The 48,895-nt window shown below is 67.9% G+C and carries 46 protein-coding genes and 1 pseudogene; 23 read left to right on the top strand and 24 right to left on the bottom strand.

All coding sequences use genetic code 11. The annotated features are described in order from the left end of the window. From ON22_RS31430 to ON22_RS31405, 6 genes are all read left to right on the top strand, one after another. The coding region (locus ON22_RS31430; protein WP_043740938.1) for a cytochrome P450 at positions 1-867 on the top strand (867 nt) is incomplete at its 5' end. Positions 868-980: 113 nt separating this feature from the next. Further along, positions 981-2,666 carry a thiolase C-terminal domain-containing protein gene (locus ON22_RS31425; protein WP_051158336.1) on the top strand — a complete coding sequence of 562 codons (1,686 nt, stop codon included), beginning with the start codon at positions 981-983 and terminating at the stop codon, positions 2,664-2,666. Between the two features lie 271 nt (positions 2,667-2,937). Next, a complete protein-coding gene (locus ON22_RS31420; protein ID WP_033245678.1) occupies positions 2,938-3,906 on the top strand; it encodes an alpha/beta hydrolase in 969 nt (322 codons plus the stop codon). Positions 3,907-3,909: 3 nt separating this feature from the next. After that, positions 3,910-4,431, top strand: a complete 522-nt coding sequence (locus ON22_RS31415; protein ID WP_033245679.1) for a DoxX family protein — start codon at positions 3,910-3,912, stop codon at positions 4,429-4,431. A 19-nt stretch (positions 4,432-4,450) separates the two neighbouring features. Next, positions 4,451-5,290, top strand: coding sequence for an NAD(P)-dependent oxidoreductase (locus tag ON22_RS31410; RefSeq protein WP_033245680.1), 840 nt, complete (start codon positions 4,451-4,453; stop codon positions 5,288-5,290). Positions 5,291-5,388: 98 nt separating this feature from the next. After that, complete coding sequence (locus tag ON22_RS31405; RefSeq protein WP_081595970.1) at positions 5,389-6,183, top strand: NAD(P)-dependent oxidoreductase; 795 nt, start codon at positions 5,389-5,391, stop codon at positions 6,181-6,183. A gap of 51 nt (positions 6,184-6,234) precedes the next feature. Here ON22_RS31405 and ON22_RS31400 read toward each other — a convergent pair whose 3' ends face one another. Next, positions 6,235-7,014: an NAD(P)H-dependent oxidoreductase gene (locus ON22_RS31400; RefSeq protein WP_033245681.1), complete on the bottom strand. Its 780-nt coding sequence runs from the start codon at positions 7,012-7,014 to the stop codon at positions 6,235-6,237. Positions 7,015-7,152: 138 nt separating this feature from the next. Here ON22_RS31400 and ON22_RS31395 point away from each other — a divergent pair, with 138 nt between their 5' ends. Beyond that, entirely contained in the window at positions 7,153-8,001 is an 849-nt protein-coding gene (locus ON22_RS31395; RefSeq protein WP_033245682.1) for a helix-turn-helix transcriptional regulator, read from the top strand. A 23-nt stretch (positions 8,002-8,024) separates the two neighbouring features. Here the strand turns inward: ON22_RS31395 and ON22_RS31390 are convergent, their stop codons facing one another. Then, entirely contained in the window at positions 8,025-9,194 is a 1,170-nt protein-coding gene (locus ON22_RS31390) for an MFS transporter (RefSeq protein WP_033245849.1), read from the bottom strand. Positions 9,195-9,248: 54 nt separating this feature from the next. Here ON22_RS31390 and ON22_RS31385 point away from each other — a divergent pair, with 54 nt between their 5' ends. Beyond that, positions 9,249-10,007: an AraC family transcriptional regulator gene (locus ON22_RS31385; protein WP_033245683.1), complete on the top strand. Its 759-nt coding sequence runs from the start codon at positions 9,249-9,251 to the stop codon at positions 10,005-10,007. A gap of 99 nt (positions 10,008-10,106) precedes the next feature. Here the strand turns inward: ON22_RS31385 and ON22_RS31380 are convergent, their stop codons facing one another. After that, on the bottom strand, positions 10,107-10,712 hold the full coding sequence (locus tag ON22_RS31380; RefSeq protein WP_033245684.1) for a TIGR03086 family metal-binding protein: 606 nt from the start codon (positions 10,710-10,712) through the stop codon (positions 10,107-10,109). Positions 10,713-10,843: 131 nt separating this feature from the next. Between ON22_RS31380 and ON22_RS31375 the strand changes: the two genes are divergently transcribed. Further along, complete coding sequence (locus tag ON22_RS31375; protein ID WP_033245685.1) at positions 10,844-11,302, top strand: MarR family winged helix-turn-helix transcriptional regulator; 459 nt, start codon at positions 10,844-10,846, stop codon at positions 11,300-11,302. A 169-nt stretch (positions 11,303-11,471) separates the two neighbouring features. Here ON22_RS31375 and ON22_RS31370 read toward each other — a convergent pair whose 3' ends face one another. From ON22_RS31370 to ON22_RS31355, 4 genes are read right to left on the bottom strand one after another with little or no spacing between them, the layout of a single operon-like run. Beyond that, positions 11,472-12,377: an SDR family NAD(P)-dependent oxidoreductase gene (locus ON22_RS31370; RefSeq protein WP_033245686.1), complete on the bottom strand. Its 906-nt coding sequence runs from the start codon at positions 12,375-12,377 to the stop codon at positions 11,472-11,474. A 9-nt stretch (positions 12,378-12,386) separates the two neighbouring features. Next, positions 12,387-13,307, bottom strand: a complete 921-nt coding sequence (locus ON22_RS31365) for an LLM class F420-dependent oxidoreductase (protein ID WP_033245687.1) — start codon at positions 13,305-13,307, stop codon at positions 12,387-12,389. A 28-nt stretch (positions 13,308-13,335) separates the two neighbouring features. Then, positions 13,336-14,565, bottom strand: a complete 1,230-nt coding sequence (locus tag ON22_RS31360) for an acyl-CoA dehydrogenase family protein (RefSeq protein ID WP_033245688.1) — start codon at positions 14,563-14,565, stop codon at positions 13,336-13,338. 30 nt (positions 14,566-14,595) lie between these two features. After that, positions 14,596-15,741 (bottom strand): acyl-CoA dehydrogenase family protein, encoded by a 1,146-nt coding sequence (locus tag ON22_RS31355; RefSeq protein ID WP_033245689.1) that lies wholly within the window; start codon positions 15,739-15,741, stop codon positions 14,596-14,598. Positions 15,742-15,883: 142 nt separating this feature from the next. Between ON22_RS31355 and ON22_RS31350 the strand changes: the two genes are divergently transcribed. Both ON22_RS31350 and ON22_RS31345 read left to right on the top strand, forming a co-directional pair. Continuing rightward, the gene (locus ON22_RS31350) at positions 15,884-17,173 is read left to right on the top strand and encodes a cytochrome P450 (RefSeq protein WP_033245690.1); all 1,290 of its coding nucleotides are present in this window, start codon (positions 15,884-15,886) and stop codon (positions 17,171-17,173) included. A gap of 4 nt (positions 17,174-17,177) precedes the next feature. After that, the gene (locus tag ON22_RS31345; RefSeq protein ID WP_033245691.1) at positions 17,178-17,375 is read left to right on the top strand and encodes a ferredoxin; all 198 of its coding nucleotides are present in this window, start codon (positions 17,178-17,180) and stop codon (positions 17,373-17,375) included. A 153-nt stretch (positions 17,376-17,528) separates the two neighbouring features. Here the strand turns inward: ON22_RS31345 and ON22_RS31340 are convergent, their stop codons facing one another. The 6 genes from ON22_RS31340 to ON22_RS31315 all read right to left on the bottom strand — a co-directional run bounded on the left by ON22_RS31340 (position 17,529) and on the right by ON22_RS31315 (position 22,892). Further along, positions 17,529-18,524: a pirin family protein gene (locus ON22_RS31340; RefSeq protein ID WP_033245692.1), complete on the bottom strand. Its 996-nt coding sequence runs from the start codon at positions 18,522-18,524 to the stop codon at positions 17,529-17,531. Continuing rightward, positions 18,521-18,994, bottom strand: coding sequence for a carboxymuconolactone decarboxylase family protein (locus ON22_RS31335; protein WP_033245693.1), 474 nt, complete (start codon positions 18,992-18,994; stop codon positions 18,521-18,523). Before ON22_RS31335 ends, ON22_RS31340 begins: the two co-directional genes overlap by 4 nt. Positions 18,995-19,048: 54 nt before the next feature. Then, positions 19,049-19,891, bottom strand: coding sequence for an alpha/beta fold hydrolase (locus tag ON22_RS31330; RefSeq protein ID WP_033245694.1), 843 nt, complete (start codon positions 19,889-19,891; stop codon positions 19,049-19,051). A gap of 132 nt (positions 19,892-20,023) precedes the next feature. Further along, on the bottom strand, positions 20,024-21,307 hold the full coding sequence (locus ON22_RS31325) for a glutaminase (protein ID WP_033245695.1): 1,284 nt from the start codon (positions 21,305-21,307) through the stop codon (positions 20,024-20,026). A 36-nt stretch (positions 21,308-21,343) separates the two neighbouring features. Beyond that, positions 21,344-21,736, bottom strand: a complete 393-nt coding sequence (locus tag ON22_RS31320; protein WP_033245696.1) for a GNAT family N-acetyltransferase — start codon at positions 21,734-21,736, stop codon at positions 21,344-21,346. Between the two features lie 85 nt (positions 21,737-21,821). Beyond that, positions 21,822-22,892 (bottom strand): LLM class flavin-dependent oxidoreductase, encoded by a 1,071-nt coding sequence (locus ON22_RS31315; protein ID WP_033245697.1) that lies wholly within the window; start codon positions 22,890-22,892, stop codon positions 21,822-21,824. A gap of 176 nt (positions 22,893-23,068) precedes the next feature. Between ON22_RS31315 and ON22_RS31310 the strand changes: the two genes are divergently transcribed. Beyond that, positions 23,069-24,001, top strand: a complete 933-nt coding sequence (locus ON22_RS31310; RefSeq protein ID WP_306306628.1) for a LysR substrate-binding domain-containing protein — start codon at positions 23,069-23,071, stop codon at positions 23,999-24,001. Between the two features lie 43 nt (positions 24,002-24,044). Then, on the top strand, positions 24,045-24,452 hold the full coding sequence (locus tag ON22_RS31305) for a hypothetical protein (RefSeq protein WP_033245699.1): 408 nt from the start codon (positions 24,045-24,047) through the stop codon (positions 24,450-24,452). Positions 24,453-24,455: 3 nt separating this feature from the next. Here the strand turns inward: ON22_RS31305 and ON22_RS31300 are convergent, their stop codons facing one another. The 4 genes and pseudogenes from ON22_RS31300 to ON22_RS31285 form a co-directional block, all read right to left on the bottom strand. Next, a complete protein-coding gene (locus tag ON22_RS31300) occupies positions 24,456-24,890 on the bottom strand; it encodes a VOC family protein (protein ID WP_033245700.1) in 435 nt (144 codons plus the stop codon). Between the two features lie 159 nt (positions 24,891-25,049). Then, positions 25,050-25,817, bottom strand: a complete 768-nt coding sequence (locus tag ON22_RS31295) for an enoyl-CoA hydratase/isomerase family protein (protein ID WP_033245701.1) — start codon at positions 25,815-25,817, stop codon at positions 25,050-25,052. Beyond that, positions 25,817-27,085 (bottom strand): acetyl-CoA hydrolase/transferase family protein, encoded by a 1,269-nt coding sequence (locus ON22_RS31290; RefSeq protein ID WP_174375647.1) that lies wholly within the window; start codon positions 27,083-27,085, stop codon positions 25,817-25,819. Before ON22_RS31290 ends, ON22_RS31295 begins: the two co-directional genes overlap by 1 nt. Before the next feature lie 218 nt (positions 27,086-27,303). Continuing rightward, positions 27,304-28,446 (bottom strand): annotated as a pseudogene (locus ON22_RS31285) (CaiB/BaiF CoA transferase family protein); the annotation flags it as partial. Between the two features lie 81 nt (positions 28,447-28,527). On the opposite strand from ON22_RS31285, the gene ON22_RS38710 reads away from it, so the two are divergent. From ON22_RS38710 to ON22_RS31255, 5 genes are all read left to right on the top strand, one after another. Continuing rightward, entirely contained in the window at positions 28,528-31,155 is a 2,628-nt protein-coding gene (locus ON22_RS38710; RefSeq protein WP_444543643.1) for an SDR family oxidoreductase, read from the top strand. Between the two features lie 171 nt (positions 31,156-31,326). Continuing rightward, positions 31,327-32,310, top strand: coding sequence for an acrylyl-CoA reductase (NADPH) (gene acuI, locus ON22_RS31270; protein ID WP_033245702.1), 984 nt, complete (start codon positions 31,327-31,329; stop codon positions 32,308-32,310). 13 nt (positions 32,311-32,323) lie between these two features. Beyond that, positions 32,324-33,517, top strand: coding sequence for a MaoC family dehydratase (locus tag ON22_RS31265; protein WP_033245703.1), 1,194 nt, complete (start codon positions 32,324-32,326; stop codon positions 33,515-33,517). 139 nt (positions 33,518-33,656) lie between these two features. Further along, positions 33,657-35,351, top strand: a complete 1,695-nt coding sequence (locus tag ON22_RS31260) for a class I adenylate-forming enzyme family protein (protein ID WP_033245704.1) — start codon at positions 33,657-33,659, stop codon at positions 35,349-35,351. Positions 35,352-35,550: 199 nt separating this feature from the next. After that, positions 35,551-36,267 (top strand): histidine phosphatase family protein, encoded by a 717-nt coding sequence (locus ON22_RS31255; protein WP_081595965.1) that lies wholly within the window; start codon positions 35,551-35,553, stop codon positions 36,265-36,267. 128 nt (positions 36,268-36,395) lie between these two features. Here the strand turns inward: ON22_RS31255 and ON22_RS31250 are convergent, their stop codons facing one another. The 6 genes from ON22_RS31250 to ON22_RS31225 form a co-directional block, all read right to left on the bottom strand. Further along, positions 36,396-37,505 (bottom strand): acyl-CoA dehydrogenase family protein, encoded by a 1,110-nt coding sequence (locus tag ON22_RS31250; RefSeq protein ID WP_033245705.1) that lies wholly within the window; start codon positions 37,503-37,505, stop codon positions 36,396-36,398. Next, positions 37,505-38,710, bottom strand: coding sequence for an acyl-CoA dehydrogenase family protein (locus tag ON22_RS31245; protein ID WP_033245706.1), 1,206 nt, complete (start codon positions 38,708-38,710; stop codon positions 37,505-37,507). Before ON22_RS31245 ends, ON22_RS31250 begins: the two co-directional genes overlap by 1 nt. Before the next feature lies 1 nt (position 38,711). Beyond that, positions 38,712-39,491: an enoyl-CoA hydratase/isomerase family protein gene (locus tag ON22_RS31240; RefSeq protein ID WP_033245707.1), complete on the bottom strand. Its 780-nt coding sequence runs from the start codon at positions 39,489-39,491 to the stop codon at positions 38,712-38,714. 5 nt (positions 39,492-39,496) lie between these two features. Then, the gene (locus ON22_RS31235; RefSeq protein WP_033245855.1) at positions 39,497-40,441 is read right to left on the bottom strand and encodes an acyl-CoA dehydrogenase family protein; all 945 of its coding nucleotides are present in this window, start codon (positions 40,439-40,441) and stop codon (positions 39,497-39,499) included. 478 nt (positions 40,442-40,919) lie between these two features. After that, the gene (locus ON22_RS31230; protein ID WP_051158330.1) at positions 40,920-42,140 is read right to left on the bottom strand and encodes an acyl-CoA dehydrogenase family protein; all 1,221 of its coding nucleotides are present in this window, start codon (positions 42,138-42,140) and stop codon (positions 40,920-40,922) included. Between the two features lie 71 nt (positions 42,141-42,211). Next, entirely contained in the window at positions 42,212-42,859 is a 648-nt protein-coding gene (locus ON22_RS31225; RefSeq protein WP_033245857.1) for a TetR/AcrR family transcriptional regulator, read from the bottom strand. 36 nt (positions 42,860-42,895) lie between these two features. Here ON22_RS31225 and ON22_RS31220 point away from each other — a divergent pair, with 36 nt between their 5' ends. The 5 genes from ON22_RS31220 (at position 42,896) to ON22_RS31200 (ending at position 47,800) form a co-directional block, all read left to right on the top strand. Then, positions 42,896-44,197, top strand: a complete 1,302-nt coding sequence (locus tag ON22_RS31220) for an acyl-CoA dehydrogenase family protein (protein ID WP_033245708.1) — start codon at positions 42,896-42,898, stop codon at positions 44,195-44,197. Then, on the top strand, positions 44,194-45,210 hold the full coding sequence (locus tag ON22_RS31215) for a phosphotransferase family protein (RefSeq protein ID WP_033245709.1): 1,017 nt from the start codon (positions 44,194-44,196) through the stop codon (positions 45,208-45,210). The genes ON22_RS31220 and ON22_RS31215 overlap by 4 nt, the downstream gene beginning before the upstream one ends. After that, positions 45,207-45,983, top strand: a complete 777-nt coding sequence (locus ON22_RS31210) for an enoyl-CoA hydratase-related protein (RefSeq protein WP_033245710.1) — start codon at positions 45,207-45,209, stop codon at positions 45,981-45,983. The genes ON22_RS31215 and ON22_RS31210 overlap by 4 nt, the downstream gene beginning before the upstream one ends. After that, positions 45,968-46,954 carry an NADPH:quinone oxidoreductase family protein gene (locus ON22_RS31205; protein ID WP_231508680.1) on the top strand — a complete coding sequence of 329 codons (987 nt, stop codon included), beginning with the start codon at positions 45,968-45,970 and terminating at the stop codon, positions 46,952-46,954. Before ON22_RS31210 ends, ON22_RS31205 begins: the two co-directional genes overlap by 16 nt. Positions 46,955-47,233: 279 nt before the next feature. Beyond that, complete coding sequence (locus tag ON22_RS31200; protein WP_033245712.1) at positions 47,234-47,800, top strand: dihydrofolate reductase family protein; 567 nt, start codon at positions 47,234-47,236, stop codon at positions 47,798-47,800. A gap of 187 nt (positions 47,801-47,987) precedes the next feature. Here the strand turns inward: ON22_RS31200 and ON22_RS31195 are convergent, their stop codons facing one another. Continuing rightward, positions 47,988-48,806 (bottom strand): LLM class F420-dependent oxidoreductase, encoded by an 819-nt coding sequence (locus tag ON22_RS31195; protein WP_033245858.1) that lies wholly within the window; start codon positions 48,804-48,806, stop codon positions 47,988-47,990. Between the last annotated feature and the right edge of the window lie 89 nt (positions 48,807-48,895).

Here is a 48,895-nt window from a genome sequence, read left to right as displayed (position 1 = left end):
ATGCTGGGCATCCCGTTGCGCAACTGGGCGGTCTACAGCGAGCCCGCACACGCCACGGTCTACACCCCGCCGGACTCCCCGGAATACGAGCGAGTGCACCGGTTACACCAGGAAATGGGCCTGGATATGTACACCAACCTGGTCGAGATCCGGGAGCATCCGCGGCCCGGTCTCGTCCACGCACTGGCCACGGAGGCGACGCTCGGCGGTGAACCCCTCCCCGATATCGAGATCCTGGGCATGCTCGGGCTCCTGATCGGCGGCGGTTTCGACACCACCACCGCGCTCACCGCGCATTCGCTGGAATGGTTGTCCGAACATCCCGCCGAACGCGAAACCCTCAGCCGTGAACGGGACGAACTACTCGATTCGGCGACCGAGGAGTTCCTGCGCTACTTCACCCCCGCGCCGGGAGACGGCCGGACCCTCAACACCGATATCGAACTGGCCGGTGCCCGGTTCGCCGAAGGGGAACGGCTGTGGCTGTCCTGGGCGATGGCCAACCGTGACCCGGCGGTATTCGAACAACCCGATACCGTCGTCCTGGACCGGAAAGGTAATCGCCACTTCAGTTTCGGGCTCGGTATCCACCGGTGTATCGGGTCCAATGTGGCCCGCGCGGTGTACAAGCGGATGCTGCTGGCGGTGCTGGACCGGATACCGGATTTCCGCTGTATCCCGGAGGAAACCGTGCACTACGAGACGATCGCGGTCATCCAGGGCATGCGTCATCTTCCGGCCACGTTCACCCCCGGTGAACCGCTCGGTCCGGGGCTGGCGGAAACGCTGGAGAAGTTGCAGACGGTCTGCGATGAACAACGACTCGCCGAACCCGTCACCGTCCGGAAGGACGCCGCGCAGATCTAGGGCACCGTAGGCACCACCACGGACTCTCCGTGACCGCGGCGCGTGGCACGGTCACGGAGAACGAGGAGATCACCGGCCGGAAGCGCCGCGCACCGGTGACACGAGGAGGCGATATGGCATCGACGAACGGTGACGATCCGGCACCCCGTTCGGGGCGGCCGCTCCCGCTGCTGTCCCTGGACACCGAGTTCTTCTGGACCTCCGGCGCCGACGGGCGGCTGCGGATCCAGGAGTGCCGGGCATGTTCGGCGCTGATCCACCCGCCGCAGCCGATCTGCCGGTACTGCCGGGGTCGCGAACTCGCCCCGCGCGTGGTTTCGGGCACGGCGACACTTGCTTCCTTCACGGTCAACCAGCGGTTCGCGCTGCCGGGCCTGCCGCCGCCGTATGTGGTGGCGACCGTGGCACTCACCGACGACCCCCGGGTCCGGCTCACCACCAATATCGTCGAAGCCGATCCCGGCGAACTCCACCTCGGTATGCGGCTCGAGGTGGTATTCCAGCAGGACGACGATGTCTGGCTGCCGCTGTTCCGTCCCACCGCGCAGCAGCCGGAACCGGCGCCGCTGCCGGTCGACGAGATCGCACCGGCCGAATTCGGTAAGCGGGTGACGCCGATGCTGCGCCGCGACAAGTTCGAGGACAGTGTCGTTCTCACCGGAATCGGGATGTCGGATATCGGGCGCCGGCTGATGCGGCCGCCCCTCGAGCTCACCGTCGACGCCTGCGAACGGGCGGTGGCCGATGCCGGACTGACGCTCGACGATATCGACGGGCTGTCCTCGTATCCGGGCGGCGGCAACCTGGGCGGTTTCGGCGAGGGCGGGGTCACCGCACTGGAATCGGCGCTGGGGATCCGGCCCACCTGGCACAACGGCGGAATCGAGACCTTCGGGCCCGGCGGCTCGGTGATCGCGGCCATGCTCGCCGTGCACGCCGGGCTGGCCACCCACGTGCTGTGTTACCGCACGGTATGGGAGGCCACCTTCAACGAGCTGATGAAACGCGGCACGATCCCCGTATCCGGCGGCGGCCGCACCTCCAGTTGGATGCATCCGTTCGGCTCCACCTCCGCCGCGCATACGCTGGCGCAGAAGGCACAGCGGCATTTCCACGAGTACGGCACCACCCGCGAAACCTTGGGCTGGGTCGCGTTGAATCAGCGGGCCAACGCCGCACTGAATCCGAGCGCGGTCTACCGCGATCCGATGACCATGGACGACTATCTCAACGCCCGGCCGATCACGACGCCGTTCGGTCTCTACGACTGTGATGTGCCGTGTGACGGTGCGGTCGCGGTGATCGTCTCGGCCCGCGACGCCGCCGCGGACCTGCCGGTGCCCGGGATCGAGGTGGCGGCCGTGGGCACCCAGATCATCGAGCGGATCGAATGGGATCAGAGCACCCTCACCCATGAACCCCAGGTACTCGGCCCGGCCGCGCACCTGTGGACCCGCACCGATCTGCGACCCGACGATGTCGATGTGGCCGAACTGTACGACGGGTTCACCATCAACTGCGTGTCCTGGATCGAGGCACTGGGTTTCTGCAAAATCGGCGAGGCCAAGGATTTCCTGGACGGCGGGAAGAATATCGCCCGCGACGGGATCCTGCCGCTGAACACCCACGGCGGGCAGCTGTCACACGGCCGCACCCACGGGATGGGGCTGCTGCACGAGGCGATCGTGCAGTTGCGCGGCACCGCCGGGGAGCGCCAGGTCCGGGATGCGCGGGTCGCGGTGGTTTCCAGCGGCGGGCTGACGCCGGGCGGGGCCATGTTGTTGCGGAGCGCATCCTGATGAGCGCACCGGCACGGCCTGCCACCGGGGCGCCGGAACGGACCGCCGTTGCGCCCCGACCGGCAGCGGTTGGACCTCGAGCCCTGCGAATCCGCCGACCACCACGACGTTTCCGGGCAGGAGCACCGGCATCGAGCGCGGTAGGCCCGGGCGCGGCGATGCGTGCCCCCCGGAGGAACCCGCCGCCTGCGGGCGGGCGGGGTTCGGTGCCGAACATCCGACCGTCAGTGCCCGAACCACTTGCTCGAGATATCCCAGTGGCAGGCAACAGATGACCCTCACCGATTCGGATCTTGTCGCGACCGATTCCACGGGACCGCTGCCGGTTGTCGCGGAAGTACGGGAAGTCCACGGAATTCCGGTGTCCGGACTGCTGGCCGAAGCGCCCACGCCGCGCGCGGTGGTCGTTGCCGTGCACGGGGGTGCGGTCGACTCCCGGTATTTCGACTGCCCGGGACATCCGGAGTTCTCGCTGCTGCGCACCGGGCAGCGACTCGGGTACACCATGCTCGCGCTGGACCGGCCCGGTTTCCGGAGCTCCGGGCCCTATGCCGACCGGTTGGCGGATCCGCGCCGGCGGGTGGATCTGATGTATGGGGCGATCGACACGCTGCTCGACGGGTTACCGCGTGGTGCGGGGGTTTTCCTGCTGGCGCATTCGGCGGGTTGTGAACTGGCCGTCCGGATGGCGGCGGCCGACCGCGGGGCGGATCTACTGGGTCTCGAACTGGCCGGGACCGGGCGGCAACACCAGCCCGTGGCGCATGAACTGCTCTGGGGTGCGCGGCGGGAGCCCGGTAAGCGACCGCCGGGAGTGGGGAAACTGATCTGGAGTCCGTCGCGGCTCTACGCCCCGGATGTTCTCGGCGGGGGTAGCGTCTCCGCACGTGGATCGGCTCTCGAAGTGAAGGCCCTCAACGAGTGGGCCGCCCGGGAATTCCTCGGGCTCGCACCGGATATCCGTATCCCGGTGCGCTACACCCTCGGCGAGCACGAACGCGTATGGCGTAATGATCCGGAGGAAATGACCGCGGTGGGGTCCCTGTTCACCGCCGCCGGCCGGGTGGTGGTGAACAGGCAGCCGAATACCGGGCACAACATCAGCCTCGGCCATACGGCACCGGCCTACCATCTGTCCGTGCTGGCTTTCGCCGAGGAATGTCTCCTCGCCCGGCAGGCCGGCGAATTCTCCGGGCCCACCCTGCAATTCGACGGCGGCGCCGCGGCGCCGGAAAGGTAACCCATGGATGTCACCGATATCGCATTGTTGCTGCTGCGGCTGGTCGTGGGGGCGACCATGATCGCGCACGGGGTCAACCACTGGATCGGGGGCGGCAAGATCGCCGGCACCGCCGGCTGGTTCAGCAGTCTCGGGCTGCGCAACGGTGTACTGCAGGCGTGGCTGAGCGTGATCACCGAGATCGGGGCCGGTGTGCTGCTGATCCTCGGATTGCTCACCCCGCTGGCCGCCGCGGCGGTGATCTCGGTGATGTTGGTGGCCGCCCTGCTGGCGCACCGGAAGAACGGATTCTTCGTGATGCGCGACGGCTACGAGTACGTGCTGGTGCTCGGCGTGGTCTGCGTGGTCATGGGCATTCTCGGCCCGGGATGGCTGTCGGTGGATCATGCCGCCGGTATCGAGATCACCGGCTGGGCCGGTGGACTGATCGCGCTCCTCGTCGGCGTGCTCGGGACCGCCGTACTGCTGGCCGTGTTCTGGCGGCCGAACGCCGGACAACCGGATTCGGCGAGCGCCGATTCCTAGCGCGCGAAGGGAGAATCATATGCGCGTCGGATTCATCGGATTGGGGAGCCAGGGTGGGCCGATGGCCCGCCGGATCGTCGAAGGCGGCTACCCGACCACACTGTGGGCGCGCCGCGCGGTATCGGTCGAACCGTATGCCGAAACCGCGGCGAAGATCGCCGAAAGCCCGGCCGCCCTGGCCGCCGACAGCGATCTGGTGTGCCTGTGCGTCGTCGGCGACGCGGATGTGCGGGAAGTGCTGGAACGCGAGGACGGTATCTTCGCCGGATTCGCCGCCTCGGCGGCCGGACGCACCGAGCGGCCCGTGATCGCCATCCACAGCACCGTCCACCCCGACACCTGCCGCGACCTCGCCGAAAAGGCTGCCGAACAAGGTATTTCCTTGATCGACGCGCCGGTGAGTGGCGGCGCACCGGCAGTCGAGGCGGGTCGGTTGCTGGTGATGGCCGGTGGGGACACCGAAACCCTGCAACGCTGTCTGCCGGTATTCGGCACCTACGCGAATCCGGTGGTGCACCTCGGTGATGTCGGTGCCGGCCAGACCACCAAACTGCTGAACAACCTGCTCTTCACCGCGCATATGGCCACCGCCGTGAGCACCCTGGAACTCGGCGAACAGCTCGGGGTGAGCCCGCAGCGGCTCGGCGAGGTGATCGGCAACGGCAGCGGGAACAGTTTCGCGCTGGGCCGGATCCTGGCCGGCGGTGGATCGCTGGATCAGATCGCGACCCATGCCGGGGACCTGCTGCGCAAGGATGTCCGGTTGATCAGCGAACTCGCCGAGGCCGCCGATATCACGCCCGGTGCGGTACTCGATACCGCCGACGCGACCCTGGGGCTCATGGGGAAACCGCGCTGAACCAGCGTTTCCCGTGGCCACGATTGCCTGCGCGGCGGGGTGGCCCGAAGCTGCTCGGACGCCGGGAGTTCCGGCGCCCACGATCGAAGGAGAACCGAGTGCGTATCGGATTCATCGGCGCCGGCCGGATGGGCGTCCCCATGATCCGGCGCCTCGTGGCCGCCGGGCACAGTGTGCGCGCCGTCGGCCGCAACCCCGCCGCCCGCGAGGCCATCAGCGCCGCCGGCGCCACCACCGTCGGCTCGGCGGCCGAAGCGGGTGAGAACGCGGAGGCGGTGGTGATCTGTGTGTTCACCGACGACCAGGTGCGCGAGGTCTGCCTCGGCAGCGGCCTGCTCGACACCATGCCGCACGGTTCGGTATTGATCCTGCACACCACCGGCAGCCCCGATACCGCGACCGCGATCGCCGCGGGCGCCACCGGCCGGTATGTGGTCGATGCCCCGGTCAGCGGCGGCCCGCACAATATCGCCGACGGTGCGATCACCGTCTTCCTCGGTGGCGAGACGGAAGCGGTCGAACGCGCCCGCCCCGTGCTGTCGGCCTACGCCGATCCGGTGCTGGCCGTCGGTGCACTGGGCAACGGCCAGCGGGTCAAGCTGGTGAACAACGCCCTGTTCGCCGCCCAGATCGGCTTGGTCACCGAAGCCGTCCGGCTCGCCGGGGAATTGGGTCTCGCCGAATCGGAAGTGCTTGCGGCGCTGCCCCACGCGAGTAGTTCCAGCCGCGCGGTCCTCAGTGTCGCGGCCAAAGGATCGGTCGCGGCCTTCTCGGAATCGGTCGGCGACTTCCTCCGCAAAGATATCGCGGTCGCCCGCGACCTCGCCGACCGTCTCGGCAGCGACCTCGGCCTGCTCGACCCCGCGATCCGCGCCGCCGTCGGGCCGGGCTGACCCGGCGGGCTTTCCGGCCAGGATCCTGCGCGGTCGTCGCATCGACATCGGTCAGCCGCGTACATGCAGACCAAAACCGGTGCGGCCCGCGGGTTCGAGTCCCTCTTTGAGCTGCAGCGAGGGGATTTCGTAATCACCGGAGTTCTGCGGCCGGAAGGCGATCGGCTCGGTCGAGTCCAGGGTGAGCAGGCGCCGCTCCCATGCCTTGGCGATATCCGGATAGGCTGCCGCGGTCAGCCGGTCGGCGCCGTAGGAGATGAACGGCGGCAGCACCTCGATACCCGGGTAGTAGAGGATGCCGTGGTGGATCGGGAACAGCAGATCCTCGACCGGGCCGTTGACCCCGCGGGCGGAGTAGTGCGATTCCTGGCCGCCGATGGTCACCGACAGCAGTGCCTTGCGGCCCGCGAGGGTGCCTTCGCCGTAGCGCTCGCCGTACTTGATGTCGCTGTGCTCGCCGACGCCGTACGCGAAGTGCTGGGTGAATACGCGGTCCACCCAGCCTTTGAGGATGGCGGGCATCGAGTACCACCACAGCGGGAACTGGAAGATGATCGTCTCGGCCCACAGCAGTTTCTCCTGTTCGGCGCGGACATCGGGGGTGAGGTCCCCAGTATCGAAGGCCCGTCCCGAATCGCGGACGACCCGTAGCGGGGTCGAGGCGGCGGGGCCGTAGTCCGCCGCATCCACCACCGCCTTCCAGTCCATCGCGTACAGATCGCTGACCTGTACCTCGTGCCCCGCTTTTTCCAGCGTCGACACCGCGAGGTCTTTCAGTGCGCCGTTGAGCGATGTCGGTTCGGGGTGGGCGTAGACGATCAGTGTCTTCATCGGAACTCCTTCGGATCGGATGTTGTCGATCCTGGGCGTCGCGGCGCCCGGCGTTCAGGGGCGTTTCTTCCATCGGACCGGGCTTCCTGGTATCGGCAGGGCCACCTTCGCCGGCGTCGGCGCGGCCATACTGGGGGCATGGACGATCTCGCGGGCTTCCTGCGGACCCGGCGCTCCCGGGTCGACCCCGCCGCCGTCGGCATCCCCACCGACAGGCCTCGCCGGGTCGACGGGCTGCGCCGCGAAGAAGTGGCGCATCTGTCCGGCGTGAGCGTCGACTATTACGTGCGCCTGGAACAGGGGCGCGCCACCCAGCCTTCCGAGCAGGTCCTCGATGCGCTCGCCCGCGTGCTCGGTCTCGACGAGACCGAACGCGGTCACCTCTACCGGCTCGCCCAGCAGCGGCGGCGCCGCGCGAAGACACCGGGCGGTCAGGTCCGGCCCGAGTTGCTGCGGGTGCTGGATCTGGTCGCCGGCGCACCCGCGCTGATCATGAACCACCGCCTGGATGTGCTCGCCGGCAATCGCCTGGCCGGGCTGCTCTACGGCCGGCCGATCCCCGGACTCAACACCGCCCGGCACATCTTCCTGGAGGAGGCCGATCGCGGCCTGTACGCGGACTGGGAGACCTGCACCCTGGACGCGGTCGGGCATCTGCGCCTGGCCGCGGGTAAATACCCCGACGACCCGGGTCTGGTCTCGCTCATCGGCGAACTGGCGATGGGCAGTGAACGTTTCCGCCGTCTCTGGGCCCGGGCCGATGTACGCGCCCGCACCCACGGGCGCAAGGCCTACCGGCACCCGCTGGTCGGACTCCTGGAACTGCACCAGGAGAACTTCGCCCTACCGGACGAATCAGGTCTGGAGATGCTGGTCCTGTCCGCTGTCCCGGGCAGCCCCGCCGAGGACGGGCTGCGCCTGCTCGCCGGCCTGGATGCGGACAGCAGTGCCGCGCGTTCCACCGCGACCGCTCCGGTGCGCGAGTAGCTCCACGGTCGCCGAGCACGGCCTCAGACCTTCGCGGCGGACGGTACGTCTCGGCGTGGCATCGCCGGATCGCGCAGACTGCAGAACAACAACCCGCTGAGCATCGGCATCACGATCAGCGGTAACAACGCGACCTGCAAGGATGTGGTGTCGGCGAGGTGGCCGAGGGCGGGGCTCACCAGACCCCCGACGCTGACGGAGAGCCCGAGCGTCACTCCGGCGGCGGTGCCGGCCCGCGAGGGCAGATAGTCCTGACCGAGGGTCACCTGCAGTGAGAACGGTACATAGAGCGCGATCGAGGTCGCCGCCACGAACAGGTACACACCTGGGCCCGGTGTCCACACCACCCCGGCGATCGCTCCGGCGGCGAACAGGTACGACCACCGCGCGACGGTCACCCGGCCCCAGCGTGCGGCCAGGGCGCCGCCCAGCGCTGATCCGATCACACCGCCGAGGTACAGCATGAACAGCGCCACTGTGCCCGCGGCCGGATTCCCGTTCATCCGTTGCTGGACGTAGAGGGCCACGAAGGTGCTCAACCCGACGAAGGCGATCGAACGGAACACCACGGCCAGCGATATCCGCAGGAACGATGTCATATCGTCGCGCCCGGCCGGTGCGTACTCTGCGATCCCCGCGGCCCGGGTCTGTTGCCGCGCCCGCAGTACCGGCAGATTCGCCGCTGCCCCGGCGAGCGCCGGTAGGACCAGCAGCGGTGTCCAGCTCGTTCCCCCGGCCGCGACCGTGACCGCGACCAGTACCGGCGCCAGCGCGAACCCGATATTGCCGCCCGTGACGAAGTACGCCATCCGAGTGTGGCTGCCTCGGCTCGCGGCCCGCGCGATCCGCGCGGATTCGGGATGGTAGGCCGCTACCCCGATTCCGGATATCGCCACGCACACCAGCGTGACCGTGTACGACCCGGACAGCCCACTGGCCGCGACTCCCGCACCGGCGACCAGTGTGCTCACCGGTAGCAGCCACGCCATCGGCCACCGGTCGGTCAACGCCCCGAACACCGGTTGCACCACCGAGGACAGCAGCGATGCCGCCAGCACGATCCCCGACGCCGCGGCGTAGGTGTAGCCACGCTCGGCGACGAAGAACGGGACGAGCGCCGCGACGGCGCCCTGGTAGACATCGACGCAGGCATGACCCGTGGAAAGCAGCAGAATGGCGGTGTTTCGGCGCACAGACACCATGCTCACAACCCGGTCGCTGGCGCGCTTCCGATAAACTGCCATCCTGTGTCGGAAATCCGCCATCAGCCGGTCGCACCGACCCGCGCCCAGCTCCTCGCCTCCGGCGCGCGGATCGACGCCCACCGCCACGACGACCACCAGATCATCTACGCAGGTCGTGGCGTTCTTTCGATCACGACCGATGCCGGAACCTGGGTCGCCCCGGGCACGCACGCCATCTGGGTGCCGGCCGGCACCGTTCATGCCCATCGCGCCTACGGCGACCTGGAGTTGCACTTGCTGGGCCTACCGGCCGGCGACAACCCCCTCGGGCTGGCCGCCCCGACCGTGCTGCGGGTCGGTCCGCTGCTGCGGGAGCTGATCATCGCCTACACCCGCGACGACCGCGAATGCCCCGAACGCACTCGCCTGCGCGCGGTTCTGCTCGACCAGCTCCGCGCCTCACCCCAGCAGCCCCTGCACCTGCCCAGCCCCACCGCGCCTCTGCTGCGCGCGGTGTGCACCATCCTCATCGACGACCCCGGCGACACCCGTACTCTCGCTGAGCTCGGTCGCGAGGCCGGGGCCAGTGACCGAACCCTGTCGCGACTGTTCCGCAGCGACCTCGGCATGACGTTTCCGCAATGGCGAACCCAGCTACGCCTGCACCACGCCCTGATCCTCCTGGCGGAAAGGACGCCCGTCACTGCCGTAGCGCACCGCTGCGGCTGGGCTTCGGCCAGCGCGTTCATCGATATCTTCCGCAAGACGTTCGGCCATACGCCGGGCGCCCACCTTCCCGGCCTGCCGCCGGGTAGCGCCTGAGCTACCACCGCGGTCGCGCGCGAAGGAGGTTTCGCAACAGCCCTCTCCGCACGACGAGCGAGGTCGTTGTCGCCGCCGGGCGCCCGGCGAACTTTCAGCTCAGTGCTGTTCGGGCCAGTTCGGGGAGCGGCCGAGCATACGCAGGATCCGGTCGAGTGCGGAGCCGGTGCCCGAATCCGGGAGTGCGTGCGCGAACGGCGATTCCGGGCTGTCGCGCTCCGGTCCGTCGGGAATCCGCCCGACGATCCGCAGTACCGGCTCGGCGCACGCCGGATCCAGTTCGTAGTCCTGCCCGACGGCCCGCGCGAGATCCCAGCCGTGGACCACATAGTCGACCAGATGGAATCCGATGGCCTGGTGCCCGGGCACAGTGACACCGGCACCGAATTCCGGCATGGCGAACAGCCGCTGCGGCACATCGTCCGGTGCGAAGGCCGCCAGCACGGCATCGGCGGATTCGGCGTACTCCTCGCTGGTATGCGGCCCGGGCGGCCGCGGATGCCAGAGGGCGAGGTCGGCTCCGTCGCCACGTGCCGCGGCGGCGAAGCCGCGATGCTGGGCGGCCATATGGGCCAGCAGCTCGCCGGCGGTCCAGGCGGTGCAGGGGGTCGGGCGGTCGAGCAGGTCCGGGGTCACGAGTTCGGCGGTTTTCACGGTGGCGAGCACCGCGGCGCGGTCCAGCTCGCGAAGGTCTTCGATAGCCATATCCAAATAGTAAGCTTACGCGTATCATATGTCCATGCTTATTATTTTCAGAGACGAACCGCCCATCCGGTCCCACGCGGGCCCGGATGCCGATATGCGGTGACGGGTCGCGGCCCCGGTAAATTCGACCCATGGGATCAACGGACCGTCCGGACCTGGCGGCAATGCTCGCACCGCTGACCCGCACGCTGATCGCCATGGAACGCCCGGTCCTCGACTCGTACGGCCTGACCATGTGGGCCTACAGTGTGCTGGTCGCGCTCAGCCGCGGACCGGCCCGCGGCCAGGGTGTACTCGCCCAGGAAATCGGTGCCGACAAAACCCGCATCATCGCGGTCCTCGACGACCTCCAGGAGCGCGGACTCCTGCACCGATATCCCGACCCGGCCGACCGACGGGCCCGCCTACTGGAACTCACCGCCGAGGGGCACCGGATCGTCGCGCGGGCTCGAACCGAGATCCAGTCCCGCGAGGAACAGTTGGTGCTGCAACACCTCTCGCCCGCTGACCGCCAGGTATTCCTGAGTGCCCTGCACACCCTGGCGAACCTGCCCCGAAGCATCGACGAGGAAGACTCGGCAGCGAACTGACCGCGCACGATCGAGCGGGCGTCCCCGCCGATCAGCCGGGCGAGCCGTCGCCGGGCACGCAAACGCACAGCCCGGATTCCCTGTTCGAGGTGCCGGATGTCGGCTGTGGCCGCCAGATATCCGATGCCGAACGTCGTGGCCGCGATCCGAAGAACTGCGCGGAACTCGGCTACCCGCTTCCGTGGGCCTCCAAGGGGGGCCGAGCCCCGTCGGCGCCGAGGTCCCCGCTTTCCCGAAGCACCCGCAGCGGAGCATGGTTGGCCCAGCCCTCGCCCGGCCAGTTGAACCACCCGCCGGAGGCCGAGGTGCCACCGTCCGGGTGCAGGGTGGTGCCGGTGAGGTAAGCCGAGAGCTGGGAGGCCAGGAAGACCGCGCAGTGGGAGATATCGGTGAGGCGGCCGGCCCGGCCCATGGGGATGGCGACCTTCACCCCCTCCGGGTCCATCATGGCGTTGTCACCGGTGCCGATACGTTCCAGGTTCGGTGTGGGGACGAAATCCGGGGCGATATTGTTGACCCGGATCCCGTCCGGTGCCACCTCGATCGCGAGAGTGCGCGCGAACTGTTCCACCGCAGCCTTGGCCGCCGCATACACTGCGAAACCCGGTGCGGCGCGGTGTGCTTCGATGGTGGTGATATTGATGATGCTGCCGCCGCGGCCACCCGCCCGCATCAGCGGGACCGCCTGATGGCAGGCGTGCAGCACATGGGTCAGGTTGGTGCGCAGCAGCGCGTCCCAGCCTTTGGGGCGGGTTTCGGTGAACGGGGCGCGGAAGGTACCGCCCACCACATTCACCAAGGTATCGAGCCTGCCCCACCGAGACCGAGCGGCCTCGATCAGGGCGGTGAGTTCGTCGGGATCGCGTGCGTCGCCGTGTTCTACGAATGCCTCGTGGCCGCGGTCGGCGAGGGTGTCCCGTAGTTCGCTTGCGGCCGCGGCATCGATATCGAGGACGGCGACGCGCACGCTGTTGGCCGCCAGGTCCGAGACGATCGCACCGCCCAATCCGCCCGCACCACCGGTCACCACGGCCACTGTGCCGGCGAGACCGGCGCGTTCCTCGAACCAGCCCATGTGATCGTCCTATCCGTCGATGTAGGTCGCGCCGAACTCGGCCAGGAAATCGAAGGTGACTCCCGGGTCGAGGGTTTCGTGCACACCGGCCCGGGTGGAGACCACGATCCAGTCGACTCCGGCGCGGGACAGTTCGCTCAACGCTTCCCGATGCAGGCCCGGGTCGGCACCGGGTCCGGTGAGGCCGGGGTGACTGTAGGAGTACACGAGGTCGATATGCTCGGTCCGTCCCGAACTCGCGGCGGATTCGCGTATTCCGGCGATCTTGCGGGACAGCTCCTCGATCCCGCCGAGTTCGGGGGTCCGGGCGGTACTGCTGAGTTCGGCACCGCCGGACATCGGAATCCACCCGTGCGCGGCCCGCGCCACGCGCCGCCGGCTCAACGCCGAATTACCGCCGATCCAGATCGGGATCGGCTGCTGCACCGGGGTCGGCCGGGCCTGCACATCGCGGGCGCTGAAATGTTTGCCCGTGTAACTGAACGGCTCCCCCTTCCAATGCAGCGGTAGAACATCGAGCGCTTCGTCGAACAGGGTGTTGCGTTCGTCGAAATCGACCCCGACGGCATGGAATTCCCCCTTCAGATAACCGCTGCCGATTCCCAGGATCGCCCGGCCACCGGAGAGTTTGTCCAGGGTCGCGGCGGCTTTCGCGAGCAACATGGGATTGCGGTAGGGCGCCACGGACAGGTAGGTGATCAACCTGATCCGCTCGGTCAGCGCGGCCGCGTAGCCCAGGGATACGAACGGGTCCAGCGTCTGGTGCCCGCCTGCACCCAGCCAGCGCGCGCCGGGCGCGGGATGCTCGCTCAACGAGAACCCGCCGAAACCCGCCTGTTCGGCCGCCACCGCGACCTCGCCCAGCGGCCCGGCGTCGAGGACATCGCCGTCCGCACCGCCGGTTTCCGGGTAATGGAAGATGAACCGCATCACTGCCTCCGAATCTGCCGGGTCCGCCCTAGCGGCCCCGTTTCACCTCGTTGAACGGCACGTCGCGGTCGGCGGCGTACTCGCGGGGCATACCGAGGACACGTTCGCCGATCACATTGCGCGCCATCTCGGTACTCCCACCGGCCAAACTCCAGGCGGCACGGAACAGGTAGTCGGTGCCGATCTTGGCTGTATCGAGTGGGTCGCCGGGCGCGTGGGTCGCGGCATCCGCGCCCGCGACCTTCACCGCCATATCGGTTTGCAACCAGGAATTCTCGGCACTGAACAACCGGGTGATCGAACCGGCCGCCGGTGGTAGTTCACCGGCCACGATACTGCGGGTGATGTGGTCGATCAGCTGGTCGCGCACCACCATCATCGCACGGGCTTCACCGATATCCTCGCGGACCCGGGCGTCGTCGAGCCGGCCGAGCCGCCGGGCTATCTCGAGGATCGGGGAGTTCTCGCCACCGAGATGAGGGCGGGCGCCACTCATATACGGCGAGGTCCCGCCGATCGCGGCCCGCTCGTGATGCAGCAGCCGCGAGGCCGCCTCCCAGCCGTTGTCGACCTGACCGATCACCGTGTCGTCGCCGAGCGTCACATCGTCGAAGAATTCCTGGCAGAACTCGGTGGACCCGGTGACCTGTTTGATCCGCTGGACGGTGACCCCGGGCGCCCCGATCGGGAGCAGGAACATGGTGAGTCCGCGGTGTTTGGGCACATCCCAGTTGGTGCGGGCCAGGCACAGGCCGTAGTCGGCGGCGTAGGCACCGGAACTCCAGATCTTGGACCCGTTGAGGATCCACCGGTCGCCGTCCCGGTCGGCGCGGGTGGTGAGCCCCGCCAGATCGGAGCCGCCGCGAGGTTCGGACAGCAGTTGCACCAGCAGTTCGTCGCCGCGTAGTACCGCGGGCAGATGCTCGCGTTTCTGTTCCTCGGTGCCCAGGTCGAGCAGGGTCGCCGCGCAGATGGACAGCGTGGGGACGTTCAGGATGACCGGCATCTCGTAGGGATAGGACTCGGTGGTGAACGCCGCCTGATGCGCCGGGGTGAGACCGAGGCCGCCGTATTCCTTCGGGAAACAGATGCCGGCGAATCCGGCGTCGTACAGTGTGCGCTGTAGTTCCCGGGCCCGATCCCATTCCTCTTTACTGTCCGGGGGCGCCTGTTCCGGAAGAGCCGGCGGAAGGTTGTCGCGCAACCAGTTCCGGGCGCGCTCACGGAACTCGGCGACAGGTTCCACATCGTTGGTCATGGCGGTTTGCCTTCCAGGAGGTACGGCGCGCTAGGCGGCGACGAGAAGATCGGTGATCCGGCGGCGGTGTTCTTCGGGCGTGCCGTACAGCGCCCGGCCCAACCCGATCCGCCGCAGGTACAGATGCAGATCGTGCTCCCAGGTGACCCCGATACCGCCGTGCAGCTGTACGCAGTCCTGCCCGATCACCGGCGCCTTCGCACCCACATACGATTTCGCGACACTCACCGCTTCGTCCGCGGTGTCCGGATCGTCGTCGCAGGCCGCGGCCGCGGCGGTCGCGGTGGCCCGGCAGGCCTCCAGCCAGGTCTTGTTATCGGCCATGCGATGTTTGAGCGCCTGGTACGAGGCGAGCGGCCGGCCGAAGGTGAAGCGGTCGTTCAGCCATCCGAGGGTGGACTCGAGGGCTACCTCGGTGGCGCCTACGGCTTCGGCCGCAGTGAGCACAGCGGCAGTGTGCAATTGGGCGCGTACCGCGGCGGTGGCGGCCGGTCCGGTATGCGTTACCGCGGTGGCGGGCACCACGACCCCGTCGAAGTCGATACGGGCGGTGCGCCGGACCAGGTCCAGGGTCCAGGTGGGGGTTACGGTCACCCCGGGGGTATCGGCCGGGACCAGCAACTGCACCGGCCCGTCGGGACCCTGCGCGGTCACCAGGAAGAGATCGGCCTGATCACCGGATTCGACCCGGTCCTTGATCCCGTCGAGGCGGTACCCGTCGCCTTCGGGCGTCGCGCTCACCCGCGCACCCCCGTCGGTGCCCGGGGCGTACATCACCTCCATACCGCGGCCCGGTTCGTAGACCGCCCACGCGATGACCTGCTCCCCTGCCGCTACCCCGGCGATCGTGTCACCGAATCCGGGCCCGGCACCAGCCAGCCCGGCCAGCACCGCATTGGTGGTGACGAACGGTCCCGGTGCGCAGGCACGTCCCAGTTCACCGGCGACCAACGTCAATTCGGTGAGCGGACGACCCGAGATGGAACCGCCGCCGTATTCCTCGGCGACCAGCATGGCGGTCCAGCCGAGTTCGGTGGCCGAGCGCCACCAGTCGCGGTCGAATCCGGTTTCGGCCTCGCCCAGAGCGCGTACTGTCGCCACCGGAACGGTCTCCGCCAGGAATTCCCGGGCAGTCTGCTGGAAGAGCCGCTGGTCAGCGGTGAGATCGAGGGTCATGTTCTCCGGTCCTCCGGTTGACGCACGGCACGCCGTGTGGAAATCTCATACTCACAGATGAGAGTTATATTCTCAAATGCGGAAGTCAACCGGCGGAGCTGCTCGTGGCGGTGGGAGCCGGCGGAGCGAAGGGAACCGTCACGTGAAAAACTTCCAGGATCTGGACTTCTTCCTCGGTGAGGAGCTGATCGCCGATCCGTACCCGTATTTCGACGCACTCCGGGAACAGTGCCCGGTCACCCGGGAGAAGCACCACAACGTCATGATGGTGACGGGCTACGACGAGGCCCTGGAAGTCCTCAACGATGCCGAACAGTATTCCTCCTGCATATCGGTCACCGGCCCGTTTCCCGGCTTCCCGGCCCCCATCGACGAGAACTCCGATGTCGATGCGCTGATCGCCGAACACCGGGATTCGCTGCCACTCAGCGACCAGCTGCCCACCATGGATCCGCCCACCCACACCGCGCACCGCGGCCTGCTCATGCGCCTGATCACCCCGAAACGCCTCAAGGAGAACGAGGAGGCGATGTGGGATATGGCCGATAAGGTACTCGACGAGTACCTGGCCGCCGGGAAGGGCGATATGATCCGCGATTTCGCGGGACCTTTCACCCTCTACATCATCGCCGACCTGCTCGGTGTGCCCCAGGACGATCAGGAAGAGTTCCTCAACGCCCTGCAGCGCGATCCGCACCGTAAACAAACGGTCGGCAGCACCGAGGGCGAAGGCGGAATGTCGCACAACCCGATCGAATTCCTGTACGGGAAGTTCTCGGCCTATATCGAGGACCGCCGCGCCGACCCGCGCAACGATGTCCTCACCAGCCTCGCCGAGGCCACGTTCCCCGACGGTAGCCAACCCGAGGTGCTGGACGTGGTACGCGTTGCCGCCAACGTGTTCTCGGCCGGCCAGGAAACCACCGTCCGGCTGCTGTCCTCATCGCTGAGGATGATCGCCGAGGATCCGGAACTGCAGCGCTGGCTGCGCGAAGACCATGAGCGGATCGGTAACTTCATCGAGGAAATGCTGCGGATGGAAAGCCCGGTGAAGGGCGATTTCCGGATGGCGAAGAAGAACACCACTGTGGGCGGCGTGGATATTCCGGCCGGAACGGTGCTGATGCTGGCCAACGGCGGCGCCAACCGCGACCCCCGCCGGTTCGAGAACCCGAGCACCTTCGACCCGCAGCGGTCCAACGCCCGCTCCCATATCGCGTTCGGCCGCGGTATCCACACCTGCCCCGGCAGCCCGCTGGCCCGGGCCGAGGCGAAGGTCGCGATCAAACGCCTGCTGGAACGCACCACCGATATCCGGATCGACGAAAGCGTGCACGGCCCGGCAGACGCCCGCGAATACACCTACCTGCCGACCTTCATCCTGCGCGGAATCACCAGCCTGCACCTCGAATTCGACCGTACGGAAGGTTAGTTCCATGAAGGTCATCGTCGACGCCGACTCCTGCAAGGGCCACGGGATCTGCACCACCCTGTGCGCGGAAGTCTTCACACTCAACGATTACGGTTACGCCGAAGCTGTCGATACCGAGATCCCCGAGGATCTCACCGAAGCGGTGCAGACCGCCAAGGACGCCTGCCCGGAGTGGGCGATCAGAATCGTCGACGAGGCCTAGCCGCGCGGCCACGCCGACCCCGGCACTCGACGTCACGATTGCCGGCAAGGCCGGCCTCCGGCGCCATCCATGACCGCGACACAGTTGGCGCCCTGGCGCGATTCCCGCAGGCCGGTCACTGCCGGGCCGGACGGAAGGGGCTGCTTCCGCGCCCTACTCGCGCGGGAGCAGCCGGGAATTCGGCAGCGGTGGCGCGGGCAGTGGCGGCGGCTGGTCGGTCGGGAACTCGCCGAACAGGGCAGATTTGCCGGCATCCCGCGGATCGGCCGGTTCGAAGCCGAGTTCGGCCTGGTAACGGCGCCGGTACTCGGCGATCTCGTCGTGATCGCGTCCGACGAAGTTCCACCACATGACGATCTGCTCCCGCAGCGGGACGCCGCCGAGCAGGATGACGCGGGCTCCGGTATCGCCCGCGGTGATGACCACGGTCTCGGATCCGGGAGGTACGTAGGCGAGCGAGCGGTGATCGACAGTGGCCGAATTCACCGTGACCGCGGCGCTTTCGGCGAGGACCGCGTGCTCGAAGTCGTCCCGCACGGTGAGCCGTGCCGTGGCGCCGGGCTCGAGGACGAGTTCGGCACCGAGCAGGTCGGGCGTCCGGGTGCTCACCGGGGAGACCGATCCGAGTAGCGCTCCGATGAACACACGCGCCGTGACACCGGGGAGGGTCACCGGCTCGGGAACGTAGTGGGCGAACGCGTTCTCACTGAAACGCGTCTCGTCCGGCAGCGCGTACCAGAGCTGCACGCCGTGCAGGATATTCGTCCCGGGGTCGCTGATCTCCTGATGGGTGATGCCGCGGCCCGCGATCATCAGGTTGAGCTCGCCCGGCACGACGGAGGCCGCGTTACCGCCGGAGTCGAGATGCCCGACGCGTCCGGTGAACAACCAGGACACCGTTGCGAGCCCGGTGTGCGGGTGCCGCGGCATCTGCATTCCACCGGTCAGCGAGATATCGTCGGGACCGTAGTGGTCCAGAAAACACCACGCGCCCACCAGCGATCGCTGCCGCTGTGGGAGCGTCCGGTACACGGTCATCTCCCGCACGCCGCCGAGGGGCACCGCGCGCGGCTCGAGGATCTCCGTCGCCGTGCACGGCTGCCCGGGTTCCAGGACTTCCAGATCGGGCCGTGAGTCGAGGTTGGTCATCGAATGATCTTCCCTTCGGTATCGCGGGGACGCACCGTATGCCGGCTGAGGATCGAGATCCGGTTGAACGCATTGATCGTGACCGCCACCCATTCGGCGGCAACGAATGCTTCCTCGCCGAGAACCCGGCGGGCACCGACGAGATCGGCCTCCGACTCATCCGTGGTGGGGAGCACGGTGGCGGCCTCGGCCACCGCGAGCACTGCCCGCTGCCGCTCACCGAACAATCCGGTCTCCCGCCACGCCGGCAGCACGTCGAGCTGCTGCTGCGTGATCCCGGCTCGTCTCGCCTCGCGCGAATGCAGCTCCAAGCAGTAGGCGCACTGGTTGAGCTGCGAGGCGCGCAGCTTGATGAATTCGGTCTCCTGGACCGAGAGGCCACGCTGCAGCACCGCCGACCGAATCGCCGACGAGAACGCTTCCGCGGCCTTCCATGCTTCGGGCATGACCTTGTCCAAGGATGGACGCATGGTGCCTTGTCTCCATTTCCGCGCTCACCCGGGCGACCGCTCTTCGTTCGGGTCCTACTTGTCGAGGAAGGTTTTCAGTGCGGCGTTCACCTCGTCGGCATGAGTCCAGAGCAGACCGTGAGGGGCGCCTTCTATCTCGACGTAGTCGGCCTCGGGGAATACCGCGTGGAAGCGGCGCCCGGTGGCGTCGATGGGCAGGATGTTGTCCTCGGTGCCGTGCAGGATCAGCGCCGGTTTGCCACTGGCCCGCACCGCCTCGACATCACTGCGGAAGTCCTCGATCCACGAGGCGACGACCGCGTACGCGGCGACCGGGGCGCTGCCGATCGCGACGTTCCAGCTGCCGGTGACGGCTTCCTGGCTGATCCGGGAACCGAGGTTCTCGTCCAGGTTGTAGAAGTCCGAGTAGAACTGGGTGAACCAGGCGTACCGGTCGTCCTTCGCTGCCGCGGAGATACCGTCGAACACTTCCTGCGGCACGCCCTCGGGGTTGTCGTCGCGGGCCACCAGGAACGGTTCGAGGGAGGCGAGGAACGCGAGCTTCGCCACTCGCTCGTGCCCGTAGCGGGCCACATACCGGGCCAGTTCCCCCGTGCCCATCGAGAAGCCGACCAGCACCACATCGCGGATGTCCAGCGTCTCCAGAACCGTGTTCAAGTCCGCGGCGAAAGTATCGTAGTCGTACCCGGAGCCGACCTTGGACGACTGCCCGAATCCGCGACGGTCGTAGGTGATGACCCGGTAGCCGGAGGCGAGGAGCTCGCGCGTCTGGCGTTCCCAGCTGTGCCCGTTCAGCGGGTAGCCGTGGATGAGGACGACCGGCCGGCCCGAACCCTGGTCCTCGTAGTAGAGCTCGATCGGCGTGCTGTTCTCGTGTCCGACGGTGATGTATCCCATGGTCTCCCTTTCGATGCCGATCGGCCCGGCGCGGGCCGCGTGCTGTAAGTGGACACGGTGTGCCGCCTTTCCTTGCGCAGCCCTGAGCTCCGGCGTGGCGAATCCCAGGTGACGCCGGGGCTGCTGCCTGGGTTATGTGCGCGAATGCACGGCTTGTTCAACGTGTCCTACGACCGTGACCCGGCCACCGTCGCCTGGATCGGGGTCGGGGATGATCGCTTCCGGGTCGACCAGGTAGACCTCGTGTCCATCCAGCGTGAGCCGGCGCACGATCTCCAGCAGCATGCGCCGGCCCACGTCGTCGATCGAATAGACCCTCGTGAGGTCCACAGCCACCGTGACTTCTGCGGGTGCCGTGTCCACGACCTCTCGCACCACTCTCTCGGCTGCGGCAAAACGGATTCCGCCTTGTAATCGGAAGACCCGGAGCGCGTCCGGCCCGCGGCCGATGACGTGGTTGGATCGCACCACCGCGCGCGCAGCGGCCGGAACCTCCATCACATGCAAACCCATATCGGCGGAGAACCGCTCGAACAGCGACACCCCGCGCACGCTGTTCCCGTGACGGTCGAGTCGTGGTGAGAACGTGGCGATGCCGATCTGACCGGGAAGCGCACCGATCAGGCCCCCGGCCACCCCGCTCTTCGCCGGAATGCCGACCTGCGTCGCCCAGTCACCGGCCGCGTCGTACATCCCGCAGGTGGACATGACGCTCAGCACCTGACGCACCACCGGTTCGGGGATCACTCGTTCCCCCGAGAGCGGATTGACCCCGCGGTTGGCCAGCGTCGCGGCCATCACGGCGAGGTCTCGCGTGGTGACGAGCACCGAGCACTGACGGACGTAGCCGTCGACGACGGCCTGCGGGTCTTCGGTGAGGATGTCGTGGCTGCGGAGCATATGCGCGATGGCGAGGTTGCGGTGCGCGTGCTCCATCTCCGACGCACACACCGTTTCGTCCATCGTCAGCGGGCGGCCGGCGAACGCCGAAAGACCATCGACGACCCGTTGCACGCGCTCTGCCGGAGTCAGTTCGGGCGAGCCGGCCAGCGAATGCGCGGTGATCGCACCGGCGTTGATCATCGGATTGTAGGGGCGGCCGGTATCGCTTTCGAGGGAGATCTGGTTGAACGCCTCGCCCGATGGCTCGACACCGACTTTGGCGAGCACCGGGCCGAAACCGCGATCGGCCAGTGCCAGCGCGTAGGTGAACGGTTTGGAAATCGATTGGATCGTGAACTCGGTATCGATATCGCCGGCGCCGTACACCATGCCGTCGACGGTGGCGAACACCGCGCCGAGGCGGTCGGGGTCCGCCGCCGCGAGCTCGGGGATATAGCCCGCCGGCGCTCCGGAGATGTCCGGCTCGACATCTCCGAGTGCCTCGGTCAGGTAGTCGGGAACGACCGATCGCATTCGTGCTCCTCCTGCAGACGTGTCACCGAGCAGATTTCATGCTCCGCTCCGGGTAGCGCGCGTGACCAGGTCGATATCGGTGGGCGTCGGCCGGCGGAAAACACCGCCGCTGGCGACGAATGCATCGCCGTGCGTCCGCAGATGGCGAGCGAACAACGGGCACACCGGAACGACGGTGATGCCGTTCTCGATGCAGTCTGCCAGCGCCGCCCGCACCAGTATCCCGGCCAGACCTCGTCCGCCGAACTCCTGGTCCACTTCGGTATGGAAAAAGATCCGCTCGGCGTCTGCTCCGGGCGAGTCGACGAAATCGGCCCGGCCGGCGGATGAGCCGTCGGCGAGATTCAGGACGTAGGAGCTGATCGGATCGGCGGTAACGAGCTCGACCGTCACGGACGCACCGGTGTTGTCGATCAATGCCTCGGCCATCTGGATGTCCTTTCGTGAGAGGGCGTCGCAGTTCGGGCGACGAGGTGCACTGTTGCCGAGCCGTCGGGCGGCAAGCCGGAGTCGGTCATCGGGGCGTCCCCACCGTGACGGTGGGTTGTCCGGCCAGAATCTCGCGGACCCGGGGGATGACCGCGGTGCCGTACAGCTCGACCGAACGTAGCCGGGCGGTGGCGGAAACGGTGCCGGCGGCGGAGTAGATCATGTCGAACCGGCCCACATCCAGCGCGCGGATCGCCCGGGCGATCTTGGCCGCCACCGTCTCCACCGAACCGACATACAGCGACCCGCTCGCCACCTCGGCGTCGAACTGTTCCCGGCGCAGCGGTGGCCAGCCGCGCAACGCGCCGATGCGGTCGTGGATTTCCCGGTACCCCGGGTAGAACAGCTCTTTGGCCTCGTCGTCGGTCGCGGCGACGAAACCCGGCGAATGCATCCCGACCGGCTGCGCGGTCGTACCGAACTCCGCACTCGCCCGCCGGTACAACTCCACATAGGGAGCGAAACGAGCCGGGTCGCCGCCGATCACGGCGAGCATGAGCCCGAACCCGTAGCGAGCGGTACGGAGCACCGACTCGGGTGTGCCGCCGACCCCCACCCAGGTCGCGAGACGCCCCGATTCGGTCTTCGGGTACACCTCCGCATCATGCAGGGCGGCACGAGTGGTGCCCTCCCATGTCACCGGTGTCTCGTCCAGGAGCCGGTGGAACAGGTCGATCTTCTCCTCGAACAGCACCTCGTAGTCCTCGAGGTCGTACCCGAACAGCGGGAAGGACTCGGTGAACGAACCCCGGCCGAGGATCACCTCGGCGCGGCCGCCGGAGAGCGCGTCCACGGTGGCGAAACGCTGGAACACCCGCACCGGGTCGTCGGAGGACAGCACCGTGACGCCCGAGGCGAGCCGGATCCGTTTCGTGGCGGTCGCGATACCGGCCAGCACCGTCTCCGGGCTGGAGATCGCGTACTCCGGCCGATGGTGCTCACCCAGCGCGATCACATCTATGCCGGCCTGATCGGCCAGGACCGCCTCGGTCACCGCGGCGCGGATCGCCTGCGCATACGAGACGATCTCGCCCCGATCGTTGCGGGGCCGGTCGCCGAAACTGTCGATACCGAACTCGAGCTGCGAAACATCCATCCTGTGTGATTCCTTCGAGGTCTGCGTTGTGTCGATAGGTGACCCGTGCGTGGCCATGTTTCGCATGCGTTCGGCCAGGCCGGCCGGAATGTCTCCCGGGGCCCGAGAACGACCGTACGTCGGTCGCCGGGCAGGCGTCCAAGACTTGTTCGTCCACGAAACGATAGGATTCGTCTATCGATATCAACCCCCGCCTGCTCCGCTACTTCCTGGCCGTGGCCGAGGAACTCCACTTCGGCCGCGCGGCCATCCGTCTCTACATCGCCCAGCCGTCCCTGAGCCATCAGATCCGCAAACTCGAGGAGATCCTCGGAACTTCGCTGTTCGTGCGTTCGAACCGCCGGGTGCAGCTCACCGCCGCGGGCCGCACGCTGGTTCGCGAGGCACCGATTGCGCTGGCCGCGCTGGAGAACGCCGTACAGCTCACCCGGCTGGCCGGATCGGGGATCACGACGACGATCCGGCTCGGCTATACCCCGGTAACGGGCTTCGATACGCTCACGACATTGCTGGATGCTCTCCATGAGGACCATCCCGGCCTCACGGTCGACGCCCGGGAGGTCTTCAGCGCCGAGATCCCCGAACGTCTGTGTGCCGGCGAGCTGGATATCGGTCTCGCTCTTTCACCGCAGCCCGTCGACGGGGTAGGCGCCGAACTCCTCCGCAAAGAGCCCGTGGCCGCGCTCCTCAGCACCCGCCACCGCCTCGCGGCCAGATCGCCGATCCCGGTGGCGGACCTCCGCGACGAGACGCTGCTGTTGTTCCCGCGCCGCCTCGCCCCGGTGTACTACGACGGTATCGTCGCCGCCTGCCGGGAAGCGGGCTTCACACCCGAGATCTGCGCGTTCGACGAACCGCCGGTGCACGCCATGCTCGCCCGGCTCGCCGGCGGACGCGAAGTCGGTTTGGCCCCGGCGTCGTTCGCCGAGCACGCCGCGAATGCCAGGGCCGGTATCGTCCAACGTGGCGTCGTCCGGCCGCCGATCCTGGCAGCACTGTCGGTCCTGTGGCCCGCGAACGATCCCTCCCCCGCCATTGCCGGTGTCCTTGCCACCGCTCGCCGATGCGCTGAACGCAACGAATGGTTACACAACCCCGGGCTCGAGTAGTTTTCCCGATTCGCGTTTCGTCGCGGCCATCCATACTCGGGCCATGTATTCCTTACGCTCGTCGATCCGGGACCTGGTGGATCGTTCGATCGAGATCGGTGGCAGCTCCGGGCACGGCACGGTGGTGATCAGCGCCGGTCCCGGTACCGTCCAATGGCTCGCCGAGTCCCGCGGCATCTTCGAAATCGAAGTCATCGATCCGGCGGGGCCGCTGCGCCGAACGCTGTACCAGCGGTTGCGCCGTCGTAAACCCGCCGGGCCCACCGGTTTCACCGAGCGGGAACTTGCCCTGCTGGCCGAACTGGGATTCGTCGCGGGCGAGGTGGCCTATGAATTGCGCCCGGACGAGGCCGGACTCGATCACGAGCGGATCCTGTACGTCCTCACCACGGTGCTGCACGATATTTTCCGGGTCCGCGACGCCGACGGCTTCACGGCCGAGGTTTTCTGATCCTCAGCCGCTGAAACCGGTCAGCGCCCCGCACTTGTCGAAGCGTGCGCCCGGCGCCCAAGCGATCTCCCACCGGTTCCCTTCCGGGTCCGCGATATAGCCGGAACGCCCGCCCCATGCGCGGTCCACCGGTTCGGCGACAACCGCGGCACCGGCCCGCACCGCGGCGGCGAATGCCCGGTCCACCTGCTCGGGGCCGTCCACATTGCAGGCGAGAGTTATCCCCGACCAGCCGGCGGCGGCACCACCGGCTGCCTCCGCGGCCAGTTCGGTATCGGGGTAGAGCGCGAGTAGGACACCGCCGAGGAGAAAGCCGGTCCACTGGTCGTCTCCGCCCGGCACTTCCTCCCATTCGAGGGCACGATAGAAACGGCGGAGTGCGGGCAGATTTCGAGCGCCCAGCGTCACCACGGTCAAACGGGCCGGGAGATCGGACATGTCCACAAGAGTACGTGCGCCCGAGCGCAATCAGTTCAGGCGTCGCAGGGCAGCAGCGTGAAATGGGTAACGCCCCACAGTGGCTTCGGCGGGCCGAGCCGGGTTGCCGGCATGTAATCGGCCTACGCCACGATGACGGGTCGCGCCCGCTGCGGCAGTTCATCGCCCCGTCCAGCGCGGCTTCCGTTTCTCCGCGAACGCAGCGGGGCCTTCCTGAGCATCGGCGCTGCGGTAGGCACGGGAAGCTGCGTGGCGGGCCGCCGACGCCGCCGCCGAGCGGCCCATCTCGGTTGCCAGCATGACGGTTTCCCGGGCCGCGCGCACCGACAGTGGCGCACCGGCCACAATCCGGCCGGCCAGGTCGAGCGCGGTATCGAGCAGTTCGCCGGGTTCGGCGAGCCGGTTGACCAGCCCGATCTCGTAGGCGCGCTGGGCGGTGATCGGGTCGCCGGTGAGCAGGATTTCCATCATGATCCGCTGCGGGATCATATGGATCAGCGGGGCCGCCCAGGGTGAGCTGCGGCCCACCTTCACCTCGGTGACCGCGAAGGTGGCGGTGGTGCTGGCCACGCACAGATCGCAGGCCTGGGCGATCATCCAGCCGCCCGCGAACGCGGCGCCGTTGACGGCGGCGATGGTCGGTTTGGACAGTTCGATGGTGTCGTAGGGCAGCGGGAACATATCGCGTGGTGGTTCACCCATCCGGGTCTTCACCATCTCCGCGAGATCCCCGCCCGCGCAGAAGGCTTTTCGGCCCGCGCCGGTGAGGATCGCGATCCGCAGGGACGGGTCGCGTTCGAAGCGGTCCCAGGCGTCGAACAGGCCGGCCCGGATATCTTTGTCGAGGCAGTTGCGGCGGTCCGGGCGGTTCAGGGTGATGACCGCGATCCCGTCGGGCCGGGCGTCGAACAGTACGGCGTCGGTCATCAGAATCCTCTGCGCTGGATCTCGAAAGCAGCCCGGTCCAGGTCTTCCCGGAAGTCCGGGTGGGCGATGGCGATCAGCCGGCGGGTGCGTTCGGCCAGCGGACAGCCGGTGAGTTCGGCGGCACCGAATTCGGTGACGATCACATCCACATCGCTGCGCGCGGTGGTCACCGGGCCCGACAGCCGGGCGGTGATCCGGCTGAGCGTGCCACCTTTCGCGGTGGCCGGCAACGCGATTGCGGCGTGCCCACCGCGGGAGCGGGCCCCGGCGCGGACGAAATCGACCTGGCCGCCGGTGCCGCCGAGATAGGCCGGCCCACTCTGCTCGGCATTCACCTGACCGGTGAGATCGACTTCCATCGCCGAGTTGAGGGTGACCAGGCCGTCGAGCCGGGCAAGGGTCGCGGGGTCGTGGGTGTAGGAAGCGGGACACAACCGCAGCCCGGGGTTGCGGTCGGCGAAACGGTACAGCCGATCGGTGCCGATGAGGGCGCCGGTAACCGTCACCCCCGGGTCGATCGGCTTGCGCGCGTTGGTGACGGCACCGGCCTGGATCAGGTCGACCACACCGTCACCGATCATTCCGGAATGGATACCCAGGTCCCGGCGGTCGCCCAGCAGGCGCAGGACGGCATCGGGTACGGCGCCGACGCCGACCTGGAGTACGGCACCGTCCTCGATGTAGGAAGCGACGTATTTCGCGATCTTTTCATCGGTGGGGCCGATCGCGGCGGGCGGAACCTGTACCGGGCTACGCGAAACCCGGACCGCGCAATCGATCTCCTCGGCCCGCAGCCCTTCACCGAGGGTGTACGGCACTTGCTCGTTGACCTCGGCGATCACCACCCGCGCCCGGTCCACCGCGGCCCGGGTATGGTCGCCGATCAGTCCGAAACTGTGCCGGCCGTTCTCATCGGCGGGGCTGACCTGCACGAAAGCCACATCGCAGCCAAGGGTTCCGGCCTCGATCATCGGGCCCACCCGGCCGACATGGCACGGGATGATGCCGAGCCGGTGTGCCTTGGTAAGGGTGCGCAGTGAACCGATGGCCCCCATACTCGACAGCGCGAACGATTCGGTGGATTCCGGGGTGAAGATGCCGGAGAAACTGGTGGCGACGAAGGCGGACAGGTCCCCGATCGCACGCCCCTGCGCGGTCAGCGCTTCGATCAGTGTGCTCGGTTCCCCACAGGCCTGACCGATCACGATCCGATCGCCCGGCCTCAGGTATCGGCGCAGATCCAGCTCGCCGGCCTCGACCGTGTTCACCGGCGCTCCCCTCGTTCCGCAGGAACGGCCTGCTCACTGACCGACCCGCCGACGGCATCGGCTGCGGCCGGCCGGGCGGACTGCGCTGGTCCCTGCATCCCGGCAGCCCCGATAGAGCCGGCGGCTTGCCCCGGCCCGGCTGCTGTGCCGGATCGCGGATACGGGCAAGATCTGTCGCCTCGTGCGGACCATGCGGCACGCACCGATTCGGCCGATACCGGATCCCCGGCACCTCCGCCCATGACCTCCGGAGTGTGCTCACCGAGCCGGGGGGCGGGCCCCGCAACTCGGCCCGGGGTGCGGGAGAACCAGGTGGGTGGGCCCGGGAAACGGACCGGCCCGGTGGGTGTTTCGACTGTTTGGAAGAAGCCGGTAGCGGCCAGTTGCGGATTGTCGAGTAGTTCGTCGAGGGTGTTCACGGGCGCGGCCGGGATATCGAGGGAATTCAGCAGCTCCAGCCATTGCGCGGTGGTCCGGCCGCGGAAGGTTTCGCGGAGATGCGCGTACACGGTGCCGATCCGGGCGGCGCGCTGCGCGAGGGTCGCGAATTCCGGGCCCGCCCAGGGCGGGTCGACCGCGGCGACGAAGGCGTTCCACTGTTTGTCGTTGTAGACCAGGGCGGAGATATAGCCGTCGGCGGTGCGGTAGGGGGTGCGCTCACTCGTGACCGCGCGCGGGTAGGCGGCGGTGCCGAGCGGCGGGTCGAACAGGGCGCCGTTGGCGTGTTCCACCAGCATGAACGCGGCCATGGTCTCGAACATGGCCACTTCGACCTCTTGGCCCTCGCCGGTGCGTTCGCGGTGGAACAGGGCCATCATCGTGGCGTAGAGGGCGGTCATTCCGGCGATCTTGTCGGCCATGATGGTGCCGACGTACCCGGGTTCCCCGGTGAGCAGTTGCTGCACGTACGGCAGTCCGCATTCGGCCTGGATGGTGTCGTCGTAGGCGGTGCGGTCGGCGTCGGGGCCGCGGCGGCCGTAGCCGTAGCAATTGGTGTAGACGATGGCCGGGTTCACCTCTGCCACCTGTTCGTAGCCGAAGCCCAGTGCGGTAACGGCTTTTCCGCGCATGGAGTGGATGAACACGTCGGCTTCGGCGATCAGTTCGCGCAACACCGCCTTGTTCGATTCCGCGCGCAGATCGAGGACCACACTGCGTTTACCGCGGTTCACGTTCACGAAGACCCCGCCCATCCCCTCCTCGGGGCCCACCGAGATGTAGCGGGTGTTGTCGCCGGCGGGGGGTTCCACTTTGATCACATCGGCACCCATATCGGCCATGATCTGGGTGCAGTAGGGACCCATCACCATCGCGGTCAGATCGATGACCCGAACTCCGGCCAGCGGCCCTGTGTGCTGCATACGCCCTACCTTCGCCGGGCCGCGCGAAGAATTCGACGGCTATCTGATGAATCTTTGTAAGGATAGTGATATCAAGTATATGTGCCCATTTTCAATGGCGAGAACGACGTTTCCGGCAACGGAGGTACCGCGACCCGCGGCGCGGGCCCGCTACCCGTATCCATCGCGGCTGTGCTGCGACCGGCTCTCGCCGCGACACCGGACGCCCCCGCGATCGAGGCGGCGTCGGGCATCTGGACCTACCGTGAACTCGACGAACACGCCGATGCTGCCGCGGCCGCACTGTGGTCGCTCGGCGTGCGCCCCGGCGACCGGGTGGCGGCCTGCCTGCCCAACGACCTCGCTATCGTCGCCGCCTTCCACGGCGCCCAGCGGATCGGCGCGATCTGGGCGGGTATCGGCGAGGCGATGGCTGCGGCCGAACAGCAGTACCTGCACGATCTGATCGAACCGAAGGTCGTCCTGGCCGGCCCCCGTTGCCTGCTCGACACACCGGCCCGGGTGAGCACTGCCCAGTGGACGGCAGCTCAGCGCGCGCCCGCCGCGCCCGCTGTCGACACCGCGCTCGACGCCCCGGCCGGTATCGCATTCACCAGCGGAACGTCCGGGCGACCGAAGGCAGTGGTGCACAGTCAGCGCAATATGCTGCTGCCCGGCGCAGTTCTGGTCGCCACCCGGAAATGGGGCCCGGATCTGCGTAAAGGGGACAGCTTCCCGCTGACCATTCTCAATATGATCGTGCTGTCGACGCTGCTCACCGCCCAGGCGGGCGGCTGCGCGGTGATCATGGATCGCCGGGATGTGGCCGGGGTCGCCGAGTGGATCGCCACCCGGAAAGTGACGGTCTGGAACGGGGCACCCGCCCAGCTGCACGATCTGGCCGCCCACCCGGAACTGGATCCGAGTTCACTGCGCGAGGTGTGGAGCGGCGGCAGCGATACCCCGGATCGGCTCCGCGAGGCCTTCGCCGCCGCGCACGGGCTGGTCCCGCGGGTGACCTACGGGCTCACCGAGGCGCCGACCGTGGTCTCGATCGACCCGCCCGGTACGGACTGGACTCCGCGAACGAGCGGAACGGTGCTGCCGCACTATGACGTCGCGGCCTACGACGACCACGGAAACCGGCTTCCACCAGGGGACATCGGCGAACTCGGGCTGTCGGCCCGGACCGACGGCCCGTGGGCGAACCGGTGGCGCCCACTTCTCGGGCATTGGACCGGCGGCGGAATCGAACCACCACCCGCGGGCCCGGTTCTCACCGGCGATATCGGTACGGTCGATTCGGACGGCCGGCTCACCCTGCTGGACCGTAAGAAGATGGTGATCATCCGCGGGAGTGCGAATATCTATCCACTCGAGGTGGAACGGGTGCTGGACACCCATCCCGCGGTCGGCGAGATCCGCGGTCTGCGGGGTACCGCACGAACGACTCGGCCAGCAGGTCGCGGCAGTGATCCAGACGAACGGAGCGGCCGTGGATTTCACCGAACTCGCCGAATACTGCGGGCGCGAACTCGCCGGCTACAAGGTGCCCGAGATATGGACAGCGGTCGACGCACTACCCACCAATGCCATGGGCAAGGTCGTGCGCACACAGCTGCCCGAACTGATCTCCCGCGCGGACACGGCATGAGCTACTCGGATCCGGCAGCGCAGCCGCGCCGCGCAGAGTCCCAGCACCCGCCTCGGCGAAACGGAACGAGCGGGCCGGATCCGGCGCCGCTTCCAACAGAGCTTTCGCCCAGCACCGGTACGGCCGAGCCGAGCCCCGGTACGGCCGAAATGAACGAAGCAGGCCGAGAAGCGACTGCGCGGCTGCGCGAGGCACGGCCCTCACACCGGCCCGGAGAACAGGGGCAGCAGCAACCGGGTCCGGAAACAGCGGGGCCGGGCGGCCGGACCGGGAAGGCGCCGATACCCGGTGAACGCCCTGCTGTCGACGCGCATACGGCGGTATTGCCATCGTTCGAGCTGAGTGGGCGGGTCGCTGTCGTGACGGGCGCATCGTCCGGGCTCGGCGCGGCGGTGAGCCGGGCGCTGGCGGGGCTCGGCGCGCGGGTCGCGGTGGTGTCGCGGCGGCGGGATCGGCTCGACGCGCTGGCCGAAGAAATCGGGGGAATTGCCCGCAGCGGTGACCTTTCGGATCCGGCGGCGATCGCGGAGATCGTCCCGGACGTCGCCGACCGGCTGGGGCCGCCGGAGATCCTGATCAATGCCGCGGGAAACCGGTTCGGCGCCGAACGCGCGGAATCCGAGCCACTCGACGATATCCGGCGCACCCTCGACCTCAACCTGGTGGCGCCGCTACTGCTGGCTCAGCAGGTTTTCCCGTATATGCGTGAACTCGGCCGCGGATCGATCGTGAATATCTCCTCGATCAGCGGGCGAGTGGGCGTACCGGGTATTCCGCAGGCGTCCTATGCCGCAAGCAAAGCGGGATTGTCCGGACTCACCACGGAACTCGCGGTTCAATGGGCCCGGCATTCGATCCGCGTCAACACGGTGGCGCCGGGGTTCTTCCGCAGCGAGATCACCGACACCCTGTACGACAGCGACCGCGGTGCCGAATATCTGCGGCGCAATATTCCGTTGCCCACCGAAGGGGCCGCCGAAGACATGGTCGGCGCGATCGTCTGGCTGGCCGGCGATGCGGGTCGCTATGTCACCGGCCAGACCATCGTCGTCGACGGCGGGTGGACGGCACACTGACCACCGGCTCGGGTGTTGACAGCGATAACCGCGGCTGGAAATATGATTCTTATATTTGGAGAATTAAATTCTCCCACCGCGCGAACCGGCACCCGTCCACCGAACCGTTGCCGTTCGAGATGCTGGAACGGCACATATCCCGAACGGATCGAGGAAGGACCACATCAACCGATGTTCTCCGCAATTGTCATCAACAAGGGCGAAGCCGGCCCCCAGGTCGAACTCACCAGCGTGGACGAGGACCGGTTGCCCGAGGGCGACGTCGAAATCCAGGTGGCCTACTCCACCCTCAACTACAAGGACGCCCTCGCGATCACCGGCGCCTCCCCCGTGGTGCGCAAGTTCCCGATGGTTCCCGGTATCGACCTCGCCGGCACGGTGACCGCGAGCAGCCACTCCCGCTGGACCGCCGGTGACAAGGTCGTCCTGAACGGCTGGGGCGTCGGCGAAACCCACTGGGGTGGCCTCGCCCAGCGCGCCCGGCTCAACGGCGACTGGCTGATTCCGCTGCCCGGCGAATTCACCGAACGCCACGCCATGGCGATCGGCACCGCGGGCTACACCGCCGCGTTGTGCGTGGACGCGCTACTGCACCACGGCCTCACTCCGGACGCGGGCGAAATCCTGGTGACCGGCGCGACCGGCGGAGTCGGCAGTGTGGCGATCGCCCTGCTCACCAAGGCCGGCTTCACCGTCGCAGCCGCCACCGGCAAGGCCGATGAGCATGCCTACCTGAAACAACTCGGCGCCACCACGGTGGTGGACCGCGCCGAACTCGCCGAAAAGGGCAAACCGCTGCAGAAGGAACGCTGGGCCGGTGTCGTCGACACCGCCGGCAGTCACACCCTCGCCAATGCCGCCGCGCAAACCCGCTACGGCGGCGCGGTGGCCGCCTGCGGCCTCGCCCAGGGCATGGATTTCCCGGCGTCCGTCGCCCCGTTCATCCTGCGCGGCGTTTCGCTGCTGGGTGTGGACAGTGTGATGGCGCCCCTCCAGAAACGACTCGACGCATGGGGCCGCCTGGCCCGCGATCTGGACCCCGCCGTCCTCGATTCGATCGCCCGGGAGGTCCCGCTCGGCGAGGCGATCGAGGCGGCCGGTGGATTCATCGCGGGGACCGTCCGCGGCCGAATAGTCGTCGATGTGAACCGCTGAGCAGGAGTTACTCGTGACCAAGAAGGCGACCGAACCGACCGTCGAACTCGACCTGAGCGATGTCGACCACCGTGTCGGCAAACCCATCGGCGGCGGCCAGCTATGGGATCCGTGCAGCACCTCCGACATCCGCCGCTGGGTGATGGCGATGGATTACCCGAACCCGCTGCACTGGGATCAGGAGTTCGCCCGCGAATCCCGCTACGGCGGGCTCGTCGCGCCGCAATCGATCGCGGTCGCCCTCGATTACGGTCACGGTGCGGCACCGGCCTGCGTGGGGCATATCCCGAACAGCCACCTCATCTTCGGCGGCGAGGAGTGGTGGTTCTACGGTTGCCCCGTGCGGCCCGGTGACCAGCTTTTCCAGGAGCGGCGGTTCCACGATTACAAGGTGGCCGAGACGAAATTCGCCGGGCCCACCATGTTCTCCCGCGGCGATACCGTCCACCGCAACCAGCACGGGGTGCTCGTCGCCAAGGAACGGTCGACCGCGATCCGTTACCTCGCCGAGGAGGCGAACAAACGCGGCATGTACGAGAACCAGCTCGGCGAGATCAAGAAATGGACGGCCGCCGAACTCGCCGCGGTCGACGCGCTGCGCACGGAATGGCTCATGTCGAACCGGCTCGGTGTCTCACCGCATTTCGACGAGGTGAAGGTCGGCGACAAACTGCCGCGCCGGGTGATCGGCCCGCACAGTATCGCCAGCTTCACCACCGAGTACCGGGCCTTCCTGTTCAACATCTGGGGCACCTTCCGGTGGACGGCGCCCGAGGGGGTCGAGGATCCCTGGGTCTACCAGGATCCCGGCTGGACGGAAGGTTTCGGCTTCGACGAAGAGGGCGCGAAAATCGATCCGCGGTTGCGCGACGGGTTGTACGTCGGGCCGTCCCGCGGCCATATCGACGCCGACAAGGCCGGCGATGTGGGGATGGCACGCGCCTACGGGTACGGGGCCACCATGGGCGCGTGGTGCACGGACTACCTGGCCTACTGGGCGGGTAACGACGGCATGGTCCGGCACACCAAGGCCGATTTCCGGGGCCCCGCGTTCGAAGGCGATGTCACCTATTTCGACGCCGAGATCGTGGACAAGACACCGGAATCGACCTGGGGTGTGCCGCTGGTCCAGGTGAAGGTGAAGCTCACGAACCAGGACGGTGGTGTGCTCGTCTCCTGCACCGCCGAGGTCGAGCTACCGCTGTAACTCGGCCACCGCGGGGCGCGCCGGCCCCACAACCGCGAATCATCGCGACAACAGAACGCCGGGCCGCCGCGATCCGGGCGGAGGTCCTCCCAGCACCATCCGTGCACCGCGTGCGGAGCACCATCAGAGAGGACACCGGATGAGCACCGGGACCCAGCACACTCCAGCCCCGGCGGTCGTCGCGGGGCCACCCCTGACGGCAGAACCCGGTCTGGGCACGCTCACCCTCCCGGGATTCCTCCGGGAGGTCACCGGCTCGTATACCGATCGCACCGCGCTGATCTCTCCCGCCGACGGTGTCGAATGGACGTACACCGACCTGTGGGACCGGGCGAACGAGGTCGCGCGGGCGCTGCGGGCGTGCGGGGTCGGGAAGGACAGCCGCGTCGGCGTGCTCATGACCAACCGGGCCGAATGGCTCGCGGCGGTTTTCGGTGCCTCGCTGGCGGGTGGGGTCGCGGTGGCGCTGAGTACGTTCTCCACGGCGCCCGAGCTCGATCATCTGCTCCGGATCTCCGGGGTTTCGGTGCTGCTGTTCGAACGCCGCGTCGCGAAAACAGATTTCGGCGAGGTGCTCACCGGACTGGAACCGCAGCTCGGCACCGCCGTCCCCGGAACGGTCGCCTCGACGGAGTATCCCTTCCTCCGCTATGTCGCGGCCGTCGGGGAACCGGTGACAGCGACGGCGATCGAGAGCTGGGACGACTTCCTGGCACGCGGTGCGGACACCGATCCCGCACTGATCGCCGCGGCCGCCGCGACCGTGCAGCCCAGCGATACCGCCGTCCTGTTCTTCTCCTCCGGCACCACCAGCAAACCGAAAGGTATCCGCAGCGCGCACCGCGGGGTCACCATCCAGCTGTGGCGGTTTCGCCGGATGTTCGGTTTCGGCCCGGACGACGAGGTGCGCTGCTGGACCGCCAACGGCTTCTTCTGGTCCGGTAATTTCGGCCAGGCGCTGGGCGCCACCCTCGCCGCCGGCGGCACCCTGGTTCTGCAGTCGATGTTCGATGCCGAAGAAGCCCTCGAACTGATGCAGACGCAGCGGGTCACCTTCCCGGTCTCCTGGCCGCACCAGCACGCCCAACTCCAGGGTGCCCCCAACTGGAACACCGTGGACCTGAGCAGCCTGCGTTTCGTCGACCGCGACCTCCCGCTGGCCACCCACCCCACCATCGATACCGACTGGACCGAACCCGGCCACGCCTACGGCAATACCGAAACCTTCACCATCACCACGTGTTTCCCGGCCTGCACGCCCGAGGAGACGATCGCCGGCAGCAGCGGTGTGCCGTTGCCCGGGGTAACGGTGAAGATCACCGATCCTCTCACCGACTCGATCCTGAACAGGGGCGAGCACGGCGAGATCTGCGTCAAAGGCCCCACCCTCATGCTCGGCTACGTGGGCACGCCCCTCGACGAAACCCTCGACGAAGAGGGCTATTTCCACACCGGCGACGGCGGATACCTCGACGACGAGGGCCGGCTCTACTGGAAAGGCCGGCTCACCGACATCATCAAAACCGGCGGCGCGAACGTCTCCCCACTGGAAGTGGACGAGGTGCTCGCCCAGTACCCCGGCGTGAAAATCGGCCGCACGGTGGGCGTCCCCCACGAAACCCTGGGCGAAATGGTGGTGGCCTGCGTGGTCCCGCACACCGGCCACCCCCTCGACGCCACCGCGATCCGCGACCACCTGCGCGCCCAACTCGCCAGCTACAAGGTCCCCCGCGACATCCTGTTCTTCACCGAGGCCGACCTCTCACTCAGCTCGAGCGCCAAGATCAAATCCAGCGATCTGAAGCTGCTGGCAGCTCGACGACTCGCCGAGTAGACCGGCGACCTTGTGCGCCGCGGCGAACGCCCGGCGCTGTGGTGCAGGACGGTGCGGGTAGCACTCTGCTGTTACCTCTGACGCCGAATGTGTCATTCAGCGGGAAACGGATCGTGGCTTTCGCTCACACTGCCCTAGCGTGCCGGTTCGGGCACTTCGATGTTCCAGCGCGGCCCGCATCTATCCAGGAGGACTCCCTGTGTATCTGATCAAATCTCGCCTGTCCGCGATGATCGGAGCGATCATCGCGGCAATGGCGATCCTCGTAGCCGGCGGCGGCAGCGCGGTCGCCGCGCCGCATACCGGTGAAATGTTCCTTACCTTCATCCGCCACGGCGAATCGGCCGGCAATGCTTCCGGCCTGATCGACACCTCCACCCCGGGCCCCGAACTGACCGACAAGGGCTGGGCCCAAGCGGAAGCGGTGGCCGGGTACCTGTCCGATTGCAAATTCGACGGCATCTACGCGTCGAAGATGATCCGGACCCAGCAGACGGCGCAGCCGACCTCGGACCAGTGTGCTGGTCCGGTGACCGTCGAGCCGGGTCTCCACGAAATCGAGGCCGGTATCTACGAGGGCAAACCGGAGCACGAGGCCGGCCAGGGTTACTTCGAAGCACCGATCCAGTGGATCCAGGGCAATCTGGACGCCCGCATCCCCGGCTCGATCAACGGTCACGAGTTCAAGAAGCGGATGGACGACTCCATCCAGGACATTCAGAACCGCGGCAGCAAGCGTCCGATGATCTTCTCGCACGGCGGTGCCATCATGATCTGGACAATGCTCTCCGTCTCCGACCCGGACCCGAGCAAGCTGCAGAACGACCCGTTGCAGAACACCAGCCGGGTGGTTGTGAAGGGCACCCCGGAGAAGGGGTGGCGACTCGTCTCATGGGACGGCACCCCGGTCGGCTGAACCGGACAGGTTGTTCCCCGACCCCTCTGCGCGGGCGGTCGGGGACATCGCCGGTAGTTCGGATGCCACAAACCGGATCCGGTGGGCAGGCTTGTCTTCGGCCCCCGTGCCGTCGTGTCCCGGCGGCGTCACCGATATCGAGCGGCGAGCTCGCGGCGGTGGTCGGCGGGTGAGCCGTAGAGGGACCGGTTGAGGGTGGCGCGTTTGAGGTAGCGGTGGATTCCGCTTTCCCAGGTGTAACCGATACCGCCGTGCAATTGCATCGCGGCACCGGCGATCCGGACCGCGGCTTCGCCGGTGAACGATTTCGCCATGCTCACCGACCGGCTGCTGTCCGGGTCGCCGGTGGCCATGGCCGTCAGGGCGGCGGTCACCAGTTGCCGGGCGACGGTCAACTCGACCAGCATGTCGGCACAGGCGTGTTTGACGGCTTGGAACGAACCGACGGGGCGGCCGAACTGTTCACGGACCCGGGTGTAGTCGACGGTCGCGTCCAGCATGGCGGCTGCGAGGCCCAGACTGTCGCAGGCCACCGCAAGGGCGGCGCGGTCGTGGAGATGGTGCAGGGGATGGGCTGCCCCGGGGGCGAACGGGACGAACGACTGTGGCGTCAAGGCCACATCCAGGGCGGTGACCTTGCCGAGTGACCGGGTCTCGTCGACGACCGGCTGTCCGGTGATCTGCAGTCCCGCGGCGCCGGGTTCGACCAGGGTGATACCGAGGGCACCGTCGGCGGCGCGGGCGGGGATCAGCAAGACCGTGGCCGAGGGGGCATCGAGGACGAAATCCGCTGATCCGGACAGCAGGACCGCCTTACCGGTTTGGACCAATTCGAAGGTGGGTACTATGCCTCCGGTGCCGGCACAAGCCGTTTCGCCGCCGGCCGCCGGCACCATGTTTCCCGCGAGTACCGCTACGGGGCGCGCAGTTCCCGCGACGGTTTCGCGCAGTACGACGTCGCGGTGGGTAGTCGGTTCCAGTAAGCACAGGGCGCCGATACCCGCCGCGGCGACGGCGGAATACGGGGTGCGAGCCGCCGCCCGGCCGATCTCCTCGAGCAGGATCGCCGTTTCGGTGAATGTTGCTGCGGTCCCGCCGAATTCGTCGGAAGCCTCGAGCCCTGTCCAACCGGCGCCGGCCAAGGCAGGCCATTCCACCGCCGCGTCGCCGGCCTTACCGAGCAGTTCCCGCGCCACGGCGCGCAGTTCGTCGTGGAATTCGGCGAAATCGTCGCTCATCATGCTCCCGCCGGTTCTCTGGGCAGACCCAGTCCGCGTTCACCGATGATCGTGCGCTGGATTTCGCTGCTGCCACCGGGGATAGTCCATTCCCAGGAACCGACGAAATCCAGGACCCAGGCGCCGGATTCCCAGCCGCCCGACATCGGTTTGCGCCGGACGGTCTGGCCGGGCAACCCACTGATTTCGGCACCGTAATCGGTCATCCGCTGCAGGAGTTCGCTGTAGTACAGCTTGACGATGGAGGCATCGGCGGGGCCGACGGTACCGGCATCGTGGCGTTCGACCAGATCGCGGCACAGAGCGCGGAGGCCGGTCAGCTCGGTTTCCAGCCGGGCCAGCCGGTCGGTTGTCCGGGGATCGTCGAGGGCGGGCCGGCCGAGGATGCCGGGTTTGCGGCATTCCTCGATCAGCCGGCGGAACCCCGCGTTACCGAGACGTTCCGCGAGTTCCAGCATGGTGAGGCCGCGTTCGGCGCCGAGGGTCTGTTGTGCCAGCTGCCAGCCGCGGTTCTCGGCGCCGAGCAGGTTCGCGGCGGGGATCCGCACGTCGTCGAGGAAGATCTCGCAGAAATGCGATTCACCGGTGGCCTGCCGGATGGGCCGGACCTCGATACCGGGGGTGCGCATATCCATCAGGAAATAGGAGATGCCTTTGCGTTTGGGGGCTTCCGGGCCGGTGCGGGCCAGCAGCAGGCACCAATCGGCGTATTGGGCGCCGCTGGCCCATACTTTCTGGCCGGTGACCAGGTAGTCGTCGCCGTCGCGGCGGGCAGCGGTGCGCAACGCGGCCAGATCCGAGCCCGCGCCCGGTTCGGAGAACCCCTGCACCCACAGTTCACCGTCGAGGATTGCAGGCAGATGCCGCTGCCGCTGCTCCGCGGTCCCGCCGGCCAGCAGGGTGGCGGCCGCGTGGTGGATGGCGACGAACGCCAGCACCAGCCGTGGGGCGTCGTGCGCGGCGAGTTCCTGATACAGCACGATCTGTTCGGGGATCGGCATACCGCCGCCGTATTCGCGTGGCCAGTGCGGGACGGCGTATCCGGCGGTGCGCAGTTCCTGGAACCAGGCCTGCTGGAAGTTCACGAATTCGGCGTCGGTGGCGCCGGTCTGGGTGGTGCGCCACTCGGCGGGGACGTGCGTGCGGCACCACTCCCGCACGGTGGCCCGGAAGTCCGCCAGATCGGTGGAGGTTTCGGCGCCCACGTTATCGCCGTGCCCGTTCACGGAGTGCTTCGAGGCGTTCCCGGTGTTCCGGGGATTGCATGGTGACCACTTCGGCCGCGAATCCGGCCTGTAGCGGACCGGCCAGGGCCTGCGCGAGATACATGTTCACCACCCGTTTGGTACTGCGCAGCGCGTTCTGCGGTTGTTTCGCCAACCGCTCGGCGAGCCGGCTCGCGGCCGGGAGCAGATCGTCGGCGGGCACCGTCCGGCTGGCCAGCCCGAGTTCCACCGCCGTGGCGGCGTCGATCCGGTCACCGGTGTACAGGTATTCGCGGGAACGCAGAATCGGGGTCAGCAGCGGCCAGAACGCGGCGCCGCCGTCGCCGGCCACCAGACCGACCGCCACATGCGGGTCGGCGAGATGGGCACGGTCGGAGATGAGGACGATATCGCAGAGGATGGCGATGCTGGCGCCCAAACCGACGGCCGGGCCGTTGACCGCGGCAATCACCGGCAGCGGGCAGCGCAGCAGTTCCTCGATGATCTCCGCGCCTTCGCGGATACTCTCGTCGCGGGCCACCGGATCGTCGAGGAACGAGGCGATCCAGTCCAGGTCGCCGCCGGCGCTGAACGCCCGGCCCGCACCGGTCAGGATCACCACCCGCGCCTCGGTATCGGCGGCCAGTTGCCGCCACACCTGCGCCAGCGCCCGATGCAGGTCCGCGTTCACCGCGTTCAGCTCGGCCGGCCGGTTGATCGTGACGGTGCGGATCGGTCCCGCACCGGTGACGGTGAGGACCTCCGGCAGGTCGTATCGCATAGGTCTCATACCCCCATCGGGTCGGAGAACAGTCCCGCCAGCCCGCGGCGGCCGATCCGGCCGGTCAACGCCTGCTCGGTGCCGACGGCGGCGAACGGCAGGCGCCGTAACGGAAGACTGTAGCGGGACAGCCACGACAACGTGGTCTCATCGCAGAACCCGGCCGCGCCGTGCAGCTGATGCGCCACCCGGAACACGATATCGGCCGCCTCGATCGCGGCAAGGCGCAAGGCGAGGGCGTCGTCGAGCGCTTCGGTACGCCCGGATTGGATACTCCACAGGGCGTACCGGGCCAGCAGGTCGACTCCCCGCCGCTCGACCTCGGCCTCGGTGAGCTGGAATTGCACACCCTGGAATTCGGCCAGTGGGCGCCCGAACTGTTCGCGGATCCGCACATGCGCCCGGGTCAGTTCGAGGGCCCGGTCCAGCATGCCCAGCAGCGTCCAGCACGGAAGTGTCAGCGCGAGCGCAAGGTCCGCGGTGCCGTCCCCCGCCACGGGCCGGATGGCCAGCGGGACGACGAACGCCGACTCCCGCGCGGACTGCGCGGTCGCGGACGGGGTCGCCACTCCGCGCTCCCCCGCCACGGATACGGTTGCCCACCGGAGGTCGGTACCCAGCACCGGCCCCGCGGGTTCCGGCCCGGACACCACGATCAAACCGTCGTAACCCGGCTCGTCCGGCCGCGCCAGCCGCTCCGCCACCGGGTACGGAGCCGCCCAGTAGCCGCCGGCCCGGCATACCGCTGCGGCCGCCTCGAGCTCCACCGGGTCACGCCGCGGTGCCAGCTCCCAGACACCGAGTTCGCCGAGCACCGGTTCCACCCTCTCGCCTCGGCTGCCCGGCGCCCGTTCCGCCCGCTGCACGAGGTCGTCGCCGCCGGCCGCGCCGAGCGCCCGCACCACTTCGCGACCGAATTCCTCGGCCTCCGAGCTCAATTCGAGGCGCAATTCGTGGTCGGCGCCCGCCGAGGTGTGGCTGTGATCCACGATTGTTGCGCCCCCTGGCCGGGAGTCGCCGGAGCGCGGATCCCGTCGACTGGGTGTACTCACGCTGTCCTCCTCCGCCGGACGCGGTATCCCTGCCGGTTGTGGGCAGCTCGCGCGTCCTCCTGCGTTGCCCGCACCCGCTCGGGCCCCGAACGATCTTCCGCCCCACCACGAACCCGGACCCGGTGCCGATTCGATCGCCCGGATCCGGTCCCCGGTGCCCGACCGGCCACCGCATCGTGTGCCGCCTGCCTGTCGCAATACCCGCACCCGGCCGCATCGACGGGGTCGCCCGTGACCGGGTTCCCATCCGACGCCGCGGACCGTGAGGTTTCCGTTCCCGGGTCGGCGGACCTCATCGCGGGCGCAGCCGGACGAGACTGCGGCGGGCAGTCCGGCGGCCGCGCCACAGTATCGGTTGCCGCGGCAGGTGAACCACTCACGACCGGACCTGTCCGGTGACCGGACCGGCGTTGTTCGCGCGACCGGGCCGGCCCGCGGCAGTCCCCCTCGCGGGGTCTGCGAGCAGTTCCCGCGCCAGCAGGATGCGCTGCACCTCGATACTGCCGGACGCCACGGTGGCAGCATTGGCGTAGCGCCAGTGGTCGTGCACGGCACGCTGGAATCGCCGCCTGTCATCCGTATCGCCGGGTACGGTCGCGGCCAGTTCCACCAGCACTTCGGCGCTGTCCTGATCGAGCCGGGTCACCGCGATCCGATAGGCCGCCGCATCCCCCGGCGCGACCGTGCCCGAATTCTGCAGCGAGAGCACCTGATAGGCCAGCAGCCGGGCCCGGCGGCAGCGCATCAGCATGCGCGCCCAGCGGCCACGCAGCACCTCCGGGATTTCGTCCCAGTACTCGGCGAGAACTTCGGGCGCGGTGTGCAGCAGCCGTTCACAACGGGCGTAGCGGGCGATGCCTACCCGCTCGAAGGCCAGCACCTCCTGGACCACCGACCAGCCGTTGCCCACTTCGCCCAGCACATCGGCCTCGGTCGCCCGGACGCCGTCGAAGAACACCTCGTTGAGGTGGTGCGGTCCGAGCATTGCGTCGATGGGCCGGACAGTGATTCCCGGATCGGACATCGGCAGCAGGAAAACTGTGAGCCCCTGTTGTTTACGGCCTTCGTGCGAGGTCCGGGCCAACAGGAAACACCATTGCGCCATGGTGGCGTAGGAGGTCCAGATCTTCTGCCCGGAGATGGACCAGCCGTCACCGTCGCGCCGGGCGGTGGTGCGCAGCGACGCGAGATCGGATCCGGCCTCGGGTTCACTGAACCCCTGACACCAGATGACCTCCCCGCGGGCGATCGGCGGAAGATGTTTGCGCTGCTGTTCGGGCGTTCCGTGCCGCATGATGGTCGGCCCGACCCAGTTCACGCCCATGTATTGCGCGCCGCGCGGTTCGTGCTGCGCCCACATCTCCTCGCGCACCACGGTCTGCTCCCAGATCGAGGCACCGCGCCCGCCGTACTCGTGCGGCCAGGCCAGGCACAGCAGTCCGCGTTCGGCCAGCGTCGCGCAGAAGCGCTGAGCGACAGCAAGATCCGCGGGATCATCGGTGAAGGCGCCCAGATATCCGGCGGGGACCTCGGCGGCGATCAACCGGCGTAGCTCACCGCGGAGCTCCCCGGCGGTCGCACCCATCGTGAAGTCCATGGGCGTACATTACGTCAATCCTAACAAGGATTGCAATGTTTACCGTGTTGGACCGGACTGTATCGGCGCCCCTATCGAGCCTCAGCGGCAGCTACAGAGAGACAGAATCCGGCCAGCCGCTCGACCTCCTCCGGCACCGGCTCGGCATTCGACCAGAGATACTCCGACAACTTGCCGACGATCGCGTAGGCAACCAACCCCGCACAGTGCTCCGGCTCCCGCACCCCGAGCCCCGCGAACGGCTCGTACAGCAGAACCGCGAGCCGTTGCGGCGCCGAACCGGCCTGCCCCGACACCAGATCCATGCCGAGCGCACCGGTCTGGCACAGCACCGCCCGGGTATCGGCCGCGCTCGCCGGCTCGGCCTGCGCCAGGATCGCCGCCACCCAGCTCCGCACTCGCCCTTCCGGTCCGGATTCCTTCGACATCCGGTGCGCGACATAGTCCGCGAGCCGCTCCGCCCCATCCGCCAGCACGGCCGCCATCAGCGCATCCTTCGACCGGAAATGCCGATAGAAGGCATCGTTGGACAGCCCGGCGGCGGCCACGATATCGGCGACCCGGGGGCGGGTATTCGGACCACCCTGCCGCACCTGATCGAGCGCGGCATCGAGGAGCCGGCGGATCTCGCCGGCGTATTCGGCCTCTCGCTCGGCCACCGCCTTCCGGGCGATCCGCCCGACCAGCCCCAACTCCGGAAGAATTGCATTCTTGTCCACAAGAAGGATATTCTCACCGAACGAGAGGAGTTGCAAATGGCATGGGATTTCGAGACCGAACCCGACTTCCAGGCGAAGCTGGACTGGGCCGATACCTTCGTCCGGGACGAGGTCGAACCCCTGGATCTGGTGTGGCCGCATCAACAGTTCGTGCCGCTCGAGGGCGCCCGCCGAGCGGCGATAGATCCGCTCAAACAGCGGGTGCGGGATCAAGGCCTGTGGGCGACCCACCTCGGCCCGGAGCTGGGTGGCCAGGGATACGGGCAGCTGAAATTGGCGCTGCTCAACGAGATCCTGGGCCGCAGTTCCTGGGCGCCCATCGTGTTCGGCTGCCAGGCCCCCGATACCGGGAACGCCGAGATCATCGCCCACTACGGCACCGAAGCCCAGAAGCAGCAGTATCTGCAGCCGCTGCTCGACGGCGAACTGTTCTCCTGCTATTCGATGACCGAACCGCATGCCGGCGCGGATCCCACCCTGTTCCGCACCCGCGCCGAACGCGACGGTGCCGACTGGGTGATCAACGGCCGGAAGTTCTTCTCCTCCAACGCCCGTACCGCATCGTTCCTGATAGTCATGGCGGTGACGGACCCCGACGTGAGTCCCTACAAGGGGATGTCGATGTTCCTGGTGCCCGCCGACACCCCCGGCATCGAGATCGAACGCAATATCGGACTGGCCGGTGAACCACTGAACGACGGTTCGCACGCACTCATCCAGTACGACAACGTCCGGGTACCCGCCGAATCGCTGCTCGGCGGCGAAGGCCAGGCATTCGTCATCGCACAGACCCGGCTCGGCGGCGGCCGGATCCACCACGCCATGCGCACGATCGGACTCGCTCAGAAGGCCGTCGACATGATGTGCGAGCGCGCGCTGAGCCGGGAAACCGCGGGCACCCGGCTCTCGGATAAACAGTTCGTCCAAGGCTATATCGCCGATTCCTACGCCCAGCTGAAACAGTTCCGGCTGCTGGTACTGCATACGGCGTGGGAGATCGACAAATACAACGACTACAAGAAGGTCCGCAAGGATATCGCCGCGGTGAAGGTCGTGATGCCGGCCGTCCTGCACGATATCGCCTGGCGGGCCATGCAGGTCCACGGCGCCCTCGGCACCACCAACGAGATGCCGTTCTTCACCATGATCCACGGCGCCGGGGTGATGGGACTGGCCGACGGACCCACCGAGGTCCACAAGATGACCGTCGCCAAACAGGTACTACGCGACTACCGGCCCAGCGACGACGACTGGCCGACCGAATGGATTCCCCGGCGACTCGAGGCGGCCCGCGCCAAATACGCCGAATACGTGGACACCGAGGCGGACAACCTATGATCGACTTTGCGCCACTGGCGAATTGGATGGACGAAATTGGGCTTCCGGGCAAGGGCGAACCACTGCAGACCCGGTTGCTGTCCGGCGGTACACAGAACGAGATCTACGAGATCACCCGCGGCGAACACCGGTGCGTACTGCGCATACCGCCCGTGCACGCGCCCGCCGACCGGGACAAGGGCATTCTGCGGGAATGGCGGATCATCGAGGCCCTGGACGGCACCGATGTCCCGCATACTCCTGCCGTGGCCGTATGCACCGATACCGCCGTACTCGGCCGCACCTTCTACCTGATGGGATTCGTGGACGGCTGGTCGCCGATGGACCATCGCCGGGTCTGGCCGGCGCCCTTCGATACCGACCCCGCCGCCCGCGCCGGCCTCGCCTATCAGCTCGCCGAGGGGATCGCCCTGCTGTCCACCGTGGATTGGCGCGACCGGGGCCTGCACGATCTGGGCCGGCCGGACGGCTTCCACGAACGCCAGGTTGCCCGGTGGACCGGCTTCTTCGACCGGATCAAGGGCCGCGAACTCGACGGGATGGACACCGCGACCCGCTGGCTGCGCGAACACCGCCCGCTGGACTACCGCCCCGGCCTCATGCACGGCGACTACCAGTTCGCCAATGTCATGTACCGCGACGGCGCACCTGCCCGGCTGGCGGCCATCGTGGACTGGGAGATGGGCACTGTCGGCGATCCGAAACTGGATCTGGCGTGGATGGTGCAGAGCTGGCCCGCCGACACCTCCGCACCGGACGATTCCGGGTATGTGGATATGCGCGATATGCCCTCGCGTGATCAAGTGGTGGCGCATTATGCGGAGGTGTCCGGACGCCAGGTCGATGATCTCGACTACTACCTGGTGCTCGCCAAATGGAAACTCGCCATCGTGCTGGAACAGGGTTTCCAGCGCGCGGGCGATGATGTGAAGCTGCAATCCTTCGGCCCGATCGTCCCCGAACTCATGCGGTCGGCCGCCGAACTCGCCGAAACAACGGAGTACCGCACATGAGCGATGACGAATTCCTGGTCGAAACCCGCGGTGCGGTCACCGTGCTCACCCTGAACCGGCCGCAGGCCCGTAATGCGCTGAACGGGAACCTCATCGCCGGGATCGGCGCCACCGTGCTGGCCGCCGAGCAGGATCCCGGGATCCGGGCGCTGGTTCTCACCGCGGCCGGTGAGAAGGCGTTCTGCTCGGGTATGGATCTGCGAGCATTCTCGGGCGGCGAAGATGTGGGGTTCAGCGATACTCCGGAGAACCGCGCGTTCCAGCGTCTCACCCGTGGCAAGGTGGAGGTCCCGGTGATCGGCGCCGCCAACGGCACAGCGGTCGGTGGCGGCCTGGAGTTGTTGCTGGGCTGCGATCTGATCGTCGCCGCGGAGACCGCGAAATTCGGGCTGCCGGAGGTGCAGCGCGGATTGTTCCCCGGTGGCGGCGGCACCTATATCGCCGAGCGGATACCCCTCGGGATCGCCCTGCAACTCACTTTGACCGGCGACTATTTCACCGCGGCCCGCGGCTACGAGATCGGCCTGTTCAATGCGGTGACACCCGCGGACCAGGTGCTCGGCACCGCGATCGCGTTCGGCGAACGGATCGCCGCCAACGGGCCGTTGGGCGTCGCGGCGTGTAAGGAACTCGTACGGTTGTCGGTCACCGACCCCGGCAAGGCCGCCGAACGGTTGCGGCACTGGCAGGGTGTGGTGTTCGCCAGCGCCGACGCCAAAGAGGGCGCCATGGCGTTCATGGAGAAGCGAGAGCCGGTGTGGCAGGGGAAGTGACCGTCCGGGCGGTGGTCTGTCCCGAATACGGGACACCGGACGTCCTGCGGATCGAGAAGCGGCCCGTACCCGTGCCCGGAGAGGGGCAGGCGCGGGTGCGGGTGCGCGCCGCGGCCGTGAACTTCCCGGATGTGCTGTTGATCGGTGGCAAATATCAGATCGCCGTGCCGCCCCCGTTCGTGCCCGGTAGTGAATTCGCCGGGGAGATCGTCGAATTGGGCCCGGGGTGCGAGGGGCGGTCGGTCGGGGATCGCGTCACCGGTACCGGGCTCTACGGCGCTTTTGCCGACCAGATCCTCTCCCCCGCCGCGAATCTCACGCCGATACCGGACGGCGTGGACGATCACACGGCGGCCGCGTTCGGTGTCGCCTACCGCACCGCCTATCACTGCTTGCGATCGGTGGCCCGGGTCGGCCCGGGCGACACCGTGATCGTGCTCGGTGCGGGCGGCGGTGTGGGGCTGGCGGCCGTGCAACTGGCGGTCGCGGTCGGTGCGGACGTGGTCGCGGTGGCCTCCTCGGCCGCCAAACTGGCCACCGCCCACTCCTACGGCGCGACCCACCTGATCGATCACCGCGACGGCACGCTGCGCGAACAACTCCGCACCGCCGTCCCCGACGGCGCCGCCGCGGTCCTCGACCCGGTCGGCGGCGTCCTGTCCGAACCCGCGCTGCGTTCGCTGGGCCGGGGCGGACGTTTCGTCACCATCGGCTACGCCTCCGGAACCGTGCCCCGCATCCCACTGAACCTGGTGCTGGTCAAAGGGTTACATCTCCTGGGGTTCCAGTTCCAGGACATCGATCCCGGCGAGTTCGGCAGAAACGAAAAGGAACTCACCGGCCTGCTCGTCTCCGGCCGTGTATCCCCCCATATCGGCGCCGTATTCCCCCTCGAACAGGCAGCCGCGGCGCTCGGCGAGGTCGCGGCCGGCCGAGCGGTCGGCAAGATCCTCCTCGACCCGGACGCCTGACATCACAGTTCCGATAGTTGTCGAACACCTCGAGCACTCTCGGGATTCTGTTGAAGTCACCGCTCCTGGGGCAAGATCAGCAGCACCCATGAACGGCGAGGGCCACGATGACCAATTGCCAATCGGGGCCGTGGCCGGCCCCTCTCCGGCCCGGGCGCGGGGGCGACCGATGAGTTCGGCTCCACCACGTCGTCCGAACAAGGGGAAGCTCCCCCTTCCGCACCGGCGACGCGGGCCTCGACGCTCGCCGGCCGGCCGATACGGGGCACTGGAGTGCAGATGGGCAAGGTCGCCTGGGGATTCACGTGTTCGATCGACGGGTTCATCGCCGGACCGGGGCACGATATGAGCTGGCTTTCGGCGACCGAACCGTCCGCCCCCGAGACCACCGAACAACTGGCCGCGGAGGTCGGCGTGATCATCTCCGGCCGGGCCGGCTACGACGCGGCGATCGCCCAGCGCGACGAACGCGACGAGCTGACCTCCGCGGCCTACGGCGGCGCATGGTCGGGTACCGAAATCATCCTCACGCACCGCCCGGACGAACTGGCCGACGATCCGTCCGTGGTCGCGCTGAACTGCGATATCCGGGAGGCTGTCCGCCGCGCGCAGGACATCGCCGGTGACCGGAATATCCAGATCATCAGCGCCGATATCGCCCGCCAGGCACTCGAACACGACCTCATCGACGAGTTGCAGGTTTTCGTCGCCCCGGTCTTCCTCGGCGACGGCATCCGGATCTTCGACGTGCCCGGCGGGCGGCAAATCGACTGGGAACTGGTCGAGATCTACGACCACAGCCCGCGCAGCTTCGGCCGCGCCTACCGCCCGAAACGGCGCCGATAGCCGGGCAGCCGTCCGTACGGCGCGCCTTCCCACTCCGCCACGCTCCGACGGTATCTACACACCGCAGATGCCGAAAGCGTCGCGATCGGCGCGGAACCTCGCTGCCCATATGCGGTCCGCGAACCGGCGAAGCTGTGTGAAACACACCGAGGTCGCCATGGAGTTCGACGTCCTGGCATCCTCGCGATCAGATCAGTTCGGCAAATCGATCGAGGCGGCGCAGGCTTTCGAGTTCGGATTGGGTGGGCAGGTTGAACAGGGCCTCGTCCACCCCGGCCGCGGCCAGTTCGGCGACGATTTCGGGTTCGGGTGGGACACCGAACATGGTGACCTGCATGGGCCGGTTCGCGCGTTCGCGGAGCTCGGTGATGCGGGCCGGTAGGTTGTCTGTGCCGCGGCCGTAGAGGGGCATCCAGCCGTCGCCGAAGTCCAGAACACGGTCGAAAGTGGTCGGCCCGGCGCCGCCCACCAGAACCGGCGGGTGGGGTGTGCGGACCGGTTTGGGGTAGGAGAACACCGGGCCGAAGTCGACGAACTCGCCGTGGAACTCCGCTTCGTCCTGGGTCCAGAGGGCCTTGATCGCCAGCACGCGTTCGCGCAGCAGCCGCATCCGGGTTGTCGGGTCGGTGCCGTGGTTGCGCATTTCCTCACGGTTCCAGCCGGCGCCCACACCGAGGACGGCGCGCCCGTTCGACACCCGGTCGAGGGTGGCGACCTCTTTGGCCAGGTGGATAGGGTCGCGTTGGACGACGAGCGCGATACCGGTACCGACCCGCAGGCGTTCGGTGACCGCCGCGGCTGCCGCCAGGGCGACGAACGGATCGAAGGTCCGATAGTAGTGGCGGGGCAGTTCATCGCCACCGGGCCACGGCGAGGTCCGTTCCACCGGAATATGCGAATGCTCGGCCAGGAACAGCGAACCCAGACCGCGCTCCTCCAACGCGCGGCCGAGCGCCGCCGGGCCGATGCCGTCATCGGTGACGAAAGTCGAAACGCCGTAGTCCATGACCCACCTCCTCCACCGGTTCCGAGGCGTGTTACCTCCGAACCGGATATCCGGTCTGCCGAGTTCGATTCGTCCGGCACCGTTGCGCA

Origin of the sequence: Nocardia carnea NBRC 14403, from assembly GCF_000308515.1 — a bacterium.
GTDB classification, from domain to species: Bacteria; Actinomycetota; Actinomycetes; order Mycobacteriales; family Mycobacteriaceae; genus Nocardia; species Nocardia carnea.
Note: the sequence above shows the minus strand (reverse complement) of the source record. Positions and strands in the feature narration are given on the sequence as shown.

Coding starts and splice junctions, on each gene's coding strand:
- ON22_RS31425 (WP_051158336.1), top strand. CDS start 981: ATGGCATCGACGAACGGTGACGATCCGGCACCCCGTTCGGGGCGGCCG.
- ON22_RS31420 (WP_033245678.1), top strand. CDS start 2,938: ATGACCCTCACCGATTCGGATCTTGTCGCGACCGATTCCACGGGACCG.
- ON22_RS31415 (WP_033245679.1), top strand. CDS start 3,910: ATGGATGTCACCGATATCGCATTGTTGCTGCTGCGGCTGGTCGTGGGG.
- ON22_RS31410 (WP_033245680.1), top strand. CDS start 4,451: ATGCGCGTCGGATTCATCGGATTGGGGAGCCAGGGTGGGCCGATGGCC.
- ON22_RS31400 (WP_033245681.1), bottom strand. CDS start 7,014: ATGAAGACACTGATCGTCTACGCCCACCCCGAACCGACATCGCTCAAC.
- ON22_RS31395 (WP_033245682.1), top strand. CDS start 7,153: ATGGACGATCTCGCGGGCTTCCTGCGGACCCGGCGCTCCCGGGTCGAC.
- ON22_RS31380 (WP_033245684.1), bottom strand. CDS start 10,712: ATGGCTATCGAAGACCTTCGCGAGCTGGACCGCGCCGCGGTGCTCGCC.
- ON22_RS31375 (WP_033245685.1), top strand. CDS start 10,844: ATGGGATCAACGGACCGTCCGGACCTGGCGGCAATGCTCGCACCGCTG.
- ON22_RS31370 (WP_033245686.1), bottom strand. CDS start 12,377: ATGGGCTGGTTCGAGGAACGCGCCGGTCTCGCCGGCACAGTGGCCGTG.
- ON22_RS31365 (WP_033245687.1), bottom strand. CDS start 13,307: ATGCGGTTCATCTTCCATTACCCGGAAACCGGCGGTGCGGACGGCGAT.
- ON22_RS31360 (WP_033245688.1), bottom strand. CDS start 14,565: ATGACCAACGATGTGGAACCTGTCGCCGAGTTCCGTGAGCGCGCCCGG.
- ON22_RS31355 (WP_033245689.1), bottom strand. CDS start 15,741: ATGACCCTCGATCTCACCGCTGACCAGCGGCTCTTCCAGCAGACTGCC.
- ON22_RS31345 (WP_033245691.1), top strand. CDS start 17,178: ATGAAGGTCATCGTCGACGCCGACTCCTGCAAGGGCCACGGGATCTGC.
- ON22_RS31340 (WP_033245692.1), bottom strand. CDS start 18,524: ATGACCAACCTCGACTCACGGCCCGATCTGGAAGTCCTGGAACCCGGG.
- ON22_RS31335 (WP_033245693.1), bottom strand. CDS start 18,994: ATGCGTCCATCCTTGGACAAGGTCATGCCCGAAGCATGGAAGGCCGCG.
- ON22_RS31330 (WP_033245694.1), bottom strand. CDS start 19,891: ATGGGATACATCACCGTCGGACACGAGAACAGCACGCCGATCGAGCTC.
- ON22_RS31325 (WP_033245695.1), bottom strand. CDS start 21,307: ATGCGATCGGTCGTTCCCGACTACCTGACCGAGGCACTCGGAGATGTC.
- ON22_RS31320 (WP_033245696.1), bottom strand. CDS start 21,736: ATGGCCGAGGCATTGATCGACAACACCGGTGCGTCCGTGACGGTCGAG.
- ON22_RS31315 (WP_033245697.1), bottom strand. CDS start 22,892: ATGGATGTTTCGCAGCTCGAGTTCGGTATCGACAGTTTCGGCGACCGG.
- ON22_RS31305 (WP_033245699.1), top strand. CDS start 24,045: ATGTATTCCTTACGCTCGTCGATCCGGGACCTGGTGGATCGTTCGATC.
- ON22_RS31300 (WP_033245700.1), bottom strand. CDS start 24,890: ATGTCCGATCTCCCGGCCCGTTTGACCGTGGTGACGCTGGGCGCTCGA.
- ON22_RS31295 (WP_033245701.1), bottom strand. CDS start 25,817: ATGACCGACGCCGTACTGTTCGACGCCCGGCCCGACGGGATCGCGGTC.
- acuI (WP_033245702.1), top strand. CDS start 31,327: ATGTTCTCCGCAATTGTCATCAACAAGGGCGAAGCCGGCCCCCAGGTC.
- ON22_RS31260 (WP_033245704.1), top strand. CDS start 33,657: ATGAGCACCGGGACCCAGCACACTCCAGCCCCGGCGGTCGTCGCGGGG.
- ON22_RS31250 (WP_033245705.1), bottom strand. CDS start 37,505: ATGAGCGACGATTTCGCCGAATTCCACGACGAACTGCGCGCCGTGGCG.
- ON22_RS31240 (WP_033245707.1), bottom strand. CDS start 39,491: ATGCGATACGACCTGCCGGAGGTCCTCACCGTCACCGGTGCGGGACCG.
- ON22_RS31230 (WP_051158330.1), bottom strand. CDS start 42,140: ATGGACTTCACGATGGGTGCGACCGCCGGGGAGCTCCGCGGTGAGCTA.
- ON22_RS31220 (WP_033245708.1), top strand. CDS start 42,896: ATGGCATGGGATTTCGAGACCGAACCCGACTTCCAGGCGAAGCTGGAC.
- ON22_RS31215 (WP_033245709.1), top strand. CDS start 44,194: ATGATCGACTTTGCGCCACTGGCGAATTGGATGGACGAAATTGGGCTT.
- ON22_RS31210 (WP_033245710.1), top strand. CDS start 45,207: ATGAGCGATGACGAATTCCTGGTCGAAACCCGCGGTGCGGTCACCGTG.
- ON22_RS31200 (WP_033245712.1), top strand. CDS start 47,234: ATGGGCAAGGTCGCCTGGGGATTCACGTGTTCGATCGACGGGTTCATC.
- ON22_RS31195 (WP_033245858.1), bottom strand. CDS start 48,806: ATGGACTACGGCGTTTCGACTTTCGTCACCGATGACGGCATCGGCCCG.